The following is a 57671-nucleotide window of genomic DNA, read 5'->3' as shown; positions in this document are numbered from 1 at the left end:
AGCTTTCCCCACCCCCTGGGGGTCGGTAATACAGAGGGTTTCGAGGTCTGAAATTCTTTTATTTACAAAGACTTAGCGTTGTTTTCCAGCGATTCTGTCTCTACCAGCACCACCAAGCTTTTGATTTATTCCACATTTTTTAAAGCATAGGGGCACGGAACCACATGCGTTTCACACTGCAGCGCGAAGCCTTTCTCAAGCCGTTGGCACAGGTCGTCAACGTGGTCGAACGCCGCCAGACCCTTCCGGTTCTGGCCAATTTCCTGGTCCAGGTGCAGAACGGCCAGCTGTCGCTGACCGGTACCGACCTGGAAGTGGAGATGGTGTCGCGGATCGCGGTTGAAGACGCCCAGGACGGCGAAACCACCATTCCCGCCCGCAAGCTGTTCGAGATCATCCGCGCCCTGCCTGATGGCAGCCGGATCACCGTCTCGCAGACCGGTGACAAGATCACCGTGCAGGCCGGGCGCAGCCGCTTCACGCTGGCAACCCTGCCCTCCAACGACTTCCCGTCGGTGGACGAAGTGGAAGCCACCGAGCGCGTGGCTATTGGCGAAGCGACCCTGAAGGAACTGATCGAACGCACCGCGTTCGCGATGGCCCAGCAGGACGTGCGCTACTACCTCAACGGCCTGCTGTTCGATCTGCGCGGCGATGCCCTGCGGACCGTCGCCACCGACGGCCATCGCCTGGCGCTGTGTGAAACCGACCTGGCCAAGCCCAGTGGTTCCAAGCGCCAGATCATCGTGCCGCGCAAGGGCGTGACCGAACTGCAGCGCCTGCTGGAAAGTGGCGATCGCGAGATCGAGCTGGAAGTCGGCCGTAGCCATGTCCGCGTGAAGCGCGACGATGTCACCTTCACCTCGAAGCTGATCGACGGTCGCTTCCCGGATTACGAAGCGGTGATCCCGATCGGTGCCGACCGCGAAGTGAAGGTTGATCGCGAAGCGCTGCGCGCTTCGCTGCAGCGCGCTGCGATCCTGTCCAACGAGAAGTACCGCGGCATCCGCGTGGAAGTCTCCCCGGGCAACCTGAAGATCAGCGCGCACAACCCGGAACAGGAAGAAGCCCAGGAAGAGATCGAAGCCGACACCACGGTCAGCGATCTGGCCATCGGCTTCAACGTGAACTACCTGCTGGATGCCCTGTCCGCGCTGCGCGACGAGGAGGTCATCATCCAACTGCGCGATTCCAATTCCTCGGCGCTGGTACGTGAGTCCAGCAGCGAGAAGTCGCGTCACGTGGTGATGCCGCTGCGTCTCTGACAGCAGCGCTGTTTCACGTGGAACGCAGAAACGCCCGGGACCTCCCGGGCGTTTTTTTGTTCCACGTGGAGCATCCCCGATAAAGAGCGGAGGAAGTCTGGCTGGGCCTCCCTGCCCCCGGATCTCTTCGATCTCCCGTTTGCCTGAAGCGGCCTTAGGGATTCAGAGCGGTGGAGATTCGTCCGTGTACGGCCTATCGAGCCGGATGCGATGAAGATTGGACAGCGACCGCTTCCATCCGCCACTTCCATGTACCGGTGTTCGACATTGCGAACAACCGATCATCATCGGTGGAAGGTGATGCTGCGCTTCCGCAAACGGGACTGTCCACACCCTCGCTGGAGGCAGATGAGGGGCGTGCCTAGCTTCTAAATCTGGGTATAAATCTAAAGCATGGTGGTGATGGTAGAGCCAGATTTCGTGGAGAAATGCATTATCTCTTTGTTTTAGAAGAGATTTATGAGCCTGAAACCCCCTGTATAGAGGGCCTTCGGGCTGGGGGGGAACCTGTGGATAGTTTTCAGCGCAGGTCAAAAGGGCTTTTTTATCCACAGATTGCCCATACCTTGTGTATAAGTCATACAGGCCGACTGTGGACATCGTGGAACGAATGCCCTGAATTACTTGAAATCTGTGGAACCCTCCAGGATATTGGCTCGCAGATTTGACGGAATTGGCGGCGTCATCCGTCGGAACCACACTCAAGGCGTCCCCGCGATTGGCCCGCGGCGCCCCGGAAATCGTTGAAATCTGCGGGTCTCGACCCTGGAGCCCGGCGCAGATTTGAAGAAATCTCGGGCCGTTCCAGCCGGGCAGGTGCCGGCGCGTCACTGCGCATTCCACGTGGAACGCGTCCATCGGTGCGCGCAGAATCTGCTCCTTCGGCGCGACCGGCCTGACGCCTCGCCCCACTTGACCGATGCAGTAAGCTGATGGATTCCCCTCCCTTCTACCGCCCTGAGCGGATGGTCCTTCGCGCCCCATGCAGATCCGCCGCATCGCCTTGCATCAACTGCGTCGCTTCAGTGCGGTGGACCTGTCGCCCCAGCCAGGCTTGAACCTGCTGACCGGCGACAATGGTGCTGGCAAGACCAGCGTGCTCGAAGCCCTGCATGTGATGGCGTACGGCCGCAGCTTCCGCGGACGTGTCCGCGACGGCCTGGTCCGTCAAGGCCAGGAGGCGCTGGAAATCTTCGTGGAATGGGACGAACAGCGCACTGATCACTCACCGCATCGCCGAAAGGCGGGCCTGCGCCACAGCGGCCAGGAGTGGAAGGGACGATTGGACGGCGAAGACGTGGCCCAGCTCGGCAATCTCTGCGCTGCCTTGGCAGTGGTGACGTTCGAGCCTGGCAGCCACGCGCTGGTCAGTGGCGGTGGCGAACCCCGTCGGCGCTTTCTCGATTGGGGCTTGTTCCACGTGGAACCGGATTTTCTGTCCCTGTGGCGCCGCTACTCACGCGCTTTGAAGCAGCGCAACGCACTGCTCAAACAGGGCGGCCCATCGCGGATGCTCGATACCTGGGATCACGAGCTGGCCGAGGCCGGGGAACCGCTGACCAGCCGCCGCCAACACTATCTGGAGCGCCTGCAGCAGCGAACCGTCGCCTTGGCCGCCAGCCTGTCTCCCTCGCTGGGCATCCAGGGTCTCGAACTGAGCCCGGGCTGGCGCAGGCACGAGCTTTCCCTGGCCGACGCCCTGCTGCTGGCCCGCGACCGCGACCGCCAAGCCGGTTACACCTCGGTGGGTCCGCACCGGGCTGACTGGAGCGTGGGATTCCACAGCATTCCAGGCCGCGACGCCTTGTCACGCGGACAGGCCAAGCTGACGGCATTGGCCTGCCTGTTGGCGCAGGCGGAAGACTATGCGCAGCAGCGCGGCGAATGGCCGGTGATCGCATTGGATGATCTGGGTTCAGAGCTGGATCGCACCCACCAAACGCGGGTACTGGAGCGCCTGCTCAACGGGCCGGCACAGATCTTCATCACTGCCACCGAAACCCCGGCCGCATTGCAGGAACTGACCCGCATCACCCGGTTCCACGTGGAACATGCACAGATCGTGGCTGTGCCATAGTGGGCACATCAGGGCCGTTGGACCCCGGCTGGTATAATTCGGGTTGGAACCCTTTCATTCTCGGCGCATCGCTTTACGCGGTGGCCGACCTGCGGAGCCTACGGCAAGCGCAATGAGCGACGAACAGAACACCCCGGCAAACAACGGCAATTACGACGCCAACAGCATTACCGCCCTGGAAGGCCTGGAGGCTGTCCGCAAGCGTCCCGGTATGTACATCGGTGACGTCCATGACGGTACCGGTCTGCACCACATGGTGTTCGAGGTCGTCGACAACTCGATCGACGAAGCGCTGGCTGGTCACGCCGACCATGTCGCGGTGACGATCCATGCCGACGGCTCGGTCTCGGTGTCCGACAACGGCCGTGGCATCCCGACCGGCAAGCACGAGCAGATGAGCGCCAAGCTCGGCCGCGAAGTATCGGCCGCCGAAGTGGTCATGACCGTCCTGCATGCCGGCGGCAAGTTCGACGACAACAGCTACAAGGTTTCGGGCGGCCTGCACGGCGTCGGCGTCAGCGTGGTCAATGCGCTGTCGCAGAAACTGCTGGTCGACGTGTTCCAGAACGGCTTCCACTACCAGCAGGAATTCAGCAACGGCGCCGCGGTGACCGCGCTGGCCAAGCTGGAAACCACCACCAAGCGCGGCACCACCGTGCGCTTCTGGCCGTCGACCGTCGCCTTCCACGACAACGTGGAGTTCCACTACGACATCCTGGCCCGTCGCCTGCGCGAACTGTCGTTCCTGAACTCCGGCGTCAAGATTGTCCTCGCCGACGAGCGTGGCGATGGCCGTCGCGATGATTTCCACTACGAAGGCGGCATCCGGAGCTTCGTGGAGCATCTGGCGCAGTTGAAGACGCCGCTGCACCCGAACGTGATCTCGGTCACCGGCGAGCACAACGGCATCGTGGTGGATGTGGCACTGCAGTGGACCGACTCCTACCAGGAGACGATGTACTGCTTCACCAACAACATTCCGCAGAAGGACGGCGGTACCCATCTCGCTGGTTTCCGCGGCGCGCTGACCCGCGTGCTCAACAACTACATCGAGCAGAACGGCATCGCCAAGCAGGCCAAGATCAACCTGACCGGCGATGACATGCGCGAAGGCATGATCGCGGTGTTGTCGGTGAAGGTGCCGGACCCGAGCTTCTCCAGCCAGACCAAGGAAAAGCTGGTCAGCTCCGATGTGCGTCCGGCGGTGGAAAATGCCTTCGGTGCGCGCCTGGAAGAGTTCCTGCAGGAGAACCCGAACGAAGCCAAGGCGATTGCCGGCAAGATCGTCGATGCCGCGCGTGCGCGTGAAGCGGCGCGCAAGGCGCGCGACCTGACCCGCCGCAAGGGCGCGCTGGATATCGCGGGCCTGCCGGGCAAGCTGGCCGACTGCCAGGAAAAAGACCCGGCGCTGTCCGAACTGTTCATCGTCGAGGGTGACTCGGCAGGTGGTTCGGCCAAGCAGGGCCGCAACCGCAAGAACCAGGCGGTGCTGCCGTTGCGCGGCAAGATCCTCAACGTGGAACGCGCACGCTTCGACCGCATGCTGTCTTCCGATCAGGTCGGTACGCTGATCACCGCGCTGGGCACCGGCATCGGCCGTGACGAGTACAACCCGGACAAGCTGCGTTACCACAAGATCATCATCATGACCGACGCCGACGTCGACGGCGCCCACATCCGCACCCTGCTGCTGACGTTCTTCTACCGTCAGATGCCGGAGCTGATCGAGCGCGGTTATGTCTACATCGGCCTGCCGCCGCTTTACAAGATCAAGCAGGGCAAGCAGGAGCTGTACCTGAAGGACGACCCGGCGCTGGACAGCTACCTGGCCAGCAGCGCGGTGGAAAACGCTGCGCTGGTGCCGGCCACCGGCGAGCCGGGCATCGAAGGCCTGGCCCTGGAAAAGCTGCTGCTGGCCTACGCCGCCGCGCTGGATTCGATCGAACGCAACGCGCATCGTTACGACCGCAACCTGCTCGAAGCGTTGGTCGATTTCGTGCCGATGGACCTGGACAGCCTGCGCAATGCGGGCGAAGGCGAAGGACTGGATGCACTGGCCAAGCGCCTCAACCAGGGCAGCCTGGGCAGCCCGCGCTTCAGCCTGGAACTGCAGGAACCGAACGATGAGCGTCCGGCCGCCGTGCTGGTGACCCGTCGTCACATGGGCGAACAGCACATCCAGGTGCTGCCGATGTCGGCGTTCGAAAGCGGCGAACTGCGCGCGATCCACCAGGCCTCCAAACTGCTGCATGGCCTGGTGCGCGAGGGCGCGACCATCTCGCGTGGCGCCAAGTCGATCGAAGTGGACAGCTTTGCCAAGGCGCAGAACTGGCTGCTCGAAGAGGCCAAGCGCGGCCGTCAGATCCAGCGATTCAAGGGCCTGGGTGAAATGAATCCGGAGCAGTTGTGGGACACCACAGTGAACCCGGAAACGCGCCGACTGCTGCAGGTGCGCATCGAAGATGCGGTCGCCGCTGACCAGATCTTCAGCACCCTGATGGGTGATGTGGTCGAGCCGCGTCGCGATTTCATCGAGGACAACGCGCTGAAGGTCGCCAACCTGGATATCTGACACAATCAGCGACGGCCGGTGCGCGGGGAGGTGCACCGGCCTTCGATCCTTGAACGCAGGTACCTGATGTCCGCATCCGCCCCGGTTTCCGCCCCGCCCCCGATTCCGCCGGCCTCGGCCTTGCCGCGCGCGGGCTCCGCGCTGGCGGGCTTCTTCATCGACCTGGGCATCGCCGCCGTCACTCTGTTCGGGCTCAGCCTGATCACCGGGCTGTTCTGGGGCTTCTACCGCGCCATCGTGGTCAGCCAGGCCAATGTCCAGAGCGGCGGACTGACACCTGACGCGGTCGGCGCGGCGGTCGGCCAGCCCGGCGCCCTCGCACAGATCCTGATGGCGCTGATCGCGACCGGCGGCGCGGCGCTGGTGCTCTACTTCTGGCGGCGCCCGGCCAGTGCCGATGAGCGTCGCGCCTCGCGGCAGGCGCTGCGTCGTCCTTCAACCTGGGGCTGGACCGTGCTGGTGGCCACGCTGATCGTGATCGGCAGCAATGGCATCGCGTTCCTGGCCAAGCAGTTCGGCATCGAACCGGTTCCCACCAACGTCGAACTGATGCAGAACGCGATTGCACGTTTCCCGCTGTTCCTGGTGCTGTTTGCGGTGGTGCTGGCACCGGCCTACGAAGAACTGCTGTTCCGCCGCGTGCTGTTCGGGCGCCTGTGGAAAGCCGGCCGCCCGTGGCTGGGCATCGTGCTGAGCAGCCTGGCCTTCGCGCTGGTCCATGAAGTACCCGGCCTGAGCAAGAATTCGCTGCTGGGCATGGCCCAGCTGTGGCTGGTCTATGGCGGCATGGGCGCCGCCTTCTGCTGGCTGTACCAGCGCACTGGTACCCTGTGGGCGGCGATCACCGCGCATGCGCTGAACAATGCGGTTGCGCTTGCCGCGATGGTGTTCCTGGGGTCAACGTAACGCAGCGTCCGCTTGACGAAAGATTAAGCCGTCACATTGGACACTGCGCACATGAACACGGGGGATCTTTCCATGAAACAACTGCTGCTGGCCCTTGTCATCACCACCCTGCTCGGTGCGTGCGCCACGACCACCTCACCGACCGGCCGCCGGCAAATGGTTGGCGGCGTGTCGCAGGCGCAGCTGGACCAGCTCGGCGCGCAGGCCTTTGCTGAAACCAAGCAGAAGGAAAAGATCAGCACCGACGGCCGCCAGAACGGCTACGTGCAATGCGTGGTCAATGCACTGGTGGCGCAGTTGCCCCCTCAGTACCGTGGCGTACGGTGGGAAACCGCGGTATTCGTCGACAAGGAGCCCAACGCGTTCGCCCTGCCCGGCGGCAAGGTCGGTGTGAACACCGGCATCTTCACCGTGGCGAAGAACCAGGACCAGTTGGCTGCCGTGATCGGCCATGAAATCGGCCATGTCATCGCCCGCCACCACGAGGAACGCATCACACGCCAGATGGGCGCACAGACCGGCCTGGCCGTGCTCGGCGCGCTGGCCGGTGCCGCTTACGGCGAAGGTGCCGCCAGCACGGTGAACCAGCTCGGCGGCATGGGCGCGCAGACCGCCTTCCTGCTGCCCGGTTCGCGGACCCAGGAGAGCGAGGCCGACGTGATCGGCCAGCGGCTGATGGCGCAGGCCGGTTTCAACCCGGCGCAGGCGGTCGATCTGTGGCAGAACATGATGGCCGCCAGTGGCGGTCGCAGCCCACAATGGCTGTCCACCCACCCCGATCCGGCCAACCGGATCCAGGAACTGCGACGCGATGCACCGGGCCTGACCCCGGTTTATCAACAGGCGCAGGCGGCTGGACTGCGGCCAAAGTGCGGATGAGTGCGCAGTTCTATGCTGTAGTGCAGCACATAAAACGATTTCTCACGCCATCTGTTTCTGATACGTTTGGCGGCTCAGATTTTTCTGACAGTCCGACTTTGCCGCTAATGGCGGTTCGATCGAGGTGAACGATGATTTTCCGTAACCACAAAGCAGTGCTTTCCGTCCTCGTCGCGACCGCCCTGACCGGCGCCGTGGTCACCGATGCCTTCGCGCAGTCCTCGCGTTCCTCCGACCGTGGCAACCGCGGCGGCAAGCAGGCCAAGGCCGAGGTGCTGTACCCGAACGCGACCCGCCAGGAACCGACGGTCAAGGCCTCTGCCAAGATGGGCAGCAAGCTGCAGAAAATGATCGACAGCTACAACAAGGAAAAGTTCCCGGAGACCCGCGAGCAGGCTGACGCGATCCTGGCCGACAGCGCCGCGAACGATTACGACAAGTCGCTGGCCGCTCAGCTGGCCTCGCAGGCCGCCTACCAGACCGACGACGCCAAGGCCGCCATTGCCTACCTGAAGCAGGTCCTGCAGTTCAACGGCCTGGACAACAACGGCCACTTCCAGTCGATGCTGATGCTGGGCCAGCTGCAGCTGCAGGAAGACCAGACCGCTGAAGGCCTGGCGACGCTGGACAAGTATTTCGCCGAGAGCAAGTCGACCAAGCCGGAAGAACTGATTGCCAAGGGCCAGGCGCTCTACCAGCTCGAGCGCTACCAGGAAGCGATCCCGGTGCTGAAGCAGGCCATCGCCGGCGCCGCCGAGCCGAAGGACAACTGGAACCAGCTGCTGATGGCGGCCCTGTCCGAAGCCGGCCAGTCCGGTGAAGCGGTCAAGGAAGCCGAGGCGCTGGCTGCCAAGAACCCGGCCGACAAGAAGGCCCAGCTGAACCTGGCCAGCATGTACATGCAGGCCGACCAGATGGACAAGGCTGCCGCAGTGATGGACAAGCTGCGTAGCAGCGGCCAGCTCACCGAAGAGCGCGAGTACAAGCAGCTGTACTCGATCTATGCCAACACCGACAAGAAGGAAAAGGACGTCATCGCGGTCATCAACGAAGGGTTGCAGAAGGGCATCCTGAAGCCGGACTACCAGGTTTACCTGGCCCTGGCCCAGTCCTACTACTACTCCGACCAGGTGCCGCAGGCGATCGACGCGTGGCAAAAGGCCGCCCCGCTGTCCAAGGACGGTGAGACCTACCTGAACCTGGCACGCGTCCTGCATGCCGAAGGTCGCATCCCGGAGGCCAAGCAGGCCGCCCAGCAGGCGCTGGCGAAGGGTGTGAAGAACCAGGCTGATGCCAAGAAAATCATCAACCTGAAGTAAGTAGGAATAACGCCTGAACGCCTGCTCAGTTGATGCGCAGGCGCTCAGGATTGGTATAAGCTTGGAGGTTCCTGCGGTGTCATGCACCGCTGATCAGGGATTCCGCCCCCGGCATCCCGGCCCCACTATTGAGCTCTTGGCGCATGACGGAACAACTAATCGTTCACCGGTACGAACAACCCGATGACAAGGGGCTGAGCTGGCCTCGCATCGTCGGCATCGCGTTTGTAATTGCCCTGCATCTGGCCGCCTTCATGATGCTCCTGATCCCCGCCGTGGCTCCCAAGGCCGTCGCGGAGAAGGAGCGCAACGTCATGGTGACCATCGTCGATGCGCCGCCGCCGCCGCCCCCGCCGCCGCCGCCGCCGCCGCCGACAGATACTCCGCCGCCGCCGGTGAAGAATCTGTCGCCGCCGAAGCCGTCGCCGGTCCCGCCGCCGCCGCAGGCGCCGGTCGTGGACGTGCCGGAACCGCGCCCGAACGACATCGTCACCCCGCCGTCGCCGCCCGCACCGCCGGCACCGGCAACCTCGATCGAGGCCAGCGTGGACATCTCGTCGAAGGCCATGAATCCGCCGCGCTACCCGCCGGCAGCCTTCCGCGCAGGTATCCAGGGTGAAGTGATCCTGATCATTGATGTCGATGCCAGCGGCAACGTCACCAATGTCACGGTGGAAAAGTCCAGCCGTAACCGCGACCTGGACCGTGCTGCGATGGAAGCGGCTCGCAAGTGGCGCTTCAACGCCGCTGAATCTGGCGGTAAGAAGGCGGCAGGTCGCGTTCGCGTCCCGGTCAACTTTGCGCTGAACTGATGCGTCGGGTGGCCGACGGTCACCCCGCTCCCGGTTCGATTGTTTAGCTTAGCTACACTCTTTATCACCACACACAACAAAGGTAAGCGTCATGCTGCAGGAACTTTTCATCGCCGCTGCTGCCGGGGGCAATCCGTCCAACGCCCTGTCGCAGATGGGCTTCGAGCACCTGATCCACGAAATGACCACCAAGCCGGGTGATTTCGCGGTTTCCTGGGTCGTGCTGCTGACCCTGGTCGTCATGTCGGCCATGTCCTGGTACTGGACCGTCATCAACATCTTCCGTGCTACCCGCCTGAAGAGCGCCGCTGATCGCGTCGTCAGCCTGTTCTGGGATACCCCGAACGCACAGGACGCCATCCGTGCGATGGAAGAACAGCCGGCTTCGGAGCCGTTCTCGAAGATCGCCCTGGACGCTGCCCAGGCAGCTGCCCACCACCAGCGCGCTGAAGGCGGTGCTACCGGCGGCGTCGGTGAGAACCTGAGCCGTTCGGAGTTCGTCGACCGTGCCCTGCGTCAGGCCGTGACCCGCGAAAGCAACAAGCTGCAGTCGGGCATGACCCTGCTGGCCACCGTCGGTGCGACCGCTCCGTTCGTCGGTCTGCTGGGTACCGTGTGGGGCATCTACGGCGCGCTGATCAAGATCGGTGCCACCGGCTCCGCTTCGATCGACGCCGTTGCCGGCCCGGTGGGTGAAGCGCTGATCATGACCGCGATCGGTCTGTTCGTCGCGATCCCGGCCGTGTTCGCCTTCAACTTCTTCAGCAAGATCAACAGCGCGACCATCAGCAAGTTCGATACCTTCGCGCACGACCTGCACGACTTCTTCGCCACCGGTTCGCGCGTCCGCTAATTGCGACGCGCTGTACCCAGCGAGAACGTAGTCAACACGATCTAGACGGAGCCCGTTATGGCTTTCAGTAGTGGTAACAGCGGCGGCCCCATGGCCGACATCAACGTTACGCCCCTCGTGGACGTGATGCTGGTGCTGCTGATCATCTTCATCATCACGGCGCCCCTGATGTCCCACAAGGTCAAGGTGGATCTGCCGGAAGCCAATCTGGTGCAGAAGCCGGAAGACGCTGAAAAGCGTTCCGGGCCGATCACCCTGGCAGTCAAGGAAGACGGCTCGATCTACTGGAACGACGAAGAAATCAACAAGCAGACTCTCGAGTCGCGCTTGGCGACCGCCGCCCAGCAGACCCCGCAGCCGCCGCTGAACCTGCGTGGTGACCGCACCACCAAGATGCGCGTCATCAACGACCTGACCAAGGTCGCGCAGGAGCAGGGCATGCTGGACGTCGGCTTCGTCGCGACCAAAGAAAAGGGGCAATAAGCCATGGCATTCAGTAGTGGTGGTGGCAAGGGCCCTATGGCAGACATCAACGTCACGCCCCTCGTGGACGTGATGCTGGTCCTGCTGATCATCTTCATCGTGACCGCGCCGATCATGACGTACCCGATCGCCGTGGACCTGCCGCAGCGTGTGCTCAACCCACCGCCGCAGCTGGTCGAACCGCCGCCGCCGATCGAGTTGAAGATCGACGCCAGCAACCAGGTCTCGTGGAACAACAGCCCGATCAATACCAGCGAGCTGCAGCAGCGGATGGAGCAGGAGGTCCAGCGTGACCCGACCAACCAGCCCGAACTGCGCATCGACGCCAGCCCGGATTCCGAGTACGACGTGATGGCCAAGGTTCTGGCCGCCGCCAAGAACGCTCAGATGAAGAAGATCGGTTTTGTGCAGCAGTAATCGCTACACCGCAACACAACAGTCATGACGCGACTGCAGGCGCCCCTGGAAACAGGGGCGTCTTTTTTTGTGCGCTCATCGCGCCGCTAATGTTGGGCAGATTCCTTTTCCGGCCGACAAGCGATCGGTCCCCCCTCCGGCTGCACGCGCCCGCTATGATCGGCGGATGCTCGCCCTCTTCGACTCCCTGCGCCACTGGCTCGACGGCATCGCTCATCTCGGCACGATCCTGGCGGCGGCCTACCTGCTGTATCTGTTCGCGCTGGCAGGCTGGATCATGCTGCAGAAGCGCGAACCGGTGGCCACGCTGAGCTGGATCCTGTCGCTGGCGCTGCTGCCCTATCTCGGCTTGTTCATCTACTACCTGCTTGGCCCGCAGAAGGTGAAGCGGCAGCGCTTGCGCCGTGGCCGTGCGCGTTCGGGCATGGAGCACTACAGCGACGTCTGCCCGCCCGATGCTGATTGCACCGAACTGGCCAAGATCGCCCAGGCCACCACCGGCCTGGCGCCGAGCAGCGCCACCGAAGTGACCTGGCTGGTGGATGGAGCCGCCACCTACGCGGCGCTGCTTGACGCGATCGCGCAGGCACGTGATCACGTGCACCTGGAGTACTACATCTTCAATCCGGACCACGCCGGCACCGCGCTGCGCGATGCCCTGGTCGAACGCGCCCGTGCGGGCGTGCAGGTGCGCCTGCTGCTGGATGCCGTGGGATCCTCCGCCCTGCCCCGCCGCTTCCTGCAACCGTTGCTGGACGCCGGCGGCGAGGCCATCTGGTTCCATCCGCGGCAACTGCTGAAGCCCTTCAAGCGCCCGTGGCTGAATCTGCGTACCCACCGCAAGCTGGTGATCATCGATGGTCGCCTGGCCTTTACCGGTGGTATCAACATCACCGACGAGGAGGACGAAAGCCGCCGGCCCGACGCCTACCGCGACCTGCACATGCGGATCCGCGGCCACGTGGTGCGCAGCCTGCAGCTGGTGTTCGCCGAAGACTGGCTCTACGCCAGCGGCCAGGATCCTTCGCAGATGGACATCGCCCGCCTCTGGCCCGCCGAGATGCCGTTGCGCGCCCATGGCCCGATCAACGCCCAGGTGCTGGTCTCCGGGCCAGACTCCGGCTGGGAAACCATCCATCGGCTGCACGTGGCGGCGATCCAGGAGGCCCACGAACGGGTCTGGCTGGTGACGCCCTACTTCGTGCCCGGCGAAGCGGCGCGGATGGCACTGACCTCAGCCGCGCTGGGCGGACTGGACGTCCGCCTGCTGGTACCGAAGATGAGCGACTCCTGGTTCGTCACCCAGGCCGCACGCTCCTACTTCGACGAGCTGCTGCATGCCGGCGTGAAGATCTACGAGTATGGCCCCCGCATGCTGCATACCAAGGCCTTCATCGCCGATGACGAGGTCTGCATCGTCGGCAGCGCCAACTTCGACCATCGCAGCTTCCGCCTGAACTTCGAGCTGTCGATGATGATCAGCGACCGTGACCGCGTTGCCGAGCTGGCCGAGCTGCTGCAGGGCGAGTTCGAGCGGGCGACCCGGGTCCACGACCAGGCCGGCCGTTCGCTGTGGCTGCACCGCCTGCCCGAGGCCTTTGCCCGGCTGGCCTCGCCGCTGCTGTAACGCAGCGCTACACTGCGGCGATTACCCGGGGAGCCCGACTATGTACTGGTTGTACCTGCTGCTGGCGCTGGGCTGCTTTGCCTTCGCCCTGAAGACGCCCAGCCCCGGGCTGATGACCCTGTGCCTGCTGGCCGCCCTGGCCCTGCTGCTGGCCTGGGTGCGGGGCCGCTACGTCGCGCGCTTCGGCGACCTTCAGCGCGATCCTGCCACCCTGGTGGACGCCGAGGAACTGCGCCGCCTGCGCGAGCAGGCCCAGGCACGTCGCAGCGCCGACCCCGACGAGCATGATCCGTCCCCTCTTTCCCAGTAGTTCCGTTCCATGACCCAGCTCAGCGTCAACGTCAACAAGATCGCCGTCCTGCGCAATTCGCGCGGCGGTGCCGAACCGGACGTGCTGCGTGCCGCCCAGGCCTGCCTGGACGCCGGCGCGCATGGCATCACCGTGCACCCGCGGCCGGACCGCCGCCACATCACCGCCGAGGACGTGCTGGCCCTGTCCACGCTGACCGGCGCGCGCGGCGTCGAGTTCAACATCGAAGGCAACCCGTTCGCGCCGCCGCGCGCGGGCTACCCAGGGCTGCTGCCGCTATGCGCGCAGACCCGCCCGGCGCAGGCCACCCTGGTGCCGGATGGCGATGGGCAGATCACGTCGGACCATGGCTTCGACTTCGAACGTGACGGCGAGCGCCTGCGCCCGCTGGTGGCCGAACTGAAAGCGTTGGGCTGCCGCGTCAGCCTGTTCGTCGACGCCGGCAACCCGCTACTGGAGCAGGCAGCTGAAGTCGGTGCCGACCGCATCGAGCTGTATACCGGCCCCTATGCCGAAGCGCACGCCGCCGGTGATGCCGAGGCGATGCTGGCGCTGTTCGCCACCGCCGCACGCCGCGCGCAGGCGGTGGGGCTGGGCGTCAACGCCGGCCACGACCTGTCGCAGGACAACCTGCGCGACTTCCTGGCGAACGTGCCGGACGTGCTGGAAGTGTCGATCGGCCACGCGCTGATCGGCGAGGCGCTGTATGACGGGCTGGATGCCACGGTGCGGGGCTACCTGGCGCTGCTGTGACCGATGGATGCAGCCGAGCGTAGGCTCGGCTCTACAAGGTCTCTGCATGAACTGTAGAGCCGAGCCCATGCTCGGCTCAGCACCGCCCTGAATCCTTCAGGCGACCGTCGCAGTCATTGAGACAGGCGCGGCGTACCCTGCGGGCATGGGTATCGCGATCAAGGGCCGAGGTTCCACGTCCCACCTTGCCGGGCGCTTTGAAAGCACCGTCAGCGAGGCGGTGGACGACGGCTGGGCGATGGACGAGAGCGAGGAGTTTCTCGCCCCACGCCTGCGCACCGAAGTGCGCGCCGAGACCGCACGCAGCATCATCACCCGCAACAACTCGCCCGACGTCGGCTTCAGTCAATCGGTGAATCCCTACCGCGGTTGCGAGCACGGCTGCTCCTACTGCTTCGCGCGTCCCTCGCACGCCTATCTGAATCTGTCGCCGGGCCTGGATTTCGAAACCAAGCTGTTCGCCAAGACCAATGCGCCGCAACTGCTGCGCAAGGAGCTGTCGAAGCCGGGCTACGTGCCGCAGCCGATCGCGCTGGGCATCAACACCGATGCGTATCAGCCGATCGAACGTAAGTTCAAGCTGACCCGCCAGCTGATCGAAGTGATGCTGGAGACCAAGCATCCGTTCTCGTTGATCACCAAGAATGCGCTGGTCGAGCGCGATATCGATCTGCTCGCACCGCTGGCGGCGGAGAACCTGGTCAGCGTGCACGTCTCGGTGACCTCGCTGGACCCGCATCTTTCCGCGAAGCTGGAACCACGCGCGTCGGCGCCGCATGCACGACTGCGCGCGATGAAGCGCCTGCATGGGGCTGGCATTCCGGTTGGCGTGATGGTGGCGCCGGTGATTCCTTGGATCAACGACAGCGAACTGGAGGCCGTGCTGGAGGCCGCACATGACGCCGGCGCCAGTACAGCAGGCTACGTGCTGCTGCGCCTGCCGCTTGAAGTAGCACCGCTGTTCCGCGACTGGCTGGACACCCATCATCCCGATCGCGCCGCGCATGTGATGAGTACCATCCAGCAGTTGCGCGGCGGCAAGGACTACGACAGCCAGTTCGGCACGCGCATGCGTGGCCAGGGCGTGTATGCCGATCTGTTGAACAACCGCTTCAAGCTGGCGCGAAAGCGTCTCGGCTTCAATGCGCAGAACAGCCATTGGCCGAAGCTGGATTGCAGCCGGTTCCTGAAGCCGTTGCCGCCGCGCAGCGAATCACCGCAGGGAAGTCTGTTCTAGAACGCTGGACCGCTGCCTGACTTACCGGCAACAATCTGCGCTTGGCCGGATGGCCTGCAAGCCAGGGAAGGATGCAGATGGATGACCTACGATCAGCGACGGTGCAATTCCGTTCGCTTGACGATGAATCAGTTCGCCCATGAAGTGGCTATCTGCTTTCAGCTGTGGCGCGTTTCTGTTTGTCTGTGGTGCCGATGCAGAGGCTGCCCGTGCGTTTGTGGTTGAAGACGCTGCCATGCGCGACCCCAGCTGCCTTACGGTCGAGCCGCGCCAGCGGCTCTTTGCCTGTCACCAGATCGTTGCCGGCAACAGCCGTGTGATCGGGCTGAGACGATTCCGTTCGTCGTGGTGGCGCGACCGTTCCACTTTCAGCAAGCTCACGATCCAGCTCCCCGCTGACGCGAAAGCAGGTGACCGGTTCGCTGTCTCCGACGATCGCGTTTGGCTGTTTCATAGCAGTGGATCCAGCGCATTTGCCGGAAAGACGGGCTGCTACGCAGTGCCGATCGCAGGGCAGATTATCGTTGTTTCCGCCGGAGATTCCGGCATCGAGCTCCAGGTCGATGCAACGCTCCGCTCCGCAAGCCCACTGCAATGGCGAGATCAATGTGATGCACCGATCCAGCTATCAGAGCGCCTGAAAGCCTCGCCCCTGCAGATGCAGGGCCTCGATGCATGGACGGGAGCACATGACTCCGACGCATCCCCTTTTGATCAGGCACATCCTGCCAATCGCTCGCGTGACTGAATTCGAATCAGCGGTGTCCACATGATGAAACGCCTGTGTTGCCTTCCGGCCAGCGCTCTCCTTCTAACCCTTGTGACCCTGCAGGTACAGGCCCGCGCCATTCACGAATGCGTCGCCGTTCCGCAGGCATCGACTGCCACTGATATGCCTGCCGGCCTGGATGAGTTCGAGCAACATCTGTGGACGGCAAACACAGGTCAGTTAGTGCGCAAGGGCACTGACACGCTCCTTCTGCTGCGCCTCTTCTCGGAGTCGCCGGGCGTGATCGATTCCCAGCAGTTCACCAAGATCACCGGCAGCCTGAAGGGATACACGCCTTCGTCCGAAGGAATGCCGGAGGTAGTGGATGCGCGGTTGACCAGTGGCGGCGCAGGCCTCGCGCACAAGGGAGACTACTGGCTGTCCGATTCGGCGGATGTCGAACTACACCAGCCGCACAAGGGCGATAGTCGGATCGAAGTCAAAGTGACGGCCGTTGGATGGAACAGCTATCGGAAAGAAGCCCGTTCTTTCCATCTCCAGTTCACCTGTCAACTCAAGGAAATCCCGGTCGAGAAGCTCAGTGCCTGGCAAGGCGGCGACGGCAATCTCTGGCGATCCTTTGGACCCGCCGGAGAGCCGAATGGAACAGCCTGCACGCAACCACTTCCGCAACGACTGGCTATGCTGAAAATAGAAATTGATTCCCTGAGGTTCTACTCACGACTGGACGAGGATGCATTCTTCTCCAGGTTGAGTAATACATCGGGCGTGGTGTCTGTTGAGGGCTTTCTCAGAACGATCAACGTCTCTGTTGATCCGTCGGCTGTGGATGAGGACGGTATGAGGGAGCTTATTGCGCTGTTCCAACGCTATGGAATAGACATGCGCCAGCTGCGGGAACTGGAGACGACAGAATTCAGCACATGGATGAGGAACAGATCCGCCTACTGGTTCAAGTCGATGTATCCGGATCAATGAGCGCATGAAATGAAGATCATCTACTGGCTTGGCATCGCGTTCTTGTGGATGCTCCCATTGAACGTTCTGCTGCTGACGGCCGGCAAGCTGATGTCGGGCGACGCGCTTGGAGAAGAAGAGCTCGTTGGCTTCGGTGTGGCGGTGTTCGGCGCTGTGGCGGGCGGGATTCTCTATCGCCGCCGCCCTCGATAGCGTCGAGCACGCTCGACCTTTACCCCCCAAACAACTTCTGCGCACTCTGGAACAGGATCCAGCTGGTGGCGATGAACTTGTCGCCGCCCTGTGGCCGGTTGCCACGATGAGTGTGGGTGAACGCGGTCGGCGCGATCAGCAGGCTACCGGTGCGTGGTGCGATCTTCCGCTCCTGGAACAGGAACTCGGTTTCCCCCTCTTCGAACTCGTCGTTGAGGTACAGCGTCCACAGCACGTGCCGATGCAGGGTCTCGGCCTGTGCGTCCTTCGGGTACAGCTCGCAGTGCCAGTACGGGTAACCGCCCTCGCCCGCCGCATACCACTGCAGGTTGATGGCGCCCGGGCGCAGGCAGGTGCGGGCCAGGTCGGCCAGCTGCTGCTGCGGCATGTCGGGAAAGTCCTCGGCAGACAGGCGTCGCGGTTGGCCGTTGCTGTCCTGGATCTGCAACATCAGCGGCGCAATCAACGCCTGTGGATAACGGCGTAGATAAGTCAGCAGGCCGTTGAACACCGCGATCTGCAGCTGCTGGTCGACATCCTGCCAGCCGTCCAGGCCACTGATGCGCAGATCCTTGCTGTGCTTGAGTTCCGGGAACACGCCACTGCCCACGGCACCGGGCTGCAGGCCACGCGTGGCGCGCAGGCGTTCAACGATGGCCGCGCAGACCTCGCTGGGGACGGCGTTGTGGATGACTTCGATGAAATCGACCGGGCCCTGCTCGTGCATGCGTGCATTCCTTAGGCGGCAACGGTTTGATGGTGCCGTTTGCCGCCCTCGGTGTCACCCCACGGTCATGTCATCGATCTGCCATGACCGCCGTCAGGCAACCGCCCATCAGCCCTGCGTTTCGTCGTGCGCGTGGTGGTAGCGCACGGCTTCGGCCACTTCCTCGCGCGAGCCGAGGAACACCGGCACGCGCTGGTGCAGCTGGTCGGGCTGGATGTCGAGGATGCGCTCGCGGCCGGTCCAGGCGGCGCCGCCGGCCTGCTCGACCAGCAGGCCCATCGGGTTGGCTTCGTACATCAGGCGCAGCTTGCCGGCCTTGGACGGATCCTTCTTGTCCCACGGGTAGATGAAGATGCCGCCGCGGGTCAGGATGCGATGCACGTCGGCGACCATGCTGGCGATCCAGCGCATGTTGAAGTTCTTGCCGCGCGCGCCTTCCCTGCCGGCCAGCAGATCGCCGACGTACGCCTGCATCGGGGCTTCCCAGTGGCGCTGGTTGGACATGTTGATGGCGAATTCCTGGGTGGCCGCCGGGATCTGCATGTTCTCGGTGGTCAGCACGAACTCACCCTTCTCGCGGTCCAGGGTGAAGGCGTGGGTGCCATGGCCAACGGTCAGCACCAGCTGGGTGCTGGGCCCGTAGATGCAGTAGCCGGCGGCGATCTGCTTGCTGCCCGGCTGCAGGAAGGCGTCATCGCCCGGCAGCTCGACGTTGGTCGGGCAGCGCAGCACCGAGAAGATGGTGCCGACGGAGACGTTGACGTCGATGTTGGAGCTGCCATCGAGGGGATCGAACAGCAGCAGGAAATCACCGCGCGGGTAGATGTCCGGCACCGGCTGGCTGTGGTCCATTTCCTCCGAGGCGCAGGCGGCGAGATGGCCACCCCAGGCGTTGGCTTCGAGCAGGATCTCGTTGCTGATCACATCCAGCTTCTTCTGCGCTTCGCCCTGCACGTTGCCGGTACCGGCGTCGCCGAGCACGCCACCGAGGGCGCCCTTGCTGACGGCGATGGAGATGCTGGTGCAGGCGCGGGCGACGACCGCGATCAGCTGGCGCAGGTCGGCATTGATGCGGCCGGCGTGCTGTTCCTGGATCAGGAAGCGGGTCAACGAAGTACGGGACATGGTCGGGCAGGTCTCGGCAGCGGGAAAACGCCTATTGTCGCCCGTATGCTGGGGCCGTGCGTGAGCGCGGGAAGGCGTAATCGTTTCCAGATGCGTTGCGCTCGTGGCGCCTTCCTTCATGGAGGCACAGGGCGAGGTACACCGTGGCCAGGACACGCCGTAAACCCATCCATGGGGGCTCGGTCGGCGCATCCATGCGCCTCACGGTCCTGGCCACGGTGTACCTCGCCCTGCGCTTCAGGGTTCGCGGCGAGCGCGGAGGGTGTGGCAAAGGCAAAGCAGGAGCAAAAAAACAAAGGCGCCTTCCGGCGCCTTTGCTCTCAAACCCGTGCAGCCTTGCTTCAGCCCTTGGCGACGGTGGCCACGGCCTTGGCGACGTATTCCAGGTTGTTCTGGTTCAGCGCGGCCACGCAGATGCGGCCGGTGCCGACGGCGTAGATGCCGAACTCGTCGCGCAGGCGTTCGACCTGCTCACGGCTCAGGCCGGAGTAGGAGAACATGCCGGCCTGTTCGTTGATGAAACCGAACTGCGGCGCACCGGCCGCGGCCAGTTTCTCGACCAGGCCCTGGCGCAGGGCGTGGATGCGCTCGCGCATCCCGGTCAGCTCCTGCTCCCACATCGCGCGCAGTTCCGGGTTGGTCAGCACGCCGGCCACCAGCGCAGCACCGTGGGTGGACGGACTGGAGTAGATGGTGCGGATCACGCGCTTGACCTGCGACTGCACGGCCTTGGCGTCAGCGGCGGTCGGCGCCACCATCGACAGCGCACCCACGCGCTCGCCGTACAGCGAGAACGACTTGGAGTACGAGTTGGCGACGATGAAGCTGTCGATGCCGGCTTCGGCGATGATGCGCACCGCGGCGCCGTCCTGCTCGATGCCCTTGTCGAAGCCCTGATAGGCCATGTCGATGAAGGGGAACAGCTGGCGGTCCTTCAGCAGCTGGGCGACCTGCTTCCACTGGGTGACCGTGAGGTCAGCACCGGTGGGGTTGTGGCAGCAGGCGTGCAGCAGCACCACGGTGCCGGCTTCCAGCTTGCCCAGGTCGGCCAGCAGGGCGTCGAAGTTGACGCCATGGGTGGTCGGGTCGAAATAGGTGTACTCCACCACGTCGAAACCGGCGGCGCTGAACACCGCGCGGTGGTTTTCCCAGCTCGGGTTGCTCAGCGCGACGGTGGCGTGCGGCAGCAGCTTCTTCAGCACGTCGGCGCCGACGCGCAGCGCACCGCTGCCACCGACGGTCTGTGCGGTGGTGACGCGGCCGGCGGCCAGCAGCGGCGAGTCCTTGCCGAACACCAGCTCACGCGTCGCCTGCGTGTACGCCGGCAGGCCATCGATCGGCAGGTAGCCGCGCGGTTTGGCTTCAGCGGCGAGCTGCTGCTCGATCTGCTTGACGGCGCGCAGCAGCGGAATGCGGCCGCTCTCGTCGTAGTAGATGCCCACACCCAGGTTGACCTTGGTCGGGCGGCTGTCGGCGTTGTACGCCTCGGTCAGGCCCAGGATCGGGTCGCCTGGGACCAGTTCCACGTTTGCAAAGAAGGACACGGCGGTACTCGTTCGGTAGACGGAAAGGGGGAGGAATTGCGCCACGCGGCTTGCGGCTTTTCGGCCGGAAACAGCCCATCGTAACAAAGCCTGCCGGGGCTGGCCGCCGCCATCGTCATCCGCGGCCCCGTACCATGGCGTGCGTTGCCGCCCGATCCATCAACCTGAATCATGAATCCTGCTGCACGACGCCATCGCCTGCCGCTTGTTGCCCTGCTGTTGTCGCCCTGGGCGGCGCTGGCCGAGCCCACGCCGACTGCCCTGCCCGCCGTGCAGGTGCAGGCCGCACGCGTGCCCGGCATCGACCCGTTCGCCTTGCCCGCCAGCCTGGACACGGTCTGGATCGATGCCAGCCGGCCCGGGGCCGGGGTGCAGCTGTCCGAGGCGCTGGCCGGGGTGCCGGGCCTGCTGGCGCGCGACCGGCAGAACTTCGCCCAGGACACCCAGTTGTCGATCCGCGGCTTCGGCGCGCGCTCGACCTTCGGGGTGCGCGGGGTGCGGGTGCTGATCGACGGCGTACCGGCCACCATGCCCGACGGCCAGGGCCAGCTGTCGCACGCCAGCCTGCTGGGTGCCGAGCGCATCGAGGTACTGCGCGGGCCGTTCTCTGCGCTGTATGGCAACTCCTCCGGCGGCGTGCTGCAGGTATGGAGCGCGCAGGGCCAGGCCGGCGACCCCTGGCGGTTGCGCGTGAATGCCGGTGCCGACAACACGCTCAGTGTCGGCGCGCAATTGAAGGGTGCCGGCCAAGGGCTGGACTACAACATCGCCGCCAACCACTTCCGTACCGATGGCTGGCGCGACCACAGCCGTGCGCGCCGCGAATCGCTCAACGCGCGCATCGGCGGTGAGCTGGGCGGTGGTCGGCTGGAGCTGCTGCTCAATGCGCTTGATGCACCGGATGCGCAGGACCCGCTGGGCCTGACCCGTGCGCAGGTGGCAGCCGACCCACGCCAGGCCACGGCAGTGGCGCACCAGTACAACACACGCAAATCGGTGCGCCAGCAGCAGGCCGGCCTGCGCTGGACCCGCGAGAACGCGGCGCAGCGCTGGCAGCTGATGGGCTACGCCGGCCAGCGCGCGGTGAGCCAGTACCTGCCGATTCCACCGACTGCCCAGGCCAACCCCCTGCATGCCGGCGGCGTGATCGATCTGGACGCCGGCTACGGCGGCCTGGACGCGCGCTGGGGCTGGCACGGCGATCTGGCCGGGCGTCCGCTGGACGTGGTGGCCGGGCTCAGCGCCGACCGCCAGCGCCAGCATCGGACCGGCTACGAGAACTTCATCGGCAGCACGCTGGGCGTACGTGGTCGCCTGCGCAGAGACCAGATCGACACCGTGCAGAACGTCGATCAGTTCGCCCAGGCGTGGTGGCAGTGGAGCCCGCGCTGGTCACTGCTGGCGGGCGTGCGCCACAGCAGCGTGCGCTTCGAATCGGACGACCGCTACATCACCGGTCGCAACCCCGACGACAGCGGCCGCCGCCGTTACCAGGCCACCACGCCGGTGGCCGGGATCAGCTTCGAGGCAAGCCCGCAGTGGCGGCTGCACGCTGCGGTGGGACGTGGTTTCGAGACCCCCACCTTCAACGAGCTGGGCTATCGCGCCGACGGCCAGGCCGGGCTGGCACTGGATCTGGCCGCTGCCCGCAGCCGCAGCATGGAGGTCGGCAGCAAATGGCATGCGCAGGACGGAACCCAGCTCGATATCAGCCTGTTCCGTGCAGATACCGACGATGAGCTGGCCGTTGCCAGCAATACCGGCGGACGCAGCACCTACCGAAATATTGGCCGCACCCGCCGCCAAGGCGTGGAACTGCAGTATCGCCAGCCACTGGCCGAGCAGCTGGAACTGCAACTGGCCTGGACCTGGCTGCAGGCGCAGGTGCGCTCGCCCTACCTGACCTCGAACAACACGGTCGCCGCAGGCAGCCGCCTGCCGGGCGTGCCGCGCCAACAGGCGTTCGCACGCCTGCAGTGGAGCCCGGACGACTGGCAATGGGCGCTGGAGGCCACGGCCAGCAGCGATACCGTGGTCAACGATCTGGCCACCGAGCGCGCGCCGGGCTACGCCCTGCTGCATCTGGAAGCTGGGCGCCGCTGGACCCTGCCCGGTGGAGAGCTGCGTGCCTTCGCGCGGCTGGAGAACCTGCTGGACCAGGCTTATATCGGCTCGGTGATCGTCAACGATGGCAATGGGCGCTACTACGAGCCCGGGCCGGGGCGACGGGCCAGCGTGGGTGTGCAGTGGTCGTGGCGCTAGCGCGGGACCGCCGCGCTCGCCGGGCATGGTCCGCCGCCACCGTCAATCGGGGGCCTTGGCTGGCACGAACGGCGAGGTCGGGTCGCTGGCCGGGAAGGTCTCCTCCAACGCCTCGTCCTGGTTGTCACTGGCGCGTTGCTTGCGTTCGCGACGCTTGAGCGGGCTTTCCTGGCCGCCGCGATGGCGATCGCCCCCGTCCTTGCGGTCCTGGGCCGCCTGTTCAGCCTGGTGCTTCACCGGCAGGTGTTCGTCGCCCTGCGCGGCATCGAAGAACGGCGCACCGGTGCCGCGGTAGTCGGCGTTGTCGGCATCGCGCTTGCTGCGCTGTTCGCCGGGAATGGGCGGGTGGTTTTCCCGCAGCGGGTCTCGGGAGGTGTCTCGGCTCATGGTCTGGCTACCTGCGCTCGGGGGGCCCCACTACACCGCCAGCAAGGTAAAGCCGCCGCGAACCTGGCGTCATGAACATCTCGCTCACCCCCCGGTAACGGCACCGCGCGTATTCCTGCCCACCCGCCCCCGCTGCAGGAGCCGGCCATGCCCCGTCTTGAACGACCCGCACCGTCCGTGTTCAACGCCCTGCTCGATCCGCTTGGCCAGCGCACCGCGCAACGCCGCACGCGTCGCCATGAGGACCCGCAGGCGGTGGCGCAGGACTACCTGCAGTACATGCTCAGCGATTACGAGGAGCGTCGAGGGTCAGGCCACCGCAACTGGCGTGATCTGTGCCCGGTCTATGCCTTTGCGCTGACCACCCACGCCGCCGACTGGCCGCGAGGCGATGCCGCCGATACCTGCGAGGAACTGGCCGAGCATTGGGAACAGATGCGCGGACAGTCAAGGCTGGGCTGGTCGCAGGCGCGTCCGGTAGTGGAAGATGCCTGGCGCGCGCTGGACCACATCCCGGCGGCGGCGGTGAGGCCGCTGCTGCAGTAGCAAAGTGCAGGTGAGCAGCCGAGCGTGGGCTCGGCGCTACAGCCTGGCGGGCGCGACCTGACCTGCACGGCATCGACACAGGTGGTTGACGCGCTTCGGCCCACGCTGGGCACCCTGCCTCATCAAAGGTGCGACCATGGCCCGCCCGATCTGGACCGGCACGCTGTCGTTCGGACTGCTCAATGTGCCGGTGTCACTGATGTCCGGTGAGCGCAAAGTCGATCTGCAGTTCCGCATGCTCGACTCCCGCGATCGCAAACCGATCCGCTTCGAACGGGTCAACGCCGATACCGGCGAGGAAGTGCCCTGGAAGGACATCGTCAAGGCCTACGAGTACGACAAGGGCAGCTATGTCGTGCTGGAGGAAGGCGACATTCGTTCGGCGGCACCGGAAAGCCACGAGGCGGTGGAAGTGGAATCGTTCGTGGACGCGGCGCAGATCGACCCGCGCTATTACGAGAAGCCGTATCTGCTGGTGCCTGGCAAGAAGGCCGAAAAGGGCTACGTGCTGCTGCGCGAGACGCTGCGCAGCACCGGCAAGGTGGGCATCGCGCGGGTGGTGGTGCGCACGCGCGAATACCTGTGCGCGGTGATGCCGCATGAGGACGCGCTGGTGTTGATGATCCTGCGCTATCCGCAGGAACTGGTGGATCCCGAGGACTACAAGCTGCCCACCGGCAAGCTGTCCGACTACCGCATCACCAGCAAGGAAACGGCGATGGCCGAACAGTTGATCGAGTCGATGTCCGGTGAGTGGGACCCGTCGCACTACCACGATGAGTTCCGCGAGCGCCTGCAGCAGGTGTTGAACAAGCGCATCAAGTCCAAGGGCGGCACCACGCGGGTGGACGATGAGCCGGCACCGCGCGAGGACGCCAGTACCAATGTGGTCGATTTCATGGCGCTGCTGCAGAAGAGCCTGGATGCGAACAAGCGCACGCCGGCGAAGAAGGCGGCAGCGCGCAAGGCACCGGCGAAGAAGGCTGGGAAGAAGACCGCCAAAAAGGCCGTGAAGAAAACCACCCGGCGCAAGGCAGGTTGAACCATGTCGCTGCACCAGTACCGTCGCAAACGCCGCCTCGGCGGTGGCGCGGGGCAGACGCCGGAGCCCGACGACACTCCCGCCCCCGGTGACCCGAAGCGACGGCCGACCTTCGTCATCCAGCTGCACCATGCCAGCTCGCGCCACTACGACTTCCGGCTCGAGATGGACGGTGTGCTGAAGAGCTGGGCGGTGCCCAAAGGCCCCTCGCTGCGCGTGGGTGAGAAGCGGCTGGCGGTGGAAGTGGAAGACCATCCGCTGTCCTACGCCGCGTTCGAAGGCGATATTCCTGAAGGCCACTACGGCGCCGGACACGTGCAGGTGTTTGACCATGGCAGCTGGGCCTGCGAGGGCGACCCGCTGCAGGCGCTGGCCGAGGGCAAGATCGATTTCGTCCTGCACGGGCAGCGGCTCCGCGGGGGCTGGAAGCTGGTGCGCACGGCGATGAAGGGGCGGCAGGTGCAATGGCTGCTGATCAAGCGCGACGACGCCGAGGCACGTGACGCAGAAGCGGACGATCTGGCGGAGGGAGCCATGCAGGTACGCAGCACGGGGCGAACGCCGGCGAAAAAGGCCGCACGGTCCGGCCCGCGCAAGGCGGATGCGCGCTGGCATGCGCGCGCGCTGAAACTGGCGGGTGCACGTGACCATCCCTATCCTCGCGGCTTCAAGCCGCAACTGACCCATCATCGCGGCGCCGCACCTGACGGCGACGGGTGGCTGCATGAGATCAAGTGGGATGGCTATCGGCTGCTGGCCGACCTGCACGAGGGCGAGGTGAAGCTGCGCTCCCGCAACGGCCTGGACTGGACCCGCGACTTCCCTGAAGTCGCCGAGGCCGTGCGCGCGCTGCCAGTGCGCGACGCACGACTGGATGGCGAACTGGTGGTGCTGGATGCACAGGGGCGCAGTGACTTCACCGCTCTACAGCGGGTCATTGATGGCAGCTCGAAACAGCCGCTGCGCTACATCGTGTTCGACCTGCCCGGGGTGGCCGGCGTGGACATCAGCCGCACACCGCTGGTCCAGCGCAAAGCCCTGCTGAAGGACCTGATCGGTCCGTCGCCGGGTACGCTGGCCTTCAGCGATCACGTGCTGGACCACGGGCCGGCGGTGTTTGCCGCCAGCGGCGACGCCGGCTATGAAGGCATCGTCAGCAAGCAGGTCGATGCGCCCTACGTGAACACCCGCGCGCACAGTTGGGTGAAGGTGAAGCACGAAGACAGCGACGAGTTCGTCATCGTTGGCCACACCGCGCCCAAAGGCAGCCGGGTCGGCTTCGGCTCGTTGCTGCTGGCCACGCCTGTTCCCGGCGGCCTGCGCTACGTGGGCCGGGTGGGCACCGGCTTTGATGATGAAGGCTTGAAGGCACTGAGCACCGCGCTGGCGTCATTGGCGGTGAAGGCGCCGGTAGTGGAACTGCCGGCCCACGTGCCGTTCCGCGCCGCCAGCGTTCGCTGGGTCAAACCGGTGGTGGTGGCCGAAGTTGCCTTCCGTGGCTGGGGCAAGGAAGGCCTGCTGCGCCAGGCCAGCTTCAAGCGGCTGCGCAGCGACAAGCAGAAGGAGGATCTGGACGTGGTTGCATCGAAGCCAGAAAGCGCGAGCGAGGTCCAGATCACGCATCCGGAGCGGGTGGTGTTTCCAAAGCAGAAGCTCAGCAAGGGAGACGTGGCGGACTACTACCGGCAGATGGCACGCTGGATCCTGCCCGAGATTGCCGGACGTCCGCTCTCACTGCTGCGCTGCCCGGACGGCGTGGGCAAGGCCTGCTTCTTCCAGAAGCACCATGGCCCTGGCCTGGGCCATGCGGTACATGCGGTGCCCCTGCAGCAGAAGAGCGGCCGCGAGGACTATGTCTACATCGAGGATGCGCAGGGCCTGCTGCAACTGGTACAGATGAACACCCTGGAGCTGCATCCGTGGGGAGCCACCGTGGCCGACCCCGAGCATCCGGATCGCCTGGTGTTCGATCTCGATCCTGGTGAAGGCGTCAGCTGGGCACAGGTAAAAAAGGGCGCTCGCGATGTGCGTGATCGCCTGCAGCAGGTGGGACTGGAAAGCTTCGTGCGGTTGTCCGGTGGCAAGGGACTGCACGTGGTGGTGCCGCTGCAGCCGAAGGCCGATTGGGAACAGGCCAAGGCGTTCTGCGAGGCCTTTGCCCAGGCAATGGCGCAGGAACAACCGGACCGCTATGTGGCGACGATGAGCAAGGCCAAGCGTGATGGCGTGATCTTCATCGACTGGCTGCGCAACACCCGCGGCGCCACCAGCGTGTGCTCGTGGTCGCTACGCGCGCGCGATTCGGCCGGTGTGGCAGTGCCGCTGCGCTGGGAAGAACTGGCACGCGTCAGCGCGGCTGACGCGTTTCCGATGGCCAAGGCACTGGCGCGGGCGCAGCGGCTGAAGGGAAACCCGTGGCATGGCATCGAGCGCTTGAAGCAGACGCTGCCGCGCATGGACCTGTAGCGCCGAGCCCATGCTCGGCTTGCATGCACATCGACACAGGCAGCCGAGCAGGGGCTCGGCGCTACAGGAGCGGCGTTACCTTGCGTCGCGCGAGGCTCGGCGGCCGAACCACCAGCTGATCAGCAGCTGCAACGGCAGTGATGCCAGCAGCGAAATGACGAACCAGAGCGGGAAATCCGCGCCCGTGGTCCACACCGCATAACCGCAGCCCAGCGCGATCAGCGACCAGATCGAAAAACCATGCGAGCGCGGCCAGCAGGGCGCGTAGTAGGTGGCGAAGGAAATGCCGGCGACGCCACCGAGCACGCTGAAGGCCAGGTCCCACCCCAGCTGCACGCTGTTGTTGTCCGGCGACAGGCCCGCCAGCGGCGGCAGCCAGCTGGCGACGCTGCTGACCAGCGCAAGCGACAGCACGCCGCCGATCAGGGCGACGATGGACAGGAACAGGGTCTTGAGCAGGCCGGGCATGCGCGCATTGTACGGCTGCGCGACGTGCCTGGGGTTTGCCGGCCTGCGGCCGGCACTACCGATGGATCGGCATGGCCGCCGCGTCCGTGGGAGAGGGGGACGGAGCGACGGCGGCCATGCACAAGCGGTCAGGCGGCGAAGTCGAGCACCACGCGGCCTTCAATGGTGCCCGCGTGCATGCGTGCGAACACCTCGTTGATGTTCTCCAGGCGGTCGGTGCTGACCGTGGCCGCGACCTTGCCCTCGGCGGCGAACTGCAACGACTCCTGCAGGTCCAGCCGGGTGCCGACGATCGAGCCGCGCACGGTGATGCCATTGAGCACCATGCCGAAGATGTCCAACGGGAAATTGCCCGGCGGCAGGCCGTTGAGCGACACGGTGCCGCCACGCCGGACCATGCCCAGCGCCTGCTCGAATGCCTTCGGCGAAACCGCTGTAACCAGGGCGCCGTGCGCGCCACCGATTTCCTTCTTCAGGAACGCGGCCGGATCGGTGGTGCGCGCGTTGACGGTGACCTGCGCACCGAGCTGCCGCGCCAGCGCCAGCTTGCTGTCGTCCACGTCCACGGCAGCCACGTTCAGGCCCATCGCGCGCGCGTACTGCACCGCCATGTGGCCCAGGCCGCCGATGCCGGAGATCGCCACCCAGTCACCGGGCTTGGTATCAGTGACCTTCAATCCCTTGTACACAGTCACGCCGGCACACAGCACTGGCGCGATCTCGATGAAGCCCACTTCCTTCGGAAGCAGGCCGACATAGTTGGCATCGGCCAGTGCGTACTCGGCGAAGCCGCCGTTGACCGAGTAGCCGGTGTTGCGCTGCGTTTCGCACAGCGTTTCCCAGCCGCCCAGGCAGTGTTCGCAATGGCCACACGCCGAGTACAACCAGGGGATGCCGACCCTGTCGCCTTCCTTGACGTGCCCTACCCCGCCTCCCACGGCCACGACGTGCCCCACGCCCTCGTGGCCGGGGATGAATGGCGGGTTCGGTTTCACCGGCCAGTCGCCCTCGGCGGCGTGCAGGTCGGTGTGGCAGACACCACAGGCCTCGATCTTGACCAGTATCTCGCCCGCCCCCGGGCGCGGTACCGCGACTTCCTCGATGACCAGTGGCTTGCCGAACTCGCGTACGACGGCGGCCTTCATGGTGGAATGCATGCTCGGATCTCCGTAGTGCGCTTGCCCACAGAATGACGCCGGCTCGAGGCCGGCGCTTTGATCACGATCAAACTATGGAAGATCGACGCTACGGTTCAGCTGGCCAGTACGGCAGCCTCTCGCGCCAGGCGTTCGATGGCGTCCCAGTCGCGGGTCTGCAGCAGCGGCGCCGTGGTCAGCCACGAACCGCCCACGCACAGCACGTTGGGAAGGTGAAGGAACTGCGGCGCGGTCTGTGCGCTGATGCCACCGGTCGGGCAGAAGCGCACGTCGGCGAACGGGCCGTGCCAGGCCGCCAGCAGCGCCGCACCGCCGGCCTGCACCGCCGGGAAGAACTTGAAGGTGTCCTTGCCATGTTCCAGGCCCAGGATCAGGTCCGAGGCGGTCGCGGCACCGGGCAGGTATGGCAGGTCGGCATCGCGCGCGGCGGCATACAGCGTCGACGTTGCACCGGGAGACACCGCGAAACGCGCGCCTGCCAGCTTTGCCGCCTGCATCTGCGCTGGGGTGAGCACGGTGCCGGCACCGATCACCGCGTCGGGCACCGCTTCAACCATGGCCGTGATCGCATCCAGTGCCCGCGGCGTGCGCAGGGTCACTTCGATCACCGGCAGGCCGCCGCGGAACAGCGCCTCGGCCACGTGGACCGCTTCATCCACATCTTCGGGGGTGTACACCGGGATCACCGGTGCCAGCTTCAAGAGCGCGCGCAGGCGCGGATCAGCGGCGGACATCAAATCGCTCCTCGCCCATCAGGGCCAGCACGCCAGCTTCGCTGACAGGATTGAAATCGCCGGGAATGGAGTGCTTCAACGCCCCGGCGGCCAGGCCGAAACGCACGCTGGCGTCGGCATCAAGGCCAGACAGCATGCCATGCAGGATGCCGGCCGCGAAGGCGTCACCACCGCCGATGCGATCGATGATGCCCTGCAGATGACGCGGCGGGGCCTGCGCACGGGTGCCATCACGGCCCAGCAACAACGCACCGATCGCATGGTGGTCCACGCTCAGCACCTGCCGCTGCGTGCATGCCATCCACTGCAGCTGCGGAAAGGCGCTGAACGCGGCTGCTGCAGCTGCGTCGATCCGCGCCATGACCTCCGGCTGCGTGAAGCGCGTGCCCAGCACCACTTCCATGTCGCGGTAGTCGGCGAACACGATGTCGGCCTGCGCGAACAGTTCGCACAGCACGGCCTGGGCATCTCCCCCCCAGCGCTGCCAGAGGCTGGGCCGGAAATTGCCATCGAAGGAGACGCGGACACCGGCCTGGCGGGCCGCGCATGCCGCCGCCAGCGTGGCGGCCGCCACCTCCGGTCCCAGTGCCGGGCTGACACCGGACAGGTGCAGCCACTGTGCGCCCTGCAGCAGCGCGGGCCAGTCATAGTCAGCCGCGGTGCTGCGCGCGAACGCCGAATCGGCGCGGTCATAGACCACTTCGCTGGGACGCTGGACCGCGCCGGTGGTGAGGAAGTACAGCCCCATGCGTGCGTCCGGTACCTCGCGCACATGACGGGTATCCACGCCGTGCCGGCGCAGTTCGCCCAGCGCATGGGCACCCAACGGATTGCCCGCCACCGCGCCCACCATCGCCACGTGATGTCCCAGCCGGGACAGCGAGACACCTACGTTCGCCTCGGCGCCACCCACGTGGACCTGCAGCTGTGGCGATTGCAGCAGCAGCTCGTGGCCGGGCGCGCCCAAGCGCAGCAACAGCTCACCGAAACAGACAATACGACCCATATCAGCTCCTTCACGCGCGCCACCAGCATGGGACACTGCATGGCATGTAAGTGGACCACGCGAGGGGGGCGTGGCAATTGACTATCGGTGTCATTCTAGACCGAGTTTGCCTTGCACGTGCTTGGTCATCATGTCGAAAGCATTGTCCCGCAAGCCTCTTGGAGACATTACAGATCTGTTGCGCTGCAAGATGCCCGATTCCCGTGGTGCTGTTAACGTCGGATTTGACTAGCGGTGTCATTCCGCTGCACAGCGCGATACCAGACCTTTGGGAGAGGGGAAAGGCATGCAATCTCGGATCCATGGAAAAAAGACACCGGTTACCTTGCTGGCGATGGGCGTAGCACTGGCCCTGTCGGCGAATGCGACCGCGCAACAACAGACCGCCACCGACCTGGACACGGTCAACGTCACTGGCTATCGCGCCAGTGTCGAGAAGGCGTTGGACATCAAGCGCGGCGAAGCCGGCGTGGTCGACGCCATCGTGGCCGAGGACATCGGCAAGTTCCCGGACCTGAACCTGGCCGAATCGCTGCAGCGCATCCCCGGCGTGGTGATCACCCGCGAGGCCGGTGAGGGTCGCAACATCTCGGTACGCGGCCTCGGCCCGGACTTCACGCGTGTTCGCATCAACGGCATGGAGGCGCTGACCACCGTCGGTGCCGGTGACCAGAGCGGCGGCACCAATCGTGGCCGCGGCTTCGACTTCAACGTGTTCGCGTCGGACCTGTTCTCGCAGCTGCTGGTGCGCAAGACCGCTTCGGCCGATGTGGAAGAAGGCTCGCTGGGCGCCACGGTCGACCTGCGCACGGCGCGTCCGTTCGACTATGACGGCTTCACCTTCGCCGCCAGCGGCCAGGCCGGCTACAACCAGATGTCCGAGAAAGCCGACCCGCGGCTGGCAGCGTTGATCTCCAATACCTTCGCTGATGGCACCTTCGGTGCCCTGTTGTCGGTGGCCTACTCCGAGCGCCAGGTGCTTGAAGAAGGCTCCAACACCGGACGCTGGGCCAACGGCCCCAGCAACGGTGGCTTCAGCGCGGCATCGCCCTTCACCGCCGCGCGCAGCGCTGATGTCTACCACCCGCGTTTCCCGCGTTATGTGCAGATGGAACACGAGCAGAAGCGCCTGGGTGTGACCGGCTCGCTGCAGTGGAAGCCCAGCAGTGCCACCGAGGTCTCGCTGGATATGCTGTATTCGAAGATCGATGCCACCCGCGACGAGCGCTACATCGAAGCGATTTCCTTCAGCCGCAACCGCGACACCAGCGTTCCGCGCCGGCCCGAACGCGATGGCAAGCCGTCGACCATTGTCAGGAACGGTGAAATCCGCAACGGTGCGCTGGTCTATGGCGAATTCGACAACGTCGACATCCGCACAGAGAACCGGCACGACGAGTGGAGTACTGCGTTCAAGCAGATCAGCCTGAACGGCCAACACCGTTTCGGCGATGACTTCACCCTGTCCGGCAAGCTCGGCATCTCGCGCTCCAGGCACGAGAACCCGGTGCAGACCACCGTCATCATGGACAAGTACGACGTCAAGGGTTACAGCTACGATTACCGGGGCAACAGCCGCTTCCCGATCCTCAACTATGGCATCGATCCGACTGATCCCAACGGTTGGGAACTGGCGGAAATCCGCCTGCGTCCGCAGTACGTGGACAACGACTTCGACACTGGCCAGATCGACTTCAACTGGAACATCAGCCCGGGCTTCCGCTTGAAGGGCGGAGTGCTGGCCAAGGACTACACGTTCAAGACCACCGAGCTGCGCCGTGCCAGCGAACTGGCCGTGCCCACCTTCGCCAACGGCAGCAGGATCGTGCCGGTGGACATGACCAGCCCAGCCGGCCTGAACGGCATCAACGGCAGCCCGTCCAACTGGGTGGTGCCCAACCTGGATGCGATCGCCGACCAGTTCGACATCTACAGCAACAGTGGCATCTACGCCGTGGCACCACGAGCCAACAACGTGCGCAGCGTGGAAGAGAAGGATCGCGGCGCGTACCTGATGGGCGAGTTCAGCACCGAGATCGGCTCGCTGCCGCTGTCGGGCAACTTCGGCGTTCGCTACGTGCGTACCAAGCAGTCGTCCACCGGACTGTCGACGCTCGCCAGTGGTACTGCCTCAACCACCGCCACCCGCACCTACGACGACACGCTGCCCTCGTTCAACCTGGTGGCCGAAGTCACGCCCGATTTCCTGATCCGCCTGGGCGCAGCCAAGGTGATGACGCGCCCGGGACTGGGCAGCCTGACCCCCGGCGCCACGGTAGCGGTGGCCGGCGGTGCACGCACCATCTCCAGCGGCAATCCCAATCTGGACCCGACCCGCGCCAGCAATGTCGACCTGGGCTTTGAGTGGTACTTCGCCGAAGGTGCGATGGCCGGCCTGGGCTTGTTCTACAAGGACATCGAGACCTCGGTGCAGACCCTGCGCGAGAACCGCCCGTTCACCGACAGTGGCCTGCCCGCCGAGCTGCTGATCGGCACCGGCGCCTCGCCCACCGACGATTTCACCTTCACCCGGCCGGTCAACACGCCCGGCGGTGAGCTGTACGGTGCGGAAGCAAACTACACGCAGCCCTTCAGCTTCCTGCCCGGCAAGTGGTCGAACCTGGGCGTGCAGCTGAACTACACCTGGGTGGAATCGAAGATCCAGTACATCAACTCCGCCGGCCAGCCGGTGATGAAGAACGATCTGCTGGGCCTGTCCAAGACGTCCTGGAATGCGACCCTGTTCTACGAAGGCGAAACCTTCTCCGGTCGCGTGTCCGCCACCAACCGCGATGACTACCTCACCCAGGTGCCGGGGCAGGAAACCGGCTTCAACCTGGAGGGCTACCACGGCATGACCGGTACCACGGTGATTGATGCATCCATCCGCTACAGGATCAGCGACCAGCTGGAACTGAGCCTGGAAGGCATCAACCTGACCAACGAGGCATCCGACGAGTGGGTGTATTCACCCGCCACCGGCCGCCTGCCGCTGCAGTACACCGAAACCGGGCGCCAGTTCCTGCTGGGTGTACGTTACAAGTTCTGAGCAACGCCGGCGGCGCGCGCTGATGCGCGCCGCCGTTCGCCGTGACCACTGCTGCGCCGCAAGGTGCCGTCGTGCCGTGGCCTTGCTACGGTCCGGCGGCCCATCGCCGGCCGTCGTCCGTTGAAAGGAAACGTGTTCATGCCGCACCGTACGACCCTGTGCCGCTGCCTGCTGCTGGCAGTGACGTTGGCCACTGGCTTCACCTCGGCCGCCGCCGATGCCCCGCCCCCGCCTGCGCCTGCCCTGCTGTTCCACGTCGATGCCAACCATGGCCTGCATGCGGCGACCGCACACGGCGAAACCGCGCCGAACTTCCGCGACAAGGTGGCGGTCGTCGATAACGGCGCAGGGGGCAAGGCCATCCAGTGGGAAGACGATGGGGTACTGGCCTGGGATGCACCGGGCAACATCCTGGCCCAGCGCGGCACGCTCGCCTTCGATTGGCGTTCGCGCTACGCGGTGGGCGAAGCACCGTTTGTCATCTTCCGCGTCGGCTATGCCGACCACAGCAGCTGGGACATGGCCTGGTTGCGCATCGACTGGAATGGCCACGGCTTCGATGCCTTCGTGACCGACGCCAACCTGGCACGTACCCGCGTGTCGTTCCGGATGGACACACTGCCGCGGCCTGAGCAGTGGCTGCACTTGGCTTTCGCCTGGGACGAAGATCAGGGCGTGCGCCTGTTCGTCGATGGCCGTGAAGTGGCGCGTGCGCAGGCCACTGGCGACTACGACGCCGCGCTGGACCAGCTGGGCCTGGCGGGCCGCGTGATGGCACCGTACCAGGTGCAGAGCCGCTACAACTTCCTGCGCGGCAGCGATTTCCAGCACATCCGCGTGTATGACCGCATGCTGGATGCCACCGCAGTGCAGGCCGTGGCAGCCGGCAAGAACGCGGACAGCGCGGTGGCGCCGACGTCCGACGAGCGCGCCTGGCGCCATCGTTTCGGCTGGGAAGCTGCGGCGCCACCTGCACTGTCCTCGGGTGGAACGCGCATCCGTAAAATCGAGTTCGCCGATACCCGCGACCTCAAGGCGTGGATGTGGAAGGCCACCGACGGCATCGCCGAAACCACCTGGCCAGGCGTCTACAACCGCTCGCGCCTGCCCGGTCGCAACGACTACTTCCAGCTGCCTGACTGGAACACGTATGTTGAAAGCGGCCAGCATCTGGATCTGCGCCTGCCTGCCGGTGAAACAGTGAACCGGGTGGAGATCCGCGGCGCGGCGTTCGGCAGCCTGTCCCACGGCCCCGATGCCGATCATGCCACCGAGGTGCTGGCCACCCGGCCGCGTGGCGTGGTGCGCAGCGTGCAGGACATTGCCGCGCAGCAGGGCGGCGTGCTGCGTTTCAGCAATGTGGAGCAGGAAACGCCGATCCAGGAGATCTGGGCCTACAACGTGAGCGAGGGTGCTGAACCGGAAGGCACGGTGAAGCAGACCTACGTCGTTGACAGCCAGGCGCTGCCCGACTACACCAACCTGGACGCGCTGCGCCGCTACATCGATGGCCGCTACCCGGTGGCCGAGCGCAGCACGGTGATGGCCCTGCCCAAGGGCGCCGGTTCCCGCCGCCGCGGGACCGACAGCCTACCGGCGCAGCCGCGGCCGATCGTGCACGTGCTGATTCCATCAGGCGTGGGCGATGCCCCCGCCAACCAGCCTTTGATCCGTAGCTGGGCCTACAGTTGGGAGAACATGCACGATGGCCTCGATGGCGTAGCCATTGACCTTCCCGCACTAAACCTGGCGGCCACGCACGATGGCCTGATTCCACTGAACATCCGCATCAAGGACCCGATCTGGCCGGCGCGCGACATGATCGATGTCTCGGTGTCGGTGCCGCCGGGGCAGAAACGCACGCTGTGGCTGGACCTGCGTGACCGCATCCTCACACCCGACAGCCTGTGGCTGAGCATCGCCTCGGCCGCGCCGGGCTTCGATGCCGGCGCGTTGGATGGCGCGCAGATCCGCCTGGTGTTCAAGTCGCGCACCGACGCCCTGAAGGAGCACCTGGCCGACCGCTTCAACCAGGTGCGCGACAACTGGGGCTTTCTGGTGGAGGAACACACCACTTCCAAGCGTCAGCGCCTGTACGCGCGCGTGTACGCCGACCTGAGCGATCTGCTGCGGGTGGACCCGGACCACGAACTCGGCCGCCTGTACTGGAACTACATCAGCTACAACAGCCAGGGCCGCCCGCCCTACACCGCACCGGCGGTGCCCAAGGGCGTGCCGGCATGGGCATTCCACCAGGTGCAGGACCTGACCCAGGTGCGGCAGTTCGTCGACTGGTGGATCGACCAGCGCCAGGTGGCCTACGGCGACTTCGGCGGCGGCATCTCCGATGATTCCGACCTGACCCAGCAGTGGCCGGGGCTGGCGCTGATGGGCGTGCAACCAGATCGATTGAACGCCTCGCTGACCGCATTGTCCGATGCGGTCTACCGCAATGGCATGTTCAGCAATGGCTTGAGCACCATCGAAACCGACGAGCTGCATTCGTACGAGGAAGGCATCAACACCAACAGCGCCATGCTGTACCTCAACTGGGGCGATCCATTGACGCTGGAGCGCCTGATGGAAACGGTGAAAGCGTTCGATGAGCGCATCATCCTGCGCAATCCGCAGGGCCACCTGCTGTTCTCCAGCAACTGGTTCGGTGGCAACAAGGTCTACCGTGAGCCGAACTGGCAGTGGCAGAAGCCTTACTCCTTCCCGGTGCTGCACCCGGCGTTCCTGCTCGGCCAGTACAACGCCGATCCGACCGGCCGCAAGCTGGTGATCGGCCTGGCCGATGGCTACCTGGCCCACGGAGGCACCGACGGGAAGGGCCGCTTCACGCTGCCCAACGAGATCAACTGGGCCACCGGTGCCACCCGCGGCGGCGAGTTGAACAACGGCTCCGGCAGCGGCGACATCATGCACACGTTCTGGGCGGCATGGCGTTGGACCGGCGATGCGAAGTATCTGCAGGCGCTGGACTACCGGGTGGCGCGCGGCGGCCCGAGCGCATTGGCCAACCTTGGCGAGAACTATGTCGAAGCGCTGGGCCGGCAGCAGGACTGGTATCCGCTGCTGACCGCCGAGGCCGATGCCGGCAAGACCGGCTTTGCCAGCCTGATGGCGTGGCAGGCCAGCGGCGATACGAAGTACATCGACGCGCTGCATGCCGAAGGCCTGCAGGCCAAGGTGCAGAGGGCCTACATGAACACCGAAGGCCACTGGTGGTCCGACCGCGTGGAAGCGCCCAGCGAGTTCCTGCAGCGCGCGCGCCTGGGTGGCATCGCGCTGAAGCGCAACCAGAGCTGGCCCGGCCACACCGTCAGCTGGCGCTTCGACCGCGACGGTGCCGCCGAGCAGGTTGCCCTGCTGGTACATGCGCCCTCGCGCGAACGCTTCACTGTGACCAGCCATAACCTGGGCACGCGCACCATCGGTGCCGACATGACCGGCTGGAACGTGGCCAGTGGCACCTGGCGCGTGCGCAGCGGCGTCGATGGCGATGGCGATGGCCGCATCGACGGCACGCCGACTGAGCGCAGCGTAGCGCTGGAAACCAGCGTATCGGTGCCGATGCAGTTCCGCCCGGGGCGCACCGAGATCTTTGAATTCGAGCGGGTGAGTGCCGGCACACCGGTGGAAACCCGCGCGGACCTGGGCATCGGCCGCGGCGATGTGCGCGTGGACGGCCGCCACGTGCACGTGACCGTGCACAGCCTGGGCCATGTCGGCAGTGGCGTGGGCGTGGCGGTGCTGGAAGATGCCCGCGGTCGTGAGATGGCTCGCACCGAAGTACCGGCACTGGCCGCGCCGAGCGATCTGCAACCGAAGACGGTGCAGGTATCGCTGCCCCTGCCGATGGGCGACCGCAGCGGCCTGCGCGTGCGCGTGGCACTGGCCGATGGTGGTGAGGAAGTGACCCGGTTGAACAACGTGGTTGACGTACCGCGTTGATGGCAGGCGCCGCCGCCGGGCCATGCCTGGCGGGGCGCGATCAGGCCGCGTCGGTCTCCATCATTCTCACCCGCCGCTGGTACCAGCCGTTGTCCAGCGGATCGAATACCGCACTGCGTTCCATCACGCCCTGGTAGACGTGCAGCGATACCGCCACGTCCTCATCGCTGGCGTTGCACAGCGTGTGGTACTCATAGGGCGGAATCAGGCTGCCGGCACTGCCGCGATGGCCGTACAGCGTCGGCTGTGCGGCAAAGCGATGGCGTTCGCCCTCCTGCTCCAGGAGCGCATAAGGGGTCACAACCAGCTCGCCCTGCCAGACCCCCTCCACGCACCACATCGCATCATGGTCGTGCAGTGGCGTGCCTTGGCCCGGCCCCCAGCACATGGCGATGACGCTGTAGCCCAGCGTGGGGCTGCGGTACAGTTCGCGACGCGCGTAATGCCCTTCAACCGGGCGCCGCACGCAGGGCGGCAGCTGGATGGACGGATCGACGATGGCCTCGCGCAGAACCTGCTGCAGCGCGCCGGTGATCGCCTCAGGCCTGCCCAGCATCACCGCGGAATCGATCGCGGCAACCAGGCGCTCCCGGCCGGTGAACGGCAGTGGCGTGGACATTGCTTCCATGACCCGACTCTAGCCGACAGCGGTTAACAGAATGTTTGCACAACGGTGTCATCACTGCGTACCGCGCTGCAGGAATGGCACTTTCCCATACAGTGCGCGCTCGCCGGCGCGTGGGTCGTCCACCGCGCGGCTCTGGCGATCGAACAGCATCGTTTGCCGCCGTGACAGATCGTACGCGGGCCAGTGCGGCATTCCGCGATGATTGGGATCGCCGGTCCGGGCGAAGGCGATGAGCGCGTCACTCATCGTCGCCGCCAGCGTATGCGCGTCCGCACCGCCACCGGTGCGTGCGCTGGGCAGGCCGGCATTGTCGAATACCAGCGGAATGTCCAGGGTATGGAAGGCGCGCAGCCGGCCTTCTTCCACCGGTGAGGGCCAGTCCAGCTGGTAGGCCCAGGTGGGAGCAGCGCCACTGGGCTGGCGCGCGCGCGCTTCCAGTTCCTCCACGGCACCACGCCAGGAACGCCCGGCGGTGGTGGCGGCGAAGAACACCTCCGACGGCGTGTAATGGGGATACAGCCGGCGATACTCGGCAATCACCGCCTGCGGCAGCAGATCGACGAACTGCTGCTTTTCCAGCTCCGCCGGCAGCGTCTCCCAGGTCAGCGCGAAGTGGGCCGGATCATTGCCCAAGAAGGCACGGGTCTCATCGCGGGTATTGCCGATCACCATTGGAATGCCGGCCGACTGCAGCGGTGCCTGCGGCCAGAACGGATGGACCGGCAGGCTGACCTCGTCCAACACAGGCCCGAAATACAGCGATGTGCTTTCCACCCGGGAGGGATCGCGTGCGGCGGTTGCCGCCAGCAGGTCGGCCGCAGGCAGTCGCAGCAGTGCCTCCAGGTCCTTCGCGCCCACCGCCTGCATCGCGATTGCCGTGCGCTGCGCGGCTGCACGCGGGCCTGCCGCTGTGACCTGCTGGCCGCTCATCGTCCATGCGCGCTGGAACAGTCCGCGCGCGGCTGGCATCGCCATCAACGTAGCGATCTTGGCACCCCCGCCGGATTGGCCAAACACCGTGATGTTGCCGGCATCACCACCGAAGATCGCGGCATGCTCCCGAACCCACTGCAGCGCCTGCACCAGATCGAGCTGGCCGACATTGCCCGACGCCGCATAGCGTGCATCGCCCAGCGCGCCCAGGTACAGGTATCCGAAGGTATTGAGGCGATGGTTGACGGTGACCACCACGACATCGCCGCGACGGCAGAGCGCGCTGCCGTCGTACAGCGGGTCGCTGCCGGAGCCGTTGTTGAAGCCCCCGCCGTGGATATAGACCAGCACCGGACGACGGCCGCCGTCGCCCAGCGCCGGGGTCCATATGTTGAGGAACAGGCAGTCTTCGCTGCCGGGGCCTTCTGCGCCGCGCTGTGGTGCCGAGGCACCATAACCCACTGCATCGGCGATCCCGTTCCAGGCCACTTCCGGCCGTGGCGGTTGGAAGCGATGGGTGCCCGTATCGGCGCCGTAGCGCACCCCGCGGAACACCCGCACGCCCTGCTGCTGCTGGCCGCGCAGGCGTCCGCCGCGCACGCGGACGATGGGCGGGTGCTCGTCGCGTGCGTTGGGTGCCGCAGCAGCTGGCAGCGCCGCCAGCGTGGCCGTGGCCAATGCCCACTGCGCACTGTCGCGCAGGAAACGGCGGCGCTGCAGATCGGTCGGTGCCCCGCGCATCACTCGCGCCCGCCCGTGCGGGGCGTCAGCCAGCGCTGCGCCAGGAGGGGCCATGATGCGAGCGTGGCGGTCGCCGGTACCTGCATGCCGAAGCCGTGGCCACCGTGGGCGAAAAGGTGCAGTTCGTGTTCTACACCCGCTGCAGCCAGTGCCTTGGCCATCACCTCGCTGTTGTGCACGCTGACCACGCGGTCGTCGTTGGCATGTATCAGCATTGTCGGAGGCATGTCCGCACGGACGTGCTGCTGCACTGAGTACGCGCCAGCCAGCGCAGCGTCAGGGTGCTGGCCCAGAAGTCGTGCACGCGAGCCGCTATGTGCATGCGCGCCCATGTCGATGACCGGGTAGACCAGCACCGCCCGCGCAGGCCGCGCGCTCAAACGATCGATCGCATCCCGCGCGGGATAGACCGGCGCATCGAAGGCGGTGGCCAGTCGCGCAGCCACGTGGCCACCGGCGGAGAAGCCCATGACCGCCACCCCGTCGCCGTCCAGGCCGCGCCGCGCCGCCTGCTCGCGTACCACCCGCAGCGCACGCTGGGCGTCGGCCAGTGCCGCCTGGCGGTCCCGGCCCGGTTGCGGTAGACGGTAGCGAAGCACGAACAGGGTGAAGCCCGCACGTTGCACCCAGTCGGGCACCAGCGCGCTGTCCTCCTTGTCGATCACCACCCGCTGGTAGCCGCCGCCTGGAATGACCAGCACGGCCTGGCCGTTCGGATGGGGTGGGGCGTGCACGATCATGTACGGCGCATCGATGCCATCCACGAACCGGTCTGGGCGTGCAGGATCGGCGCTGCGTTCAACCACGCGTGCGGCCCGCGCCGGGCCGCTTTCACCAGGCACCTGACCGTCTGGCCATAGCGGCAGGCGTTCGCCCGCCACCTCCCCGGCAAGCCGCTGGCCATCGCGCAGCGGAAGATCGGCCGCATGCGCCGGGGCAGGCAACAGCAGAACGGACAGGCACAGCACAGAACGGAATAGAGGCATGACAGGCCGGGCTCCAGCGGAAATGGGCAGCGTGCCGCACGCGCCCGGGAACCAGGCGTGATGCGCTGCCGCTTGCGTGATGACACCGGTTTACCATATACACGTCATGCAGACGCTGTCGATGGGCAGTGCAACAACGTAGAGGGAGACCGTTCTTGAGCAACGAACAGGGCACACAGGGGCAGACACCGGCGCCGGACGATGCAGCCGCGATCGCCCGCGCCTTCACCGAGGCACGTCGCGCAGGTAGCGCCCTGCCCGCGTTTCCCGGCGCGATCCCGAACGATCTGGTGGGCGCCTACCAGATTCAGGACCGGGCGATTGATCGGTGGGACGATCAGGTCGTCGGTTGGAAAGTGGGCTATATCGCTGCAGAGCGTCGAGATGGCTCCGGCGATGAGCGCCTGCTGGGCCCGATCTTCAAACGTCAGCTTTGGAATGATACCGGTGGAACAATCGACATTCCGGTGTTCGTCGGTGGCTTCGGCGCAATCGAAGCGGAGTACGTGCTGGAGCTGTTGGAGGACGCTCCTGCCGGACAACTGCACTGGTCGCCGGAACAGGCCGAGGCCCTGCCCGCCCGCCTGTATATCGGCGTGGAGGTAGCCAGCAGCCCGCTGGCCACCATCAATGAGCTGGGCCCGCGCGTGGTGGTGTCCGATTTCGGCAACAACAATGGCCTGGTGCTGGGGCCGGAGATCGTTGACTGGACCGCACGTGATGAAACTTCGCTGCGCGCCGAGACACTGATCGAAGGCCACGTCGTCGGCACTGGCGGAGCAACACGCCTGCCCGGTGGCCTGCGTGCTGCCTATGCGTTCGCGCTGTCCCGCTCGGCATTGCGTGGCCGACCGCTGCGCAAGGGTGACCTGATCGCCACCGGCAACGCCACCGGCATCCATGACATCACCGTGGGGCAGACCGCGCTGGTGCGTTTCGCCGGCTTCGGCGACATTGCCTGCCGGGCCGTGCCGGCGGGATGACCGCAGGCCTGCCTTGGTGAACACGCGCGGGAGGGCGCAGATGATCACACGACGTAACTTCCTGGCTGGCGGCGCTGCTGCCCTGGCCACGCCGATGCTGGCGGCCTGCGGCCGCGGGCCGGCCACCAGTGTGGAGGGCAGCCTGGCGCTGACCGCCACCGATGTGCACGTGGCCGACTACCCCACCGTGACTGCGGTGAAGTGGATCGGCGAAACGCTGGAGCGCGAGACCAACGGCCGCCTGCGCCTGCGCCAGTACCACTCGGGCCAGCTGGGCCGCGAATCGGAAGCCATCGACATGGCCCGCTTCGGCGCCATCGACATCACCCGCGTCTACGCCGGTGCACTGAACAATGCGTTCCCGCTGACCCAGGCGCTGTGCCTGCCGTACGTATTCACGTCGGTGGCACACCAGCGCGCCGCACTGGACGACGGCCTGGCCGACGCGGTGTTGCGCGGCTTCGAACGCCGCGACCTGATTGGCCTGGCGATCTACGATTCCGGCGCCCGGTGCTTCTACAACACCCGGCATCCGATCGTTTCGCCGAAGGACCTGCACGGCCTGAAGCTTCGCGTGGCCTCCTCGGACATCTTCATCCAGCTGATGCGCCTGCTCGGCGCCAACCCCACGCCGATGTCGCTGGGCGATACGTTCTCGGGCATGGAAACGCACATGATCGACGGGGCCGAGAACAACATGCGCAGCTTCCACTCCAGCCGTCATTTCGAGGCGGCACATTACTGGTCGCAGAGCGATCACTCCTACGCGCCGGACGTGCTGCTGATGTCGCGCGCCAGCTTTGAACGGCTCAGCGCCGATGATCGCCAGCTGCTGCTGCACACCGCCCGTGCTTCGGTGAAGGTGATGCGCGAGCACTGGGATGCGTCGGAAAGTGCCGCACGCCGCGCCGTGCTCGATTCCGGGGTGAAAGCCAACGCAGTGGACATGCCCGCCTTCCGCGCCGCGGCACAGCCGCTGCTGAAGCAGTACCTGCAACAGCCGGATATCGCCGCGCTGGTAAACCGCATCCGCGCTGCCTGAGGAACCCAACATGACCGAGACCTTGACGCCCGTCGCCGGGCCAGGACAGCGCCTGCTGGACCGCATCGCCGACATCGCCATCTACTGCGCCGTCGCCGCCCTCCTCGGGCTGGTGGTGGTGCAGGGCTGGCAGGTGTTCGCCCGCTACGTCATCAACGATTCGCCCAGCTGGACCGAGCCGGTCACGCTGCTGCTGCTGGCCACGGCGATGAGCCTGGGCGCGGCCTGCGGCGTGCACACCAACCGTCATTTCGGCTTCTTCCTGCTGCACGCCTACATGGGGCCGGCGCTGCGTCGCGCGGTGGATGTGCTGATCCAGCTGGTGGTGGCCGTGCTCGGTGGATTCATCGCGTTCTGGTCGGCCGACCTGCTGCTCGACGGGCTGGACATCAAGGCCGCCGGCGCCAACCTGCCGCAGAGCATCAACTATCTGCCGCTGGCGGTAGGCGGCGGGCTGATGGTGCTGTTCGCATTGAACCGCGCGTGGAAAGCGCTGCAGGCCCGCGATGCCGGCAGCGATGACGCTGAAGGAGATCGTTGACCCATGGGCATCACCATCCTGTTCGCCGTGTTCACCGTGCTGCTGCTGCTCGGCGTGCCGGTGGCCTACGCACTGGCCGCGGCCGCACTGGCCACCCTGCTCTACCTGGACATTCCCAGCATCGTGCTGGTGCAGCAGATCTCGGCCGGCACCGGCTCTGCCTCGCTGATCGCCATCCCACTGTTCATCTTTGCCGGCGAGATCATGATGCGTGGCGGAATCTCCGAACGACTGATCGCCCTGGCCTCGTCGCTGGTCGGCCGGCTGCGCGGTGGACTCGGCCAGGTCTCGATCCTGTCGTCGCTGTTCTTCGGCGGCGTGTCCGGCTCGGCAATCGCTGACGTCTCGGCGGTCGGTGGCACGATGATCCCGCAGATGGTCAAGCGCGGCTACGACCGCGATTTTGCCGTCAATGTCAGCATCACTGCGGCGCTGGTGGCGCTGCTGGTGCCGCCTTCGCACAACCTGATCCTGTTCTCCGCCGCCGCCGGTGGGGGCCTGTCCATCGCTGATCTGTTCGCCGCAGGCATCGTGCCGGCCCTGCTGATGACCGTCGCCCTGATGCTGACCGGCTACGCCGTCGCACGCCGCCGCGGCTATGGCGTGGAAATTTTCCCCGGTTGGCGCGCAGTGCTGCTGCGCGTGGTCTCCGCCCTGCCCGGCCTGGGCCTGGTAGCGCTGATCTTCGTCGGTATCCGTGCCGGCATCTTCACCGCAGTCGAGAGTGCCGCCATCGCCGTGGTCTACGCCCTGCTGGTGACCACCGTGCTGTACCGGCAGCTGCGCTGGCGCGAATTCTTCGACACGGTGATCCATGCCGCGCGCAGCACCGGCGTGATCCTGTTCGTCATCGCCACCGCCGCGGTGTTCGGCTGGCTGCTGGCCTACCTGCAGGTGCCGACCGCTGCGGTGGACTTCCTGCAGTCCTTCGCGCACAGCCAGTTCATGGTGCTGCTGATGATCGTGGTGATGCTGCTGCTGCTGGGTACCTTCATGGACCTGGCGCCGATGATCCTGATCTGCACGCCGATCTTCCTGCCGGTGGCCAGGGCCTATGGCATCGACCCGATCCACTTCGGCCTGGTGCTGGTGCTGACCGGCGGTCTCGGCCTGGTGACGCCGCCGGTGGGCTCGGTGCTGTTCATCGGTACGTCGATCGGCAAGATCAGCGTGGGCCAGAGCATGCGCACCATCTGGCCGTTCTGGTTCGCTGCATTGGCGGTGCTGCTGATCGTCACCTTCTTCCCGCAGCTGTCGCTGTGGCTGCCCGCGGCGCTGCGCGCATGATGCGCCGCGGGGAAACGGTCACGACGCGCTACCACGGCGTCGCAGCCACGGCGGTGCTCGGGTTGCTGCTGGCCGTGGTGCCGGCGTGGGCGGCCGGGCCGTGGAAGCGTGGCATCGAGCACCAGCGCCAAGCGGATCTTGGCGATGGCACGTTCCTCAACCCGGTGCTGGCGGGCGACCATCCTGATCCGTCCGTGCTGAAGGACGGCGACGACTATTACCTCACCTTGTCTTCGTTCGATGCCTACCCCGGCCTGCCGATCTGGCACTCGCGCGACCTGGTGAACTGGCAGCCCCTGGGTAATGCGATCACGAGGAACGTGGGCGCGATCTGGGCGCCGGATATCGTCAAGCACGAGGGACGCTACTACATCTACTTTCCGGCGCGTACAGGCGAGCGCCGCAGCAACTTCGTGGTCTGGGCTGACCGCATCACCGGGCCGTGGAGCGAGCCGATCGATATCGGCCTGGGCAGCTACATCGATCCCGGCCATGCCGTGGGCGAGGATGGCAAGCGCTATCTTTTCCTCAGTGGCGGCGACTACGTGCAACTGGCTGACGACGGCTTGAGCGTGGCGGGCACGCCGAAGCATGTCTATGACGGCTGGACGTACCCGCAGAACTGGGACGTGGAGGCCTATGCCCAGGAAGGCCCGAAGATCCACCTGCGCGATGGCTGGTATTACATGACCACGGCCGTGGGTGGAACGGCCGGTCCGCCGACCGGGCACATGGTGATCACCGCCCGCTCGCGATCGATCCATGGTCCGTGGGTGAACGCGCCCAACAACCCGATCACGCGCACGCAGACCGCGGCCGAGCCGTGGTGGTCACGTGGCCACGCAACGGTGATCGAAGGCACCGATGGGCGCTGGTGGATGATGTACCACGGTTACGAGAACGGCTTCTGGACGCTGGGTCGCCAGGCCCTGCTGGAACCGATCGAATGGACCGATGATGGCTGGTTCCGGGCCACCGGTGGCGACCTCGGACAGCCGCTGCGCAAGCCGGCCGGTCAGGCGTTGTCGCCGCATGGCATGGCGCTGTCGGATGATTTCCGTGGCCGCACGCTGGGCCCCCAGTGGGCGTTCTTCAATCCGGCGCAGGACGAGTACCGGCGGCTCGGCTTCAGCGGCGACGGGCTGGTCCTGCAGGGCAAGGGCAGCACCCCGCGTGATGCGTCGCCGTTGACCGTCATCGCCGGCGACCCGGCCTACCAGTTCGAGGTGGAGATGGAGATCGCCGCGGGCGCCGTGGGCGGTGCCCTGTTGTTCTACAGCGATCGCCTGTACGTGGGCGTGGGCAGCAATGGCGAGTCGTTGATCATGCACCGCTACGGTGAGGAGCGTCCTTCCCGGCTGGCGGCCAGTGGCAAGGGCGGCAGGCTGTGGCTGCGGGTGACCAACAATCGCCACATCGTCACCTTCCACTCCAGTACCGACGGGCACACTTGGCAGAAGTACCCGGTTCAGATGGAAGTGTCCGGTTACCATCACAATGTAGCGGGCAGGTTCCTGGCGCTGAAGCCGGCGTTGTATGCGGCCGGCAATGGTGCGGTAACCTTCCGCAGCTTCCGCTACCGCGCGCTGGACTGAGCGCGGCGCCGGAATTCCCAGACTTATCGGGTTCAAAACATGTCAGTGCGCAACAAGAACGATGCCGCGACGCCGGCATTGGCGAAGGGCAAGGCAGCCACCATCAACGACATCGCGCGACTGTCGGGTGTATCCAAGAAAACGGTTTCAAGAATCATCAACAATTCACCTTTGGTGCGCAGGGACACGCGTGACAAGGTGGAAGCGCTGATGCGCGAGGTCGGCTACACGCCCGATCCGCTGGCCCGCGGCCTTGCGTTCCGCCGCTCTTTCCTGATCGGCATGGTCTACGACAACCCCACCGCGCAGTACATCGTGGATATGCAGTACGGTGCGCTGGACGCGCTGCGCGGCTCCAGCTTCGAGCTGGTGGTGCATCCCTGCGACAGCCGCAGCCCGGGCTACATCGACGGCGTGCGTCGCTTCGTACAGCAGCAGAAGCTGCACGGAGTGATCCTGGTACCGCGTGCCTCGGAGGACCAGGCGCTGGCCGACATGCTGGACGAGATCGGCTGCCGTTTCACCCGTGTGGCTGCGTTGCCGCTGGACGAGACCTCGCAGATGGTGGTTACCCACGACCGTGACGGCGCTGCCGAAGCGGCGGACTATCTGCTGTCGCTGGGCCACAGCGACATTGCCCTGGTGACCGGTCCGAGTGCTTACCGTTCGGCCCACGAACGCACCGCCGGCTTCATCGAAGCACTGGCACAGCGCGGCATCGAACTGCCGAAGGACCGCATCATCGAGGCCGGCTATACCTTTGAATCCGGTGTGGCCGCGGCCGAGAAGCTGCTGCTGGGCAAGCGCCGGCCGACCGCCATCTTCACCGGCAACGATGAAATGGCCGCGGGCATCTACAAGGTTGCGCTGCGCGCGGGTATCAACATTCCTCGGCAGCTGTCCATCGTCGGCTATGACGACAGCCCGCTGGCTTCCCGCCTGTGGCCCTCGCTGACTTCGGTGCGGCGGCACACCCGCGACACCGGTCGCACCGCTGCAGCGATGCTGATCCAGCCGGAAGGCCAGACTGCGCTGCCCATTGCCAGCGTGCGGCCGCACCTGATCGTGCGCGATTCCTGCCAGCCGCCGGAGGATTGATCCCGCAGGGATCAATCCCGCAGGTCACGGCCGCGGGTCGTGACCCTCCCACCTGCCCCATCCCATCGATCAGGCTCGCTCCGCTTCCCGCCATCGTGCGGCGCAAAATGACACCGGTTTCCTGTCTGGCTAGAATCGACCGGAAACCGCGCCGGGGCCGACCCGTCGGCCCGCCCCCCGCTCTGGAGAAACCATGTACAGCAAGACCCACTACGCCACCCATCCCGATGCCATCAACGGCGCCAGCAATGACCAGCTGCGCGACCTGTACCTGCTCGATGGACTGTTCAACGCCGGTGCGGTGACGCTCAAGTACACCCACTACGAGCGCTTCGTGATTGGCGGCGCCGCCCCTGTCGACGCTCCGCTGGCCCTGCCGAAGCAGACCGAGCCTGCGTCGGCCGCAGGCCATCCGTTCCTTGAGCGTCGCGAGCTGGGCGTGATCAACGTCGGTAGCGGCACCGGTACGGTCACCGTGGACGGCACCGCCTACACGCTGGGACCGAAGGACGGTCTGTATGTGGCGATGGGCAGTGAGGAGGTTGTATTCGCTTCCAGTGACGCGGCCAACCCGGCCCAGTTCTACCTGGCGTCCACGCCGGCCCATGCCCGCTTCGAAACCAAGCAGCTGTCGATCAAGGACGCAGTGGCGCTGGACCGCGGCGCGCTGGAAACCAGCAACGAGCGCACCATCTACCAGTACATCGTGCCGGCGACCTGCCAGTCCTCGCAGTTGCTGCTGGGCCTGACCGTGCTCAAGCCGGGCAGCGTATGGAACACCATGCCGCCGCACCTGCATGATCGTCGCAGCGAGGTCTATTTCTACTTCGACCTGGGCGACAGCGACCGCGTCTACCACTTCATGGGCGAGCCGGCCGCGCAGCGCCACATCGTGATCCAGAACAACGAAGCCGTGGTGTCGCCGCCGTGGTCGATCCACATGGGTGCCGGTACCAGCAACTATGCCTTCATCTGGGCGATGGGCGGCGAGAACCTGGACTACACCGACATGCACGTGCTGGACATCTGCCAGCTGAAGTAAGCCCTGCACGGCTGCCGCACATCGCGCGGCGGCGGCCGTCGCCGTGACTCCGCTCACCTCCATCAAGGAACGCATACGCAATGGCTAATCCCTTCAGCCTGGAAGGCAAGGTCGCTCTGGTCACCGGTGGCAACACCGGCCTGGGGCAGGGCATCGCCGTGGCGCTGGCCGCCGCGGGTGCCGATGTCGCCGTGGCTGGCATCGCGCCGCCTACCGACACCATTGAAAAGATCACCGCGCTGGGCCGCCGTTGCCTGGCCATCGAAGCCAACCTGATCAGCATCGAGCCGGTGGCACGGGTCGTCCGCGAAACCATCGACGGGCTGGGCGGGCTGGACATCCTGGTCAACAATGCCGGCCTGATCCGCCGCGCCGACGCCGTGGATTTCAGCGAGCAGGACTGGGACGACGTGATGAACGTCAACATCAAGTCGGCGTTCTTCATCTCGCAGGCAGCCGGCCGCCACTTCATCGAACAGGGCCGCGGCAAGATCATCAACATCGCCTCGATGCTGTCCTTCCAGGGCGGCATCCGCGTGCCGTCCTACACCGCCAGCAAGAGCGGCATCGCCGGCATCACCCGCCTGCTGGCCAACGAGTGGGCAGGCAAGGGCGTGAACATCAACGCCATCGCGCCGGGCTACATGGCCACCGACAACACGGCCCAGCTGCGTGCCGATGCGGACCGCAACAAGGCGATTCTCGAGCGCATCCCGGCGGGCCGCTGGGGTACGCCGGACGACCTGGCCGGCGCAGCGGTGTTCCTGGCCTCGTCTGCGTCGGACTACGTGAACGGCGCCGTGCTGCCGGTCGATGGCGGCTGGCTGGCGCGGTAACCCGGCGAGGCAACGAACGGTGGGTGCGGACCCTGGTCCGCACCGCTTCCGCAAAGCAGCCGAGCATGGCTCGGCTCTACAAGGGCCGAGCCATGCGCACCCTGTTGCTGTTGTTGTTGCTGCTCATGTGCAGCGCCGTGCAGGCGGCCCCGGTACGCATATTCATCGCCGGTGATTCCACCGCCGCCGAGTACGGGCCCGCACGTGCGCCGCAGGCGGGCTGGGGCCAGGCGCTGCAGAGCTACCTGGACCCGGCACGCTTCGAAGTGCGCAACCACGCCAAGGGTGGGCGCAGCACGCGCAGCTTCATCGACGAAGGGCGCCTTGACGCGATCGCCAGCGAGTTGCGCCGCGGCGACGTGCTGCTGATCCAGTTCGGCCACAACGATGCGAAGTTCGAAGACCGCACGCGCTACACCGATCCGGACACCGACTATCCGCGCCTGCTGCTGCGCTATGTGCAGGTGGCGCGTGACAAGGGCGCCACGCCGGTGCTGGTCACGCCGGTGGCGCGGCTGCTGTACGACTTCGGTTCACTGCTGGATACACATGCGCGCTACGCGCTGGCGATGCAGCAGCTGGCGGCGCGCGAACACGTCGCGCTGATCGAGCTCAACGACCGCAGCACGCGCTGGATACGTGCGCTGGGCGAGCAGGGTGCGCGGCCGTACTTCCTGTTCGTGCCCGCGCAGAACAAGGTCGACGGTACTCATTTCAGTGTGGCCGGTGCCAACGCGGTGGCCTGCCTGGTGCTGCGCGAAGCGGTGCCGCTGCTGCCGGCGCTGAAACCAGCGCTGGTGCGTGACGTCGACTGCGATGTGATGGGCGCAGGGCAGGGTGCCATTGCGCAGCGGCCCTCGCAGGTGCTGCATGAAGACACGGTTGCCCGCATGCAGCCCGGCCCGCATGGCGGCGCCGGGCCGACCACCGCGTATCCGTTCTTCGCCGATGCGACGGACCTGCCGTTTGTGCTGCGCAAGCGCGTGCTGCACAAGGGCGCCGGCATCGGCCTGCACCCGCAGCACAAGGACGAGATCTATTACATCGTGAGCGGGCAGGGCAGTTACGTGCTGGACGGCAAGCAGCACGACGTGCGCGCCGGACACGCGTTGCTGACCCGCACCGGCAGCACGCATGCGCTGCAGCAGGTGGGTGAGGAGGATCTGGTGGTGCTGCTGGTGTACCCGCGGTGAACCGTAGAGTCGAGCTTGCTCGACTGCTTTTCTACGTCAGTCGAGCAAGCTCGACTCTACCGACGTGCATGGTCGTTGTTCGACAGGCTCCGGGCCGAAGTGTTTCAGCCCCAACCTGGCCAGGTCTTCCGGTCGCGCGAAATAGGCTTCGTCGAAGGCGTGCAGCGCCTCCTGCTCCTGTTCGCTCATCGCGCCGTACAGGTCGGTCAGGTGCTCGACCGCCGGGTCGTCCTCCAGCCGGTCCAGCAGACCACGCATGCCGGCCAGGATCGCGTGGGTCTGCACCGCGCCCATCGCCTGCAGCGCGCGCAACGCCAGCTGGCAGGTCGGGTCGCCCCAGTTGCACAGGAACTGCATGAAGCCGCCGTTGTTGATGTCGGCCTCCATGCGCCACAGCGCCACCAGCTGCTGGTCTTCGTCGGGCAGCGCCTCCAGCGTCCACGCGGCTGCCTTCAGACGCGCCAGCGCGGCCTCGTAGCGGTCATCCCACACCTGGTTGGGGATATCGACCACGCCTGTCTCGCGCGGCGGCAGCAGGGCGGGCCAGTTCACGCCCAGGCCATTGGCGGTGGCCACCCATTGCGCGCGCTGCTCAGGCGCGGCTTCGAACAGCGCCGGCGTCCAGCGCAGTGGCTGGCGGGTGCGGCGGCCATCGGCCAGGGTCAGCAGGATGAAGTCGTCGTCGAAAGCGACGTCGGCAGCGCGCAGCGAGGCAAATACATCGGTCATGCCGTGAAGGGTACCCACGCGGCAGCGCGCATCACACGTCGCCGCCGTCGGCCCAGCCTTCGCCGGTACCCGCCTGGAACACGCGGTCGTCGGCCTGCACATCGCCGGCCGGCAGGTGCGCCTGGTCGGCCAGCACCGCATAGATCGGAGTGAAGTCCGGCGAGGTCGCCTGCATCAGCTGTTCGAAGCTGTCGATGACGAAGTAGGTCTTCTGGAAGGTATCGATGCGGTACCGGGTGCGCATGATCCGCTGCAGGTCGAAGCCGATACGGTTCGGCGCGGCCGACTCCAGCGAGTACAGCGATTCGCCCTTTGACGACACGATGCCCGCACCGTAGATGCGCAGGCCATCGGGCGTATTGATCAGGCCGAACTCCACGGTGTACCAGTACAGGCGGGTCAGGTTCTGCAGCGCGTCCGGGCCTATGGCGTGGGCTTTGACGCCGCCGCGGCCGTAGGCCTCCATGTAGTCGGCGAACACCGGGTTCATCAGCAGCGGCACGTGGCCGAACAGATCGTGGAACAGGTCCGGCTCGGCGATGTAGTCGATCTGGTCCGGGCGGCGGATCCACCAGGTCACCGGGAAGCGGCGGTTGGCCAGGTGGTCGAAGAAATCCAGTTCCGGCAGCAGGCCTTCCACGCCCACCAGGGTCCAGCCGGTGGCGGCACCCAGCACTTCGTTGAGCTGGTCGAAGCGCGGGATCATGTGCGCGCTCATGCCCATCTCGTCCTGTGCATCCAGGAATTCCCGGCAGGCGCGCCCGACCAGCAGCTCGCGCTGGCGCTGGTACAGCGTGCTCCAGGTGGCGTGGTCGTCGGCGCTATAGGTGTCCCACGGCTGCTCGACGAGCGCGGTGGTGTACACCGGCACGTAGCCCTTGTCGGTCTGCTGGTGTTCGACGCGGCGGGGCTGGGCAAGATCCATGGGAAGCTCCGTAATAGGCCTACCCACGATGCTAGGACAGGCGGCGCGCAACAGGGTTGCAAAAGTTGCGCCGATTGCGCCTGTTGGCGCAATATCATTGCGTACTCACCATGTTGCGGGGCAACAATGGCCGGAGAAGTCCAGTTCGATCGCACGGATATACGTCTGTTGGCCGAAATCCAGCGGGATGGACGCGCCACCAACGCTGAGCTGGCGACGCGGGTAAACCTGTCGCCCTCGGCCTGCCTGCGCCGCCTGCAGCGGCTGGAAAGCGAAGGCGTGATCATCGGCTACGGCGCGCGGCTGGAGCCGCGCCAGCTGCGCCTGGGCCTGCAGGCCTTCGTGCGGGTGCAGCTGGAAAAGCACGACCAGGCCGCCATCGGCCACTTCGTGGACAGCGTGCAGGGCTGGGATGAGGTGGTGGCCTGCCATGCGCTGACCGGCGACATGGATTACCTGCTGCACGTCTACGTGCGCGACCTGGAGCACTTCTCGCACTTCCTGCTGGACCGCCTGCTCAACGCCGGTGGCGTGGCCGACGCCAATTCCAGCTTCGTGCTGCGCACCGTGAAGGGCTTCCAGGCGTTGCCGCTGTCGCAGCTGGAATGAGCGCCGTCGCGATTTGACGCGGCAGGGCGGGTAGCCGAGCATCACCGCCCTGCGCGCGCCGCAGCGTTCCTTTCCGGCTCCAGGCATGTCCCAACTCCCGCACCCGGTGCTCAACACCACCTTCCTGCCGCTGCAGCGCAAGTCGCTGGCGCGCTACATCGCCCATGGCAACCCACCGCAGACCGCGCTGGAACAGGCCGGGTTGATGGCGGCGCAGCTGTGCCGCACGCGCCTGCATGCACCGGCCGAGATCGAGCGCCTGCTGCATGACGCCTGCGTGCTGTTTGCCAGCAGCGAGGACGCCGGCAGGCAGCTGGTGGGTGCCGGCGGTGGCGCACAGCCGGAACTGGACGCCTGGCTGGCTGCGCTGGCCGCCCACGGCGTGCTGCTGGCACCGGCGGAGATCCTGCAGGACTTCATCACGCACTCGCCGCAGGCCTACCCGGGGCTGGCACTGCAGCTGGCCTGCCAGGAGACCCTGGTCGAACAGGAGATCCGCTTTCCCCCCGCCTTCGGCAGCGAGGATGAAGACGGCGCGCAGGATCCGGGCGAGGCGATGGCGACCGACGCGCGTGCGCTTGAGCATCATGGCCTGTACACCTCCGAACAGGCGCGTGTGCTGCGTGCCATCGCCGCCAATCCGGATGAACTGATCGACCTCGATGGCTACGCTGGAACCGGCAAGGGCCATCTGGTGCTGGCGCTGATGGACGCGCGGCCGGGCCGTTACACCTACATCGCGCCGTCGCGAGGGCAGGTGGACGCGTTCCGTGCCCGCGTGCCGGCCAGCACCGCCCAGCGGCTGATGACCCAGATCGAATTCGCCAACCATCTCGCGCAGCATGCCGCGCGCACTGGAAGGACCCAGGGATTCGTCGCCACCTATCGGATCAGCACGCTGCCGCCACGCGTCATCGCCGACCGGATTGGCCTGCAGCCCATCGGCAGCAGAACACCGGAACAGGTGCTGCGCACCGCGCTCGATGCGATCACCCAGTGGTGTGCCTCGTCTGCGGCCACTCTGCAAGCGTGGCACTTCAAGCGCACGGTGCACTGGGCGATGATCAACGCCGAGCCCTACATCGCGGCGGCCGAACATGTGTGGCGCTGCATGTTCGATGCGGGTGTACAGCGCGGAGGCTGCCTCAGCCTGACCGCGGCGCATATCGGCAAGTGGCTGTGGTTGCGGGGCGTTGCGCCGCCGCTGGAACTGGGCATGTTGCTGATCGACGAGGCACATGATCTCAGTCCCGCCTGGCGGCAGCTGCTGGCCGCGCATGCGCCGGGCGTGGTCAGCCTGGGCGATCCCCACCAGCGCCTGAGCGGCAACGTGCATCGCTGGCAGGCGGCCAAGCGAGTGGAGATGCACCAGTCGGTGCGGCAGGGCCGGCAGGTCGATGACTTGGTCAACCAGACACTGGCGATGGATGACCTGGGGCACGATGCGGAACCCTTCGCCGGCGCCACCGACCGCGCCACCGGGCTGCTGCAGTACGCCGACTGGTCACAGGTGCCCGATGCCGGCATCCGCATCTACGGTGACGTCGTACGATTGATGGACGATGCGGTGCGCCTGCATGCACGGGGTGCACGGCTGCATATCCACCCGGCCACGCTGCGGCCGCTGCAGAGTGCACTGCGTGAGCCGATCGAGGCCTGGAACCGGGTGCGCCAAGGCGGTTCCCTGCGGCCCTGGGAACGGGTGGTCGAACAGTTCGTGGCGCGTGGCGAAGGGCGGCTGGCCGACCTGTTCACCCGCAGCGACGGCGGGCAGCGGATCATGCAGGTGCTGCAGGCGCTGGTGCCGGCTGAGGACAGCCAGATCGTGCTGTGCCTGGCCGAACATGCCAAGAACCTGCAGTTCGACGTCGTCTCGATGTCCGACTGCTGCTTCAAGGCGGTCGCCGGCAAGCGTTCGCGGCACAGCCCGGTGCGCGCGGCCTATGTGGCGATGACCCGTGCCAGCCGGCAGCTGTGGCTGCCCGGCGACGCGATGGCGCAGCTGCAACAGAGCGCAGCCGAACACGAGCGGGCCAGGGAGCAGATGCGGCAGGAGCGCCAGCACGCGGCCGGCCATCGCCCCGCGCGCTGAGCCGTGGGGCGCTCAGCGGCGGCGCAGTGAAATGCTCAGCACTTGTCCTTGCGGCCCATCAGCTTGCCCAGGCGCGAGGCTTCCTCGCACTTCGGCACAGCAACCGGTGCCGGCGCCGCTGCGGCAGCACGCGCCTTCTGCAACTGCTGGATCTTGGCGCGGATCTGCGGCATCGCTGCCATCGCGGCCTTCTCGCCTTCCAGGATCGCGGTACCACGCTGGCTGAAATCGGCGGCACCGATGTCGAGCACCTTCGGCCGGATCACCACGTCGGCACGCGCCAGTTCCTGTTCGCCCAAGCGCTGTCCCATGATCGAGATCGACTGGTTGACGATGCCGAGCATGCCGGTCGGCGCCTTGCCGCTGGCCTTGCTGGAAATGTCCACGGCGATCACGAAGTCGGCGCCGAGCTGGCGCGCGGCATCCACCGGCACCGGGCTGACCACGCCACCATCGATGTAGTTGCGGCCGCCGATCTTCACCGGCTCGAACACGCCGGGAATGCTGCTGGAGGCGCGCACGGCCTGGCCGACGTTGCCGCGCACGAAGATCGCGCGCTCGCCGGTTTCCAGCTGGGTCGCGACTGCGGCGAACGGCTTCTTCAGGCGCTCGGCGGGGCGGTTGGCGACCTGCTCGTTGACGTAGTCCTGCAGTTTCTGGCCCTGCACCAGGCCACCGGAGAACAGGCGCACATCGCGGATACTGGCTTCATCCAGCGCCACTGCCTTGCTCTGCATCTGGAACGCATCCATGCCGCTGGCATACAGCGCGCCGACCACGCTGCCGGCGCTGGTGCCCGACACCACCACCGGCTCGAAGCCATTGGCCTCCAGCATCTTGATCACGCCGATGTGGGCAAAGCCCTTGGCCGCGCCACCGCCGAGCGCGATACCGATCTTCACCGGCTTGGCCTGCGGCACCACGGTCGGTGCCGGCGGCGGCGTGGGGCGGACCGGGTCGCCACCGCACCCGGCCAGCAGGCCGATCAGGGCGATGGACAGCAGCGTGCGGGGGCGGAACAGGCTCATCGGCAGTGCGCTCGCGGCGCCGGACTCGGGAAAGGGCGTCAGCATACCGAAGCCACGCCAGGCCGGGCAGGGTGGGGTTGGCTCCCTATTCATAAAAGCAGTGCCGGCCGCTGGCCGGCACTCCCGGCTTGCGGTCAGAACCGGTTGTCGCCGTCCAGTATCCGGCCCAGGCCGCCCAGCACCGAGCCTTCGCCCCGGCTCTGGCCCCCGCCCTGCGGCGCCGCCATCCACATGCGGCCGGCCAGGCGCGAGAACGGCAGCGACTGCAACCAGACCTTGCCGGGTCCGGTCAGCGTGGCCAGGAACACGCCTTCGCCGCCGAACAGCATGCTCTTGACGCCGGTCACGCGGCGCACATCCATGTCCACGGTCGGGTGATAGGCCACCACGCAGCCGGTGTCGACGTCCAAGCGCTCACCCGCAGCCAGCTCGCGCTCGACCACGCAGCCACCGGCGTGGATGAACACCCAGCCGTCGCCTTCCAGTTTCTGCATGATGAAGCCCTCGCCGCCGAACAGGCCGGTCATGATCCTGCGCTGGAACTGCACGCCGATCTGCACGCCGCGCGCACCGGCCAGGAAGCTGTCCTTCTGGCAGATCAGGCGGCCGCCATGCTGGTCCAGCTTCATCGCCAGCACGGTGCCGGGGTAGGGCGCGGCGAAGGCAACCTTGCCCTTGCCGTGCCCGCTCTGGGTGTAGACGGTGGCGAACAGGCTCTCTCCGGTCAGCACGCGCTTGCCGGCGGCCATCACCTTGCCCATGAAGCCGCCCTGGTCGCCGTTGGCGGCGCCGAACACGGTGTCCATCTGCACCGTGGCGTCCTTGAACATCAGCGCACCGGCCTCGGCGATGGCGCTCTCGCCGGGGTCGAGCTCGATCTCCACGAACTGCATTTCATGGCCGACGATGCGGAACTCGATGTCGTCGGCGCGTCCGCTGGCGCCTGCCGGCACCGGCGGCGGGGCAGTGGGCATGCCCGGCGCCGGCGCCTGCAGCTCGGCCACCTCGGCGATCGGCGTCCACCCGCTCATGCCCTGGCACCACGCCAGGGCGCGAGGATTGGCCTGCGCGTAGCGGCGCGCGGCCTCGTCATCAAGCGGGCCGACGCGCTCGGCCTGGGCGGAGGCGTGGAAGTACCACTGGGTCATGGCGGCGGGTCCGTCGCGGTGGAAACCTCGAGTCTAGCGAGCGCCCGGGGGCGTCGGCGACGGGGCCATGAACGGCGGGCGTTTGCGGCGCAGGTGCTGTATTGCAACAATTATCTGGTAGCGCCGTTTTACCACCCCTCCAAACACAGCCTACCGCCATGTCCCCGACCCGCACTTCCCGTGGCCGCCTTCCGGTCGCGCGCCCCCTCGTTGCCGCTCTTTCCGCCCTGCTGCCGCTGGTAGCAGCCGCCCAGGACACCCCCGCCGCCAAGGATCCGGTTGCCCTCGATGCCCTGCAGGTGACCGCGCAGCGCCGCGTCGAGAACGCCAAGGACGTGCCGGTCGCACTGAGCGC

49 protein-coding genes and 1 pseudogene (1 of these 50 running past the window's edge) are annotated in these 57671 nt (G+C 66.0%); 35 read left to right on the top strand and 15 right to left on the bottom strand.

Annotated features, from left to right (window positions below; translation table 11 throughout):
- The first annotated feature begins 164 nt into the window (after positions 1-164).
- From dnaN to QZ853_RS06225, 17 genes are all read left to right on the top strand, one after another.
- Entirely contained in the window at positions 165-1265 is a 1101-nt protein-coding gene (gene dnaN / locus QZ853_RS06305; protein WP_005411731.1) for a DNA polymerase III subunit beta, read from the top strand.
- 982 nt (positions 1266-2247) lie between these two features.
- Positions 2248-3342, top strand: coding sequence for a DNA replication/repair protein RecF (gene recF, locus QZ853_RS06300; protein ID WP_295571417.1), 1095 nt, complete (start codon positions 2248-2250; stop codon positions 3340-3342).
- A gap of 112 nt (positions 3343-3454) precedes the next feature.
- Positions 3455-5914, top strand: coding sequence for a DNA topoisomerase (ATP-hydrolyzing) subunit B (gene gyrB, locus QZ853_RS06295; RefSeq protein ID WP_295571416.1), 2460 nt, complete (start codon positions 3455-3457; stop codon positions 5912-5914).
- Positions 5915-5980: 66 nt separating this feature from the next.
- The gene (locus QZ853_RS06290; protein WP_295571415.1) at positions 5981-6820 is read left to right on the top strand and encodes a type II CAAX endopeptidase family protein; all 840 of its coding nucleotides are present in this window, start codon (positions 5981-5983) and stop codon (positions 6818-6820) included.
- A 72-nt stretch (positions 6821-6892) separates the two neighbouring features.
- Complete coding sequence (locus QZ853_RS06285) at positions 6893-7699, top strand: M48 family metallopeptidase (protein ID WP_295571414.1); 807 nt, start codon at positions 6893-6895, stop codon at positions 7697-7699.
- A gap of 131 nt (positions 7700-7830) precedes the next feature.
- Positions 7831-9018 carry a tetratricopeptide repeat protein gene (locus tag QZ853_RS06280; RefSeq protein WP_295571413.1) on the top strand — a complete coding sequence of 396 codons (1188 nt, stop codon included), beginning with the start codon at positions 7831-7833 and terminating at the stop codon, positions 9016-9018.
- 254 nt (positions 9019-9272) lie between these two features.
- Positions 9273-9830 carry an energy transducer TonB gene (locus tag QZ853_RS06275; protein WP_176433112.1) on the top strand — a complete coding sequence of 186 codons (558 nt, stop codon included), beginning with the start codon at positions 9273-9275 and terminating at the stop codon, positions 9828-9830.
- A gap of 91 nt (positions 9831-9921) precedes the next feature.
- The gene (gene exbB, locus QZ853_RS06270) at positions 9922-10683 is read left to right on the top strand and encodes a TonB-system energizer ExbB (protein ID WP_295571412.1); all 762 of its coding nucleotides are present in this window, start codon (positions 9922-9924) and stop codon (positions 10681-10683) included.
- Positions 10684-10740: 57 nt separating this feature from the next.
- Positions 10741-11166 carry a biopolymer transporter ExbD gene (locus QZ853_RS06265; RefSeq protein WP_295571411.1) on the top strand — a complete coding sequence of 142 codons (426 nt, stop codon included), beginning with the start codon at positions 10741-10743 and terminating at the stop codon, positions 11164-11166.
- 3 nt (positions 11167-11169) lie between these two features.
- Positions 11170-11583: a biopolymer transporter ExbD gene (locus QZ853_RS06260; RefSeq protein ID WP_005411740.1), complete on the top strand. Its 414-nt coding sequence runs from the start codon at positions 11170-11172 to the stop codon at positions 11581-11583.
- Positions 11584-11749: 166 nt separating this feature from the next.
- Positions 11750-13210 carry a cardiolipin synthase gene (gene cls, locus QZ853_RS06255; protein WP_295571410.1) on the top strand — a complete coding sequence of 487 codons (1461 nt, stop codon included), beginning with the start codon at positions 11750-11752 and terminating at the stop codon, positions 13208-13210.
- Positions 13211-13250: 40 nt separating this feature from the next.
- The gene (locus QZ853_RS06250; RefSeq protein ID WP_286070454.1) at positions 13251-13520 is read left to right on the top strand and encodes a hypothetical protein; all 270 of its coding nucleotides are present in this window, start codon (positions 13251-13253) and stop codon (positions 13518-13520) included.
- A 9-nt stretch (positions 13521-13529) separates the two neighbouring features.
- A complete protein-coding gene (locus QZ853_RS06245; protein WP_295571408.1) occupies positions 13530-14273 on the top strand; it encodes a pyridoxine 5'-phosphate synthase in 744 nt (247 codons plus the stop codon).
- A gap of 145 nt (positions 14274-14418) precedes the next feature.
- Positions 14419-15510, top strand: a complete 1092-nt coding sequence (locus QZ853_RS06240; RefSeq protein WP_295571407.1) for a PA0069 family radical SAM protein — start codon at positions 14419-14421, stop codon at positions 15508-15510.
- Positions 15511-15649: 139 nt separating this feature from the next.
- Positions 15650-16258 (top strand): hypothetical protein, encoded by a 609-nt coding sequence (locus QZ853_RS06235; protein WP_146268034.1) that lies wholly within the window; start codon positions 15650-15652, stop codon positions 16256-16258.
- Positions 16259-16279: 21 nt separating this feature from the next.
- Positions 16280-17218, top strand: coding sequence for a hypothetical protein (locus QZ853_RS06230; protein WP_295571406.1), 939 nt, complete (start codon positions 16280-16282; stop codon positions 17216-17218).
- Between the two features lie 9 nt (positions 17219-17227).
- Positions 17228-17410: a hypothetical protein gene (locus QZ853_RS06225; protein ID WP_239504005.1), complete on the top strand. Its 183-nt coding sequence runs from the start codon at positions 17228-17230 to the stop codon at positions 17408-17410.
- Positions 17411-17429: 19 nt separating this feature from the next.
- Here QZ853_RS06225 and QZ853_RS06220 read toward each other — a convergent pair whose 3' ends face one another.
- The 3 genes from QZ853_RS06220 to QZ853_RS06210 form a co-directional block, all read right to left on the bottom strand.
- Complete coding sequence (locus QZ853_RS06220) at positions 17430-18137, bottom strand: 2OG-Fe(II) oxygenase (RefSeq protein WP_295571404.1); 708 nt, start codon at positions 18135-18137, stop codon at positions 17430-17432.
- A 108-nt stretch (positions 18138-18245) separates the two neighbouring features.
- Complete coding sequence (locus QZ853_RS06215) at positions 18246-19262, bottom strand: class 1 fructose-bisphosphatase (protein WP_295571402.1); 1017 nt, start codon at positions 19260-19262, stop codon at positions 18246-18248.
- Between the two features lie 341 nt (positions 19263-19603).
- Complete coding sequence (locus QZ853_RS06210; protein ID WP_295571400.1) at positions 19604-20806, bottom strand: amino acid aminotransferase; 1203 nt, start codon at positions 20804-20806, stop codon at positions 19604-19606.
- Between the two features lie 171 nt (positions 20807-20977).
- On the opposite strand from QZ853_RS06210, the gene QZ853_RS06205 reads away from it, so the two are divergent.
- Positions 20978-23068 (top strand): TonB-dependent receptor, encoded by a 2091-nt coding sequence (locus QZ853_RS06205; protein ID WP_295571398.1) that lies wholly within the window; start codon positions 20978-20980, stop codon positions 23066-23068.
- 42 nt (positions 23069-23110) lie between these two features.
- Here QZ853_RS06205 and QZ853_RS06200 read toward each other — a convergent pair whose 3' ends face one another.
- Positions 23111-23455 (bottom strand): hypothetical protein, encoded by a 345-nt coding sequence (locus tag QZ853_RS06200; protein ID WP_295571396.1) that lies wholly within the window; start codon positions 23453-23455, stop codon positions 23111-23113.
- A gap of 147 nt (positions 23456-23602) precedes the next feature.
- Between QZ853_RS06200 and QZ853_RS06195 the strand changes: the two genes are divergently transcribed.
- The 3 genes from QZ853_RS06195 to ligD all read left to right on the top strand — a co-directional run bounded on the left by QZ853_RS06195 (position 23603) and on the right by ligD (position 27509).
- Positions 23603-24001, top strand: a complete 399-nt coding sequence (locus QZ853_RS06195; RefSeq protein WP_295571395.1) for a hypothetical protein — start codon at positions 23603-23605, stop codon at positions 23999-24001.
- A 136-nt stretch (positions 24002-24137) separates the two neighbouring features.
- The gene (locus QZ853_RS06190) at positions 24138-25043 is read left to right on the top strand and encodes a Ku protein (protein ID WP_295571394.1); all 906 of its coding nucleotides are present in this window, start codon (positions 24138-24140) and stop codon (positions 25041-25043) included.
- Between the two features lie 3 nt (positions 25044-25046).
- Entirely contained in the window at positions 25047-27509 is a 2463-nt protein-coding gene (gene ligD / locus QZ853_RS06185) for a DNA ligase D (protein WP_295571392.1), read from the top strand.
- Positions 27510-27584: 75 nt separating this feature from the next.
- Here the strand turns inward: ligD and QZ853_RS06180 are convergent, their stop codons facing one another.
- The 4 genes from QZ853_RS06180 to QZ853_RS06165 all read right to left on the bottom strand — a co-directional run bounded on the left by QZ853_RS06180 (position 27585) and on the right by QZ853_RS06165 (position 30874).
- Positions 27585-27977 (bottom strand): hypothetical protein, encoded by a 393-nt coding sequence (locus QZ853_RS06180; RefSeq protein WP_295571391.1) that lies wholly within the window; start codon positions 27975-27977, stop codon positions 27585-27587.
- 128 nt (positions 27978-28105) lie between these two features.
- Positions 28106-29134, bottom strand: a complete 1029-nt coding sequence (adhP, locus tag QZ853_RS06175) for an alcohol dehydrogenase AdhP (RefSeq protein ID WP_295571390.1) — start codon at positions 29132-29134, stop codon at positions 28106-28108.
- 95 nt (positions 29135-29229) lie between these two features.
- Complete coding sequence (gene eda / locus QZ853_RS06170; RefSeq protein WP_295571388.1) at positions 29230-29868, bottom strand: bifunctional 4-hydroxy-2-oxoglutarate aldolase/2-dehydro-3-deoxy-phosphogluconate aldolase; 639 nt, start codon at positions 29866-29868, stop codon at positions 29230-29232.
- Positions 29855-30874 (bottom strand): sugar kinase, encoded by a 1020-nt coding sequence (locus QZ853_RS06165; protein WP_295571386.1) that lies wholly within the window; start codon positions 30872-30874, stop codon positions 29855-29857. Before QZ853_RS06165 ends, eda begins: the two co-directional genes overlap by 14 nt.
- A gap of 286 nt (positions 30875-31160) precedes the next feature.
- Between QZ853_RS06165 and QZ853_RS06160 the strand changes: the two genes are divergently transcribed.
- Together QZ853_RS06160 and QZ853_RS06155 are read left to right on the top strand one after the other, a co-directional pair.
- Positions 31161-33923: a TonB-dependent receptor gene (locus QZ853_RS06160; RefSeq protein ID WP_295571385.1), complete on the top strand. Its 2763-nt coding sequence runs from the start codon at positions 31161-31163 to the stop codon at positions 33921-33923.
- A gap of 138 nt (positions 33924-34061) precedes the next feature.
- Positions 34062-37880: a LamG-like jellyroll fold domain-containing protein gene (locus tag QZ853_RS06155; protein WP_295571384.1), complete on the top strand. Its 3819-nt coding sequence runs from the start codon at positions 34062-34064 to the stop codon at positions 37878-37880.
- 40 nt (positions 37881-37920) lie between these two features.
- Here the strand turns inward: QZ853_RS06155 and QZ853_RS06150 are convergent, their stop codons facing one another.
- From QZ853_RS06150 to QZ853_RS06140, 3 genes are read right to left on the bottom strand one after another with little or no spacing between them, the layout of a single operon-like run.
- Positions 37921-38508: a cysteine dioxygenase family protein gene (locus QZ853_RS06150; protein ID WP_295571383.1), complete on the bottom strand. Its 588-nt coding sequence runs from the start codon at positions 38506-38508 to the stop codon at positions 37921-37923.
- Between the two features lie 51 nt (positions 38509-38559).
- On the bottom strand, positions 38560-40182 hold the full coding sequence (locus QZ853_RS06145; RefSeq protein ID WP_295571382.1) for a carboxylesterase family protein: 1623 nt from the start codon (positions 40180-40182) through the stop codon (positions 38560-38562).
- Positions 40182-41150 carry an alpha/beta hydrolase gene (locus tag QZ853_RS06140; protein WP_295571480.1) on the bottom strand — a complete coding sequence of 323 codons (969 nt, stop codon included), beginning with the start codon at positions 41148-41150 and terminating at the stop codon, positions 40182-40184. The genes QZ853_RS06145 and QZ853_RS06140 overlap by 1 nt, the downstream gene beginning before the upstream one ends.
- 173 nt (positions 41151-41323) lie before the next feature.
- Between QZ853_RS06140 and QZ853_RS06135 the strand changes: the two genes are divergently transcribed.
- The 9 genes and pseudogenes from QZ853_RS06135 (at position 41324) to QZ853_RS06095 (ending at position 50785) form a co-directional block, all read left to right on the top strand.
- A complete protein-coding gene (locus QZ853_RS06135; protein WP_295571381.1) occupies positions 41324-42151 on the top strand; it encodes a 2-keto-4-pentenoate hydratase in 828 nt (275 codons plus the stop codon).
- 40 nt (positions 42152-42191) lie between these two features.
- On the top strand, positions 42192-43193 hold the full coding sequence (locus QZ853_RS06130; protein ID WP_295571380.1) for a TRAP transporter substrate-binding protein: 1002 nt from the start codon (positions 42192-42194) through the stop codon (positions 43191-43193).
- 10 nt (positions 43194-43203) lie between these two features.
- Positions 43204-43734 (top strand): TRAP transporter small permease, encoded by a 531-nt coding sequence (locus QZ853_RS06125; protein ID WP_106549173.1) that lies wholly within the window; start codon positions 43204-43206, stop codon positions 43732-43734.
- 3 nt (positions 43735-43737) lie between these two features.
- Entirely contained in the window at positions 43738-45021 is a 1284-nt protein-coding gene (locus QZ853_RS06120; protein ID WP_295571379.1) for a TRAP transporter large permease, read from the top strand.
- 101 nt (positions 45022-45122) lie between these two features.
- Positions 45123-46616 (top strand): annotated as a pseudogene (locus tag QZ853_RS06115) (family 43 glycosylhydrolase); the annotation flags it as partial.
- 39 nt (positions 46617-46655) lie between these two features.
- Positions 46656-47714, top strand: a complete 1059-nt coding sequence (locus QZ853_RS06110; protein ID WP_106549175.1) for a LacI family DNA-binding transcriptional regulator — start codon at positions 46656-46658, stop codon at positions 47712-47714.
- Between the two features lie 193 nt (positions 47715-47907).
- Positions 47908-48756 (top strand): 5-dehydro-4-deoxy-D-glucuronate isomerase, encoded by an 849-nt coding sequence (gene kduI, locus QZ853_RS06105; protein WP_285318591.1) that lies wholly within the window; start codon positions 47908-47910, stop codon positions 48754-48756.
- Positions 48757-48836: 80 nt separating this feature from the next.
- Positions 48837-49592: a 2-dehydro-3-deoxy-D-gluconate 5-dehydrogenase KduD gene (gene kduD / locus QZ853_RS06100; protein ID WP_125429153.1), complete on the top strand. Its 756-nt coding sequence runs from the start codon at positions 48837-48839 to the stop codon at positions 49590-49592.
- Between the two features lie 92 nt (positions 49593-49684).
- On the top strand, positions 49685-50785 hold the full coding sequence (locus tag QZ853_RS06095; RefSeq protein ID WP_295571479.1) for a GDSL-type esterase/lipase family protein: 1101 nt from the start codon (positions 49685-49687) through the stop codon (positions 50783-50785).
- 36 nt (positions 50786-50821) lie between these two features.
- On the opposite strand, the gene QZ853_RS06090 is transcribed toward QZ853_RS06095, so the two are convergent.
- Positions 50822-51514, bottom strand: coding sequence for a DUF4375 domain-containing protein (locus tag QZ853_RS06090; RefSeq protein WP_295571377.1), 693 nt, complete (start codon positions 51512-51514; stop codon positions 50822-50824).
- A gap of 31 nt (positions 51515-51545) precedes the next feature.
- Complete coding sequence (gene phhA, locus QZ853_RS06085; protein ID WP_295571376.1) at positions 51546-52439, bottom strand: phenylalanine 4-monooxygenase; 894 nt, start codon at positions 52437-52439, stop codon at positions 51546-51548.
- A 126-nt stretch (positions 52440-52565) separates the two neighbouring features.
- On the opposite strand from phhA, the gene QZ853_RS06080 reads away from it, so the two are divergent.
- A complete protein-coding gene (locus QZ853_RS06080) occupies positions 52566-53048 on the top strand; it encodes an Lrp/AsnC family transcriptional regulator (RefSeq protein WP_295571375.1) in 483 nt (160 codons plus the stop codon).
- Positions 53049-53133: 85 nt separating this feature from the next.
- The gene (locus tag QZ853_RS06075; RefSeq protein ID WP_295571374.1) at positions 53134-55140 is read left to right on the top strand and encodes a hypothetical protein; all 2007 of its coding nucleotides are present in this window, start codon (positions 53134-53136) and stop codon (positions 55138-55140) included.
- A gap of 35 nt (positions 55141-55175) precedes the next feature.
- Here QZ853_RS06075 and QZ853_RS06070 read toward each other — a convergent pair whose 3' ends face one another.
- Together QZ853_RS06070 and QZ853_RS06065 are read right to left on the bottom strand one after the other, a co-directional pair.
- Positions 55176-56168 carry a patatin-like phospholipase family protein gene (locus tag QZ853_RS06070; protein ID WP_295571373.1) on the bottom strand — a complete coding sequence of 331 codons (993 nt, stop codon included), beginning with the start codon at positions 56166-56168 and terminating at the stop codon, positions 55176-55178.
- A gap of 134 nt (positions 56169-56302) precedes the next feature.
- Positions 56303-57316, bottom strand: a complete 1014-nt coding sequence (locus tag QZ853_RS06065; protein ID WP_295571372.1) for a TIGR00266 family protein — start codon at positions 57314-57316, stop codon at positions 56303-56305.
- A gap of 158 nt (positions 57317-57474) precedes the next feature.
- Here QZ853_RS06065 and QZ853_RS06060 point away from each other — a divergent pair, with 158 nt between their 5' ends.
- Positions 57475-57671: the start of a TonB-dependent receptor gene (locus QZ853_RS06060; protein ID WP_295571371.1), read on the top strand. It continues 2074 nt past the right edge of the window; the window shows 197 of its 2271 coding nt (coding positions 1-197); it begins with the start codon at positions 57475-57477; its stop codon lies off the right edge, out of view.

The organism is uncultured Stenotrophomonas sp., from assembly GCF_913778665.1.
Taxonomy (GTDB): domain Bacteria; phylum Pseudomonadota; class Gammaproteobacteria; order Xanthomonadales; family Xanthomonadaceae; genus Stenotrophomonas.
This window is presented reverse-complemented; position numbering and strand designations above follow the sequence as displayed.

Excerpts from the sequence above, each read along its gene's own strand:
- QZ853_RS06120 (WP_295571379.1), top strand. The coding sequence starts at position 43,738 with ATGGGCATCACCATCCTGTTCGCCGTGTTCACCGTGCTGCTGCTGCTC.
- QZ853_RS06150 (WP_295571383.1), bottom strand. The coding sequence starts at position 38,508 with ATGGAAGCAATGTCCACGCCACTGCCGTTCACCGGCCGGGAGCGCCTG.
- exbB (WP_295571412.1), top strand. The coding sequence starts at position 9,922 with ATGCTGCAGGAACTTTTCATCGCCGCTGCTGCCGGGGGCAATCCGTCC.
- QZ853_RS06165 (WP_295571386.1), bottom strand. The coding sequence starts at position 30,874 with ATGGGTCGTATTGTCTGTTTCGGTGAGCTGTTGCTGCGCTTGGGCGCG.
- QZ853_RS06080 (WP_295571375.1), top strand. The coding sequence starts at position 52,566 with ATGGCCGGAGAAGTCCAGTTCGATCGCACGGATATACGTCTGTTGGCC.
- recF (WP_295571417.1), top strand. The coding sequence starts at position 2,248 with ATGCAGATCCGCCGCATCGCCTTGCATCAACTGCGTCGCTTCAGTGCG.
- QZ853_RS06215 (WP_295571402.1), bottom strand. The coding sequence starts at position 19,262 with ATGTCCCGTACTTCGTTGACCCGCTTCCTGATCCAGGAACAGCACGCC.
- QZ853_RS06260 (WP_005411740.1), top strand. The coding sequence starts at position 11,170 with ATGGCATTCAGTAGTGGTGGTGGCAAGGGCCCTATGGCAGACATCAAC.
- QZ853_RS06205 (WP_295571398.1), top strand. The coding sequence starts at position 20,978 with ATGAATCCTGCTGCACGACGCCATCGCCTGCCGCTTGTTGCCCTGCTG.
- QZ853_RS06065 (WP_295571372.1), bottom strand. The coding sequence starts at position 57,316 with ATGACCCAGTGGTACTTCCACGCCTCCGCCCAGGCCGAGCGCGTCGGC.
- QZ853_RS06280 (WP_295571413.1), top strand. The coding sequence starts at position 7,831 with ATGATTTTCCGTAACCACAAAGCAGTGCTTTCCGTCCTCGTCGCGACC.
- QZ853_RS06200 (WP_295571396.1), bottom strand. The coding sequence starts at position 23,455 with ATGAGCCGAGACACCTCCCGAGACCCGCTGCGGGAAAACCACCCGCCC.
- QZ853_RS06240 (WP_295571407.1), top strand. The coding sequence starts at position 14,419 with ATGGGTATCGCGATCAAGGGCCGAGGTTCCACGTCCCACCTTGCCGGG.
- QZ853_RS06110 (WP_106549175.1), top strand. The coding sequence starts at position 46,656 with ATGTCAGTGCGCAACAAGAACGATGCCGCGACGCCGGCATTGGCGAAG.
- QZ853_RS06130 (WP_295571380.1), top strand. The coding sequence starts at position 42,192 with ATGATCACACGACGTAACTTCCTGGCTGGCGGCGCTGCTGCCCTGGCC.
- QZ853_RS06125 (WP_106549173.1), top strand. The coding sequence starts at position 43,204 with ATGACCGAGACCTTGACGCCCGTCGCCGGGCCAGGACAGCGCCTGCTG.
- QZ853_RS06155 (WP_295571384.1), top strand. The coding sequence starts at position 34,062 with ATGCCGCACCGTACGACCCTGTGCCGCTGCCTGCTGCTGGCAGTGACG.
- kduI (WP_285318591.1), top strand. The coding sequence starts at position 47,908 with ATGTACAGCAAGACCCACTACGCCACCCATCCCGATGCCATCAACGGC.
- QZ853_RS06275 (WP_176433112.1), top strand. The coding sequence starts at position 9,273 with ATGATGCTCCTGATCCCCGCCGTGGCTCCCAAGGCCGTCGCGGAGAAG.
- kduD (WP_125429153.1), top strand. The coding sequence starts at position 48,837 with ATGGCTAATCCCTTCAGCCTGGAAGGCAAGGTCGCTCTGGTCACCGGT.
- QZ853_RS06225 (WP_239504005.1), top strand. The coding sequence starts at position 17,228 with ATGAAGATCATCTACTGGCTTGGCATCGCGTTCTTGTGGATGCTCCCA.
- cls (WP_295571410.1), top strand. The coding sequence starts at position 11,750 with ATGCTCGCCCTCTTCGACTCCCTGCGCCACTGGCTCGACGGCATCGCT.
- QZ853_RS06195 (WP_295571395.1), top strand. The coding sequence starts at position 23,603 with ATGCCCCGTCTTGAACGACCCGCACCGTCCGTGTTCAACGCCCTGCTC.
- dnaN (WP_005411731.1), top strand. The coding sequence starts at position 165 with ATGCGTTTCACACTGCAGCGCGAAGCCTTTCTCAAGCCGTTGGCACAG.
- QZ853_RS06220 (WP_295571404.1), bottom strand. The coding sequence starts at position 18,137 with ATGCACGAGCAGGGCCCGGTCGATTTCATCGAAGTCATCCACAACGCC.
- QZ853_RS06090 (WP_295571377.1), bottom strand. The coding sequence starts at position 51,514 with ATGACCGATGTATTTGCCTCGCTGCGCGCTGCCGACGTCGCTTTCGAC.
- QZ853_RS06160 (WP_295571385.1), top strand. The coding sequence starts at position 31,161 with ATGCAATCTCGGATCCATGGAAAAAAGACACCGGTTACCTTGCTGGCG.
- QZ853_RS06190 (WP_295571394.1), top strand. The coding sequence starts at position 24,138 with ATGGCCCGCCCGATCTGGACCGGCACGCTGTCGTTCGGACTGCTCAAT.
- QZ853_RS06070 (WP_295571373.1), bottom strand. The coding sequence starts at position 56,168 with ATGAGCCTGTTCCGCCCCCGCACGCTGCTGTCCATCGCCCTGATCGGC.
- QZ853_RS06095 (WP_295571479.1), top strand. The coding sequence starts at position 49,685 with ATGCGCACCCTGTTGCTGTTGTTGTTGCTGCTCATGTGCAGCGCCGTG.
- QZ853_RS06075 (WP_295571374.1), top strand. The coding sequence starts at position 53,134 with ATGTCCCAACTCCCGCACCCGGTGCTCAACACCACCTTCCTGCCGCTG.
- eda (WP_295571388.1), bottom strand. The coding sequence starts at position 29,868 with ATGTCCGCCGCTGATCCGCGCCTGCGCGCGCTCTTGAAGCTGGCACCG.
- QZ853_RS06230 (WP_295571406.1), top strand. The coding sequence starts at position 16,280 with ATGATGAAACGCCTGTGTTGCCTTCCGGCCAGCGCTCTCCTTCTAACC.
- QZ853_RS06235 (WP_146268034.1), top strand. The coding sequence starts at position 15,650 with ATGAAGTGGCTATCTGCTTTCAGCTGTGGCGCGTTTCTGTTTGTCTGT.
- adhP (WP_295571390.1), bottom strand. The coding sequence starts at position 29,134 with ATGCATTCCACCATGAAGGCCGCCGTCGTACGCGAGTTCGGCAAGCCA.
- QZ853_RS06250 (WP_286070454.1), top strand. The coding sequence starts at position 13,251 with ATGTACTGGTTGTACCTGCTGCTGGCGCTGGGCTGCTTTGCCTTCGCC.
- QZ853_RS06265 (WP_295571411.1), top strand. The coding sequence starts at position 10,741 with ATGGCTTTCAGTAGTGGTAACAGCGGCGGCCCCATGGCCGACATCAAC.
- QZ853_RS06290 (WP_295571415.1), top strand. The coding sequence starts at position 5,981 with ATGTCCGCATCCGCCCCGGTTTCCGCCCCGCCCCCGATTCCGCCGGCC.
- phhA (WP_295571376.1), bottom strand. The coding sequence starts at position 52,439 with ATGGATCTTGCCCAGCCCCGCCGCGTCGAACACCAGCAGACCGACAAG.
- gyrB (WP_295571416.1), top strand. The coding sequence starts at position 3,455 with ATGAGCGACGAACAGAACACCCCGGCAAACAACGGCAATTACGACGCC.
- QZ853_RS06245 (WP_295571408.1), top strand. The coding sequence starts at position 13,530 with ATGACCCAGCTCAGCGTCAACGTCAACAAGATCGCCGTCCTGCGCAAT.
- QZ853_RS06145 (WP_295571382.1), bottom strand. The coding sequence starts at position 40,182 with ATGCGCGGGGCACCGACCGATCTGCAGCGCCGCCGTTTCCTGCGCGAC.
- ligD (WP_295571392.1), top strand. The coding sequence starts at position 25,047 with ATGTCGCTGCACCAGTACCGTCGCAAACGCCGCCTCGGCGGTGGCGCG.
- QZ853_RS06285 (WP_295571414.1), top strand. The coding sequence starts at position 6,893 with ATGAAACAACTGCTGCTGGCCCTTGTCATCACCACCCTGCTCGGTGCG.
- QZ853_RS06180 (WP_295571391.1), bottom strand. The coding sequence starts at position 27,977 with ATGCCCGGCCTGCTCAAGACCCTGTTCCTGTCCATCGTCGCCCTGATC.